We start from the raw sequence: 54134 nt of genomic DNA, 5'->3' as shown, positions 1-54134 counted from the left end.
GCCTCCAAGAGGCGGACCGCCGGCGCCTTCGCGAGCGGGTCGTTCCCGTTGCCGCAGTGGGGCGACTGGACGCAGGCGGGACAGCCGCCCTCGCAGTCGCAGGTGTCGATGAGCCGCGCCGTCCGGGTCATCAGTTCCTCGATCCGGTCGTGCCCGCGTCGCGTGAGTCCGACGCCGCCCGGGTAGCCGTCGTAGACGAACACCGCCGGTCCCGCGGTGTGGGGATGGTGCGGCGTCGAGATGCCGCCGACGTCGGCCCGGTCGCACAGCAGGTGGAACGGGAACAGCGAGATGATCCCGTGTTCGGCGGCGTGGATGCCGCCGTTGAACGCGTGCTCGCCGCCCGGGATCGGTTCACCGTCGGTGCCGTCCGACCCGTCGCCCGGGAGGCCGCCGTCGGTGCCGGCCGCCCCGCCTTCCGCCCCCGCGCCGTCGCCGTCGAGCGCATCGCCGAGTCGGCGCATCTCGCGCTCGACGTCCTCGGGCACCGGGAAGTACAGCGACTTCGTCCGCAGCGTCGTCTCCGGGAGGTCGAGCGTCGACTCGCCGAGCGACTCCCCCGTCGCGGCGTCCTTCCGGACGAACCCCGTGATCTGCTCCGTCACGGTCACGTCCGCGAACCGGACGGGCACGTCGGGGCGCGCCGAGAGCGCGCGCTCGTCGAGGTCGTCGTTGACGACGATGTCCTTGTCCGAGCGCACCTGCGTGTAGTAGTCGGCCCACGACTGCTGGAGCTCGGCGACGTCGCGGTCGAGGTCCAGCTCGACCACCTCGTAGGTGCGGCCCTGCTGGTGGTAGATGGCGCCGGGGTGGGCGTCGCGGAGCGCGTCGGCGAACCCGAGCGTCGCGACCGTCTCGCCGCTCGACCGCTCGATCAGCGATATCTCCCGCTCCTCCGCGGTGCGGAGGTTCACGGACTGCTGCGGGCTGGACCCGCCCGCGTGAACCCACCGCGTCCCCTTCGCGGCCTCGCGCCGGTTCAGGACGCCCTCGTCGGTGAGGTCGGCCACGACCCCCGGGAAGGAGTCGCCGAAGAACCGCTCGTCCTCGGGCGAGAGCCAGCTCTCGTCGGCCGCGCAGGCGACGTGCCCGGGCATCAGCTGGCCGTTCGCCGGGTCGCAGATCGCGTCCTCGGGCGGCGCGTCGAAGAAGTCGGCGGGGTTGCGCATCAGGTACTGGTCGAGCTGGTCCTCGCCGCCGACCATCACGACCAAGGCCGGGTCGTCGCCGCGACCGGCCCGACCGGCGCGCTGGTACGCCGACATCCGCGTGCCGGGGTAGCCGTCGAGGACGACCGCGTCGAGCCCGCCCACGTCGACGCCGAGTTCGAGCGCGCTCGTCGACCAGACGCCCCGCAGGTCGCCGGCGTGGAGGTCGGCTTCGATCTCGCGGCGACGGTCGTCGGTGAGCGCCGCCTGATAGGCGCTCACCTTCCCGGCGAGGTCGCGCTCGCCCCGCTCGCGGAGGTCGCTCGCGCTGTCCGTCGCGTACTGCTCGGCGGTCTGTCGCGCTCGGGTGAACGCGAGGGTCTGTGCGCCCGCCGTCACGAGGTCGACGAACAGCCGCTTCGACTCCGTGTGGCTCGACTTGCGGCGGCCGCTGCCGCGCTCCTGCCAGTTGTCGTCGTACTCCGGCGGGTTCCACAGCACCCAGTCGCGCGGGCCGCGCCCGGACGCGTCCTCGTCGACCAAGGCGATCCCGTCCGGGTCGCGGCCCGTGACGGTCGCGACGTGGTCGACGGGGTTGTTGATCGTCGCCGAACAGCAGACGAACTGCGGGGAGGCGCCGAACCGCTCGCAGGTCCGGGCGAGCCGTCGGAGCGTGAGGGCGACCTGCGAGCCGAACACGCCGCGGTAGCTGTGGACCTCGTCGATCACGACGTACTCTAAGGAGGAGAAGAACCAGTCCCACAGGCGTCCGGCGTACGGCAGCAGCGCGTAGTGGAGCATGTCCGGGTTCGAGAGGAGGACGGTCGGGCGGCGGTCGCGCACGTCGCGCTTCTCCGACCGCGAGAGCCGCCCGGTGTAGGAGTCGACGGAGACGCGGCTGCCGAAGCCGAGGTCGGCGGCGAGCTCCGAGAGAGACTCCTCCTGGTCGGCGATCAGCGCGTTCTGCGGCCCGAGATACAGCGTTCGGGCGCCGCGGTCCATCGCGGCCTCGAAGGCGGGCACGGTGTACGCGAGCGACTTGCCGCTGGCCGTCTCGGTGGCGAGGACGGCGTCGTCGCCGTCGCGGACCGCCTCGATCGCGTCGGCCTGATGACGGTAGAGTCGGTCGATCCCGCGGTCCGCGAGGGCGTCCGCGAGCCGCGGTTCGAGGTCGACGGCGGCGAACTCGGGCTCGCGAGCCGGGAGCCGCCGGTGGTCGGCGATCTGTCCCTCGTAGAAGGGGCGATTTCGCAGCCACTCGATGGCGTCGTCCACGGTTACGGGACACTGGGGTCGGCGGGGCCTAACGGTTGCGGTGGGGGCGGTTCGAGCGCCGGAGGGCGGCGCGGTTCGTCGGTCGATCGCAGTCGTCGGTCGATCGCAGTCGTCGGTCGATCGCAGTCGTCGGTCGATCGCAGTCGTCGGTCGATCGCAGTCGTCGGTCGATCGCAGTCGTCGGTCGATCGCAGTCGTCGGTCGATCTCAGTCGTCGGCCGGAGAGCGTTCGCCTCCGCTCTCGGTCGGCGAGAGTTCGACGGCGGGCTCCGCGGAGCCCTCCCGGGCGAGCGGCGGCCAGCGAACCTCGGCGGCGATCGGGTCGTCGAGGTCGAGCCGCATCCGGAGGTCCCCGCGACGCTCCGCGACCTCGAACCCGACCGTCCGGTAGACGTTCCGCGCGACGCGGTTACCGGTCTCGACGTGGAGTTCGATCCCGTCGCGGTCCGCGGCCGCGGCGTTGGCGATCACGTGTCGGCACAGCTCCGTTCCGACGCCGCGGTCCTGCGCGTCGGGGTGGACGAAGACGGCGAGTTCGGGGACTGCGGCGTCGGTCGGCGTGTACATCGCGTGCCCGAAGATCTCGCCGTCGCGCTCCGCGACGATGTTGTTCCCCTCGGTGAGCATCGAGCGGATCCACTCGACGCACCGACGCCGGCTCGCGGGCGGGAGCCCTTGCGCGCGGTCGGTGCGGTGGAACCGCTCGTACATCTCCGCGAGGAACGGTTCGTCCGCGTCGACCGCGGGTCGGATCGTCCAGCGCGCCCCCTCCTTGTCGACGAACCGGGGACAGCGCGGCGGGCAGTGGGGCGTCCCCTCGCACTCGGCACCGTCCCAGCCGTCGCAGGCGGCGGTGGCGTCGTGGCTCATACCTGTCGGTCGGTTGCGCAGGGAGTTATATCGTGAGAGGCGGTCCCACAGCGTGGGAACGTTGGTCCGGCGCGCTCAGCCGCGGAGGGTGACGGTGATCTCCGTGCCGCCGATGTCGCTCTCCGCGACGCCAAGCTCGCCCCCGGAGGCGCGGACGATCCAGCGGACCAGCCAGATCCCCATGCCCGTGCTGTGAGTGAGTTGCGTCTCGTTCGACCGCGTCAGGACCTCGCGCTCGTGGGCTGGGAGTCCCGGGCCGTCGTCGGCGACCGCGAAGAGCGCGCGGTCGCCGGCTTCGCGGACCGCCGCGCGCACCCGCGGAGACGGCCCGGAGTGTTCGACCGCGTTCTCCAGCAGGTTGTCGAGGGCGTACGGCAGGAGGTCGTGGGCGACGGCCTCGACGCCGCCGGGGGCCTCGACGGTGAACTCGGCCTCGGCGTAGGTCGCCTCGAACTCCTCGACCCGACCGGAAACGAGCGCCGACAGGTCGAACGTCGTCCGACTCGCTTCTCCCTCCGAATCCTGGAGCCGTTCGACGCGTCTGGCCGCGTCGCTCAGGTCGACGATACCGGCGAGCCGCCGTTCCATCGCCTCCACGTGCGGGTCGTCGTCTGGACGCTCGGCCGCGAGCGCCTCGAGGTGCCCGAACACGACGTTCACGTCGTTCCGGATGTTGTGTCGCAGCACTCGGTTGAGCACGGTTAACCGCTGTTCGCGGCGCTTCCGCTCTCCCACGTCGGTCGCGACGTACGTCGCGCCGTCGAACGCGCCGTCGCGATCGCGGAGCGGGGCGGCCCAGTACCGAATATCGACCAGCGAGCCGTCGCGATGGGGGTGTCGGGTCTCGACGCCGGTCAGCCGCTCGCCGCGTTCGAGCCGGGAGAGGGAGTCGCCGAACGGCTCGGTCGCTTCGGCCTCCCGCGAAACGAGGCGGCTACCGAGGGCGTCCGCCTCGGTCCAGCCGAACAGGCGCTCGGCGCCGTCGTTCCAGAGCTGGACCGCGCCGTCGGCGTCGACGACGACGATGGCGACGGGGGCGACCTCGACGACGGAGACGAGCCGGTCGAAGAGGAACTCGATGGCGTCGGTGAGAGCGTCGGCCCCCTCTTCGGGGTCGAGCTGCTCGTTGAGGACGGTGACGAGCTCGGCTATCAACCGCTCTATCAGTTCGTCCCGGCTCTCGGACGCGGTCGAATCGTACGCGCGCAGCAAGCGCTGTCGCGCTTCACCGTGTCCCTCCGCCTCTAACACGTCGAACAGGGCGCCGACCAGCTGTTCCTCTTGTCGCCTCATTTTAGGCCGGCCTAAAACACAAGGGAGTAAGTGCGTTCCGAACTCGTCGTCGCGCGCCTCACTCCCGGATCAACACGATGCCGTCGCGGAACACCGCGTGGTTCGGAATCACGTGCTCCTCGCCGTCCGTCTCGATGTGGGTGACGAACAGATCGACTTCCTGAACGACGCCGCGCTCGCCAGCGACCCGCACCTCGTCGCCGATGCCGTACGGCTGGCGGAGGAGGAGGAAGACGCCGGCCGCGGCCGAGGCGACCAGGTCCTTCGTCGCGAGCGCGGCGAACAGCACGAGCGCGAACGCGTACGCCGCGAGCAGCACGATGAGCGCGAGCGTCTGGACGCCGACCTGTCCCAGGGCGATGAGCGCGGCGACGTACACGACGCTGTACTTGACGACGGTCGGGAGGACGCCGAGTTCGGGGAGCTTGATCCCCCGGAGGCGCTCGGCGACGAGCAGCTCCGCCTTGTCGCCGACGACGATCCCGACGATGAAGACGATCACGGCGACGAACAGCCGCGGGAGGAAGGCGGCGACGCCCGACCAGAACTGTTCGAGGTAGTTCACGTCCGCGACGGTTAAGGCGACGATGACGGTGACGGCGACGATGAAGTAGCTCGAAAGCTGCGCCAGTATCCGCACGGTCGAGGTGTCGAACTCGCGGGCCGTCCGCTCGAAGGCGGTCCCCTCGATCACCTCGGGGACACCCGCGCGGCGGAGCAGCCGCCGGTTGACCACGCCGGTGACGTACGCTAAGAGGAGCCCCAGCAGGAGCACCCCGAGCGCCAGCCAGATGCGATACGGGACGTTCGCGACGATCTCGACGATCGCGATCTGAGCCGCAGACATGGGTCAGTACTCCTCCGGATCGATCTCCAAGACGAGTTCGCCGGCCTTGAACGCCCGGACGAGCCCGTCGGACTCCGAGAGGACGATAGCGGTCGCGTTGGTGTCGCGGGTGATCGCGCCGCCCGCCATGTGGCGCGCGCCGAGCCCCTTCGGGATGTCGACCCCCTCTGCGGCGGGTTCGAGGTAGCGGTACGCGGAGACGATCTTCCCCGAGTCGGAGACGACGAACGCGCCGTCGAGCCGCGAGAACTCCTTTAACATCACGTTCACGATGGGGTCGCCGACGTGGACGTGACTCTTCTCGAAGGGGTTGTACGACAGCGGCCGCGACTTGTTCATCACCTTCCCCGCGTCGCCGACGACGAACAGCGCGCCGACGGGCTTGCCCTTCTGTCCCTTCTTGCCGAGTTCGATCGCGACCTCGAACACGTCGCGGATGACGCTCGGCTCCGCCCGGGAGTTGGCGAACAGGTCGAAGATACCCGTGTGTATCCCCTCGTCGACGGTGACGCGGACCACGGCGTCCGAGCCCCCGTCGAACACGCTTGCGACGCAGGCCACCTCGTCGCCCTCCGCGAGGAGGTCGGCGTCCATCGCGCCCTCGATGCCGAACCGGATCCGGTCTTTGACGTTGTCGAACGGGAGGGGGAGCTCGACGAACGTCTCCGCGTCGACGTCGTTGTCGGGCGCGACGACGACGACCTCGACCTCGTCGTCCGCGAACTGCTCGTAAAACGAGCTCGTCGGAGAGAACAGGAGCGCGGCGTCGACGTCCGTGACGAGGTCCGTCAAGTGGTCGATGAGCGAGGCCATTACCGGACGTGACTCCCGGAGTCCGTATAGTCGTTGCGTCGTGCGCGCGTCTGACGCCGGGGGGGCAACGCATTTCCGGCGAAAGGCGCCGTGTTTCCGCGCCGAGACGCCGACGGCGGGAGTCCGTCCGATGTCGGGGTGCGTCTGGTAGCGAGATTGCGTCCGACGACGTTTTCCCTCTCTGACCGCGTTGGCACACGTGGAACCCCACTCCGTCCGAGACTCGTGGACGAACCGGGCGGGAGAGTACTCGCCGGCGTACTACGCGTACCGCGGGCCGAACGAGACCAGTGCGCTGATCCGTGAGGCCCTCGACTCGCACCTCGACCGCGACGCAGCCGTCCTCGAACTCGGGTGCGGGTCGGGCCGGCACCTCGCGCACCTCGCGGCCAACGGCTTCGAGGATCTCTCGGGCGTCGACATCAACGCCGAGGCGTTCGACACGATGCGAGAGACCTACTCCGAACTGGCCGCCGACGGGACGTTTTACTGCGAATCGATAGAGGACTTCGTCGAGAAGTTCGACGACGACGCGTTCGACGCGGTGTACTCGGTCGAGACGCTCCAACACCTCCACCCCGACGTCGAGGCGGTCTTCGGAGAGATCGCGCGGATCACCGACGAACTCCTCGTCACGGCCGAGATCGAGGAGCCGACGCGCGAGTCGGCGTCGGCCGACGCGGACGTGAACTACGTCGACGACGAGACGCCGCTGTACTACCGGGATTGGGGCGAGATCTTCACCTCGCTGGGCCTCGTCGAGGTCGACGTCGTCCGCGGCGACAGGGACGTCACGCGGACCTTCCGCGCGACCGACTGACCGGCCCCGCGGTGGGACCTCCCGGAGACGGTGTGCCGACCTCCCGCGCGACTTTTACCCGCGAGCCGACTACCCCGACCACATGGCGACTCGCGAGGCCCTCTGGGGGTACCGGAACCGGTTCGGCGACGCCTTCGGCCGCACCTACTTCCGGCGCTTCGGGCCGGGCGTCGTCTCCAGCGTCGGCATCGGGACGTACCTCGGCGAACCGACCGCCGACGTCGACGCGGCCTCGCGCGAGTCGATCGAGCTGGCGCTCCGGTCGGGGGTGAACCACGTCGACACCGCGGCCAACTACCGCTGCGGCCGAGCCGAACGCGTCGTCGGCGAGGCGGTCCGAGACGCCCCCGTCGACCGCGAGTCGGTCGTCGTCGCGACGAAGGGCGGCTTCCTCCCGTTCGACGGGGAGCGTCCCGACGATCCGAGCGCGTACGTCCGCGAGCGGTTCGTCGAGCCGGGGATCGTCGACCCCGACGACCTCGCGAACGGCGCCCACAGCATCGCCCCCGACTTCTTGGAGTGGTCGCTGGACCGATCGCTCGACCGGCTCGGCCTCGACTCCGTCGACTGTTTCTACCTCCACAACCCCGAGACGCAGCTCGCCGCGCGGTCCCGTGAGGACGTGTACGACCGGATTGAGGCCGCGTTCGAGGCCTTAGAGCGTCGGCGGGTCGCGGGCGACGTCGGCGTGTACGGCGTCGCGGCGTGGGACGCGTTCCGCGTCCCGCGGGGCGCCGACCGCTATCTCTCGCTCGGCGAGGTGCGGTCGCGGGCCGAGGCGGCCGGGGAGGCGGTCGGCCCCGACGACGACCACGGGTTCGCGGCGATCCAACTCCCCTTCAACGTCGCGATGGCGGACGCGTTCACCCGTCGGAACCAGCCCGCGCCGCCCGGCGGCGACGCCGAGGGGTCCGTCTCGACGCTCGAACTCGCCCACGAGGCCGGCCTCTCCGTGGTCACGAGCGCGAGCGTCGGACAGGGCGAGCTGGCGGTCGAGGGCGCGATCCCCGCCGACGTCAACGCGACGCTGGCGGGGGAGACGCCGGCGCAGCGCGCGCTCAACTTCGCGCGGAGCGCGCCGGGCGTCACCTCCTCGCTCGTCGGGACGACCGATCCCGACCACGTCCGCGAGAACGTCGCGGCCGGCACCTTCGACCCGCTCGGCGCGTCGGCGTTCGACGCCGTCTTCGAGTGAGGGCGGGGGCGTGACAGAGCGACCGCCGTCTCGTACCGTCCCCGCCCCACAAGACGTTTGTTCCGACCGGTTCAACCCGCTCGTATGTCCCCCACGCGACGAGCCCTCCTCGGGAGCGCGGCCGCCGGAGTCGTCGGCGCGCTCGCCGGCTGCTCCGGCGCGAGCGATCCGGAGGCGGAGTCCGTACAGCGACGAGCCTCCGGGACCGACACCGATCCGACCGTCCTGAAACCCCGGAATCCGAACGGCGAGGCCGTCCTGGTCGACGGGGCGGAGACCGACGGCGAGGGCGATCCGATCTCCGTGGGCCGTGAACTCGTCACGAGCGCGGACCGGGCGGCCGAGCTGCTGGTCGCCGAGGGCGTCACTGACGCGGACCGCGATCGGATCCGGTCGTTCCTCGACGAGACGGACTACGACGCCGAGACGGTGTACGTCGCGCCCGCCGGTATCGAGTCGTGCGAGCGGCTCCACATCGACTCCGTCTCGTGGAACCCCCAACGCGTCGAGTACGAGTACTGCCGCGAGCTCAGGCCGCCCGACGAGGCGTGCGAGACGGACACGCGGGTCGTCCTCGCTCTCCTCTTCCGGCTCCCGGTCGCCCTCGACGGGCGGATCACCGGCTCCGGCTCCAGCGGGCGCTCGCCCTGTCAGACCACGGACACCGAGTACGCGGTGATCGACGGGAACGCGACCGTGCCCGGCAACGCCACGGCCGCCGACGAGTGGAGTGAGTTCTGATGCCGCGACGCTTCACCCGACGCGACGCGCTCGCCGCCGGCGTCGCCGCCGCGCTCGGCTCGGTCGCCGGCTGTTCCGGCAGGCGGAGCGAGTCCCGGTTCTGGGACGATCCGCCCTCGCTCGACGTCGCCGCGGTTCCGCGCGGATTCGACGAGCCCGTTCCGGAGGCGCCGCGGCTCGTCCCCGTCGACGTCGAGCCCGCGGTCGCCGCCGCGTTCGCCGACCGTGTCGACCGCCTGCTCGGCCCGATCCCGGACCCCCTGACCGCGGCGACGCTGCCGAACGGCGAGATCCGGGCGCAGATCGAAACGGAGCGGGCGGCGGCCCGAGAGGCACTACCCGGTCCCGACGAGACGCTCCCGCCGCTGCGGACCGCGGAGCGGTACGCCGCGGCGCGCGATCACGCCGCCACCGCCACCGGCACGTGGGCGGCCGTGACGGTCGAGGGCGACCCGGAAGCGGTGGCCGCCGACATCGGGACGGTCCGACGGCGGGCGTCCGACACGCTGAGTTCACTGCCCGGCCCCGCGGCGGACCCGCTCGCCGGCGCCGCGGCGTACGGCCCGATCGAGCGCTGGTACGACGAGTCGCGGCGACGGACGCTGGTCGGCGGGAACGCCGGTCCGGCCGGCCGGGCGAACCCCCTCCGCGTCGGCGAATCGGTCGGAGACGCCGAGCGCGTCCAGTCGTACGTCGAGGCAGGGCGGTACCTCCGCGACCGCTACCGGGAGTCGCTCGACGACTCGGTGTCGGTCGCCGAGCCGCTCCGTCGTGAGGCGGAGCGCTTGGGGGCCGAGATCGGCGACCGGCTCCGGGAACTCCACGGGGGAGAGACGGACCGGCTCAGGTCGAACCCGGGGACCGAGGCGTTCCTCGACGACCGCCCCGTCGCCCGGGACGCGCCGAGCGCCTCGCTGCTCTCGACGGCGGCCTACCGGACGTTCGAGGATCTCCGGTTCGACCCCGTTCCGGTCGACGACTACGAGCCGGACCACCCGGCGACCGCGCTCACGCGGACCGCGCTCGCGCGGACCCGGCTCCGCGCGCTCGACGCCGTCGCGTCGCGGATCGAGAACGGGGAGACGATGTTCCCCGACGACGCCGGGGCGGTCGACACGGCGCGCGACGCGGCTGTCGAGTCGGCGGCGTCGCTCGCAGGCGGCGAGAACCCGCTCGGGCGGTGGCTGGCGACCGAGTTCCTCCGGCTGTTCTCGGAGTCCGACGAGGCGCTCGCGTCCGACGAACGGACCGCCCGCTCGACGGTCGAGGCGTGTACCGCGTACCGGTGGATCGAGATCGTCGCGAGGGAGGGGCGGACGGTGGCCGAGGCGGTCGAGGCGTCGCTCGGCTCGTGAGCGGCGACGGTCAGCGAGAGAAGAGAGAGGGGCGGCGCGGCGGGGAGTTCGGCACCGGATGCGGGGCGAGAGGTTCGCCACCGGGTGCGGACGAGGGCGTTCAGCGGAGCTCCTTGTACCGACTCTCGCACTCCGGACAGATCCGGACCGAGAACACCTCGTCCGGGTCGTTCTCCTTTTTCAGCACTTGGTCGCAGTCGGCGCAGTTGAGCCGCTCGTAGGTGTCCTTGACGAGGTCCCCGTCGCGGAGCCCCTTGCGCGTGGATTTCATACCCGGAGTTTGTCGCCGGGGCGCATAAAAACCCTGTACGACATCGGTCAGACGCGTCGGCCGAGATCGATGTCGGGCGGAGCGAAGCCGGCGTCGCTCCCAGATCAGGGGTCCGGAGTCCGAGAGGCGTTTCGCAACGCTTGTCTCCGGGCGCGGAGAAGCGCCGCCGTGTCACGGACCCGGCTGTTCGGATCGCTTTGCGCGCTGGTCTTCCTCGTCAACTTCGCGCGCGTCGTGTTCGCACCCCTCGTGGGGGAGTTCATCGACGCGTTCGGGATCCGCGAGGGGACCGCCGGGCTCATCGTCACGCTCGTGTGGCTCGGGTCGGCCGCGCCGCGGCTCCCCGCCGGCTGGGCGCTCACGCGCTTCACGCGTCGGGCGGTGATCCTCGTCTCCGGCGGGATGCTGACCGCGGGCGCGCTCGGCGTCGCGCTCGCGCCGAGCGTCCTCGCGCTGCTGGTCGCGGCCTTCGCGATCGGACTCGCCTCCGGCGTCTACTTCGTCGCCGCGAACCCGTTCATCGCGGAGCTGTTCCCGCGGCGCGTCGGCCGCGTGATGGGCGTCCACGGAATGGCCAGCCAGCTCGCCGCGGTCATCGCCGCGCCCGCGGTCACCGTCGCGCTGTGGTACGACTGGCGATACGCCTTCTACGTCCTCGCCGTCGTCGCGGCGGTCAGCACGGTCGCGTTCTACGCGCTCGCTCGCCGGGCCGACCTCCCGGACGCCGGCGCGGGCGACACCGACTTCCTCGGGGCCGCCCGCGGCGAGTGGAAGCTGATCGTCGCGGGGGTCGTCCTGACGGGACTCACGAGCTTCGTCTGGCAGGGCCTGTTCAACTTCTACGAGCTGTACATGATACAGAAGGACCTCCCGCCGGCGACCGCCCGGAACCTCCTGACGGTGATCTTCGCCGCGGGCGTGCCCGCGTTCCTCGTGTCGGGCGACCTCGCTGACCGGCTTCCCCACGTCCCGTACCTGCTCGGCATCGTCACGTCGTTCGTCGTCGGGGTCGTCCTCGTCGTCGTCGCCGAGGGGCTGGCGGCGGTGGTCGCCGCGAGCGTCGTCGTCGGCTTCGCCATCCACATGCTGTTCCCGGCGGGCGACACGTACCTGCTGGCGTCGCTGCCGGACGAGTCGCGGGCGTCGGCGTACGCGGTGTTCTCCGCGGGGATGATGTCGGCGCAGGCGGCCGGCTCGTGGGTCGTCGGCGAGGCGATCGAGGCGGGCGCGACGTACGACGCCGTCTTCCTCGCGCTCGCGGGCGGCCTGTCGGTCCTCGTGGCCGCCTACGCGGTCCTCTACCGCCTCGGTCGCGTGCCGGGGGGCGCCGCGGGCGCGGTCTGAGCCGTCCCGGACGGCCGGTCGCTCCCGCGACCGGGGGCCGGTCCGGTTGGTGGTACCGCACCTGTTTTGGGCGTCGCTCCCGTGTGATCGGTAAATGGAGTACGTTCAGGAGCGCGTGACGACCCTCCACGCGTTGACCGACCACCGGCCGGCGGCGCCGACGGACCGCGCGGCGGTGGTCGTGCCGATGACCGAGCGCGAGTACGGGACGCTCGCCGCCGAACGCGTGCTCTCGACGCTGGAGACCGTCGACCCGGCCAGAGTGATCGTCCCGCTGCGGGCGTCGGCCGACCGGGCCGGGCCGTTCGCGGACTGGCTCGACGGGTTCGACCTCGACGTCGAGACGCTGTGGTGCGACGGCACCCGGCTCGCGTCGCTGCTGGAGGCGCGGGGGCTCGACGGCGAGCGCGGCAAGGGCCGCGACGTGTGGCTCGCGCTGGGTCGCGCGCTCGACGAGGAGTTCGTCGTCGTCCACGACGCCGACACGAAGACGTACTCGCCCGCGTTCGTGAACCGGCTGCTGTTCCCGTTGGGGCAGGGGTACGCGTTCTCGAAGGGGTACTACGCCCGCGTCGAGGACGGATCGCTGTACGGGCGGCTGTTCCGGCTGTTCTTCCGGCCGCTCGTCCGCGCGCTGTCGGACGCCGCGCCCGGCCGCGAGCCGGACGTCCTCGCGTACCTCTCGGCGTTCCGCTACGCGCTCGCCGGCGAGTTCGCGGCGACGAGCGACCTCGTCTCCCGGCTCCGCGTCCAGCGCGGCTGGGGGCTGGAGGTCGGGACGCTCGGCGAGGCGTTCGGGCACGCGGGCTTCGCGGACAGCGCGCAGGTCGACCTCGGCCGCTACGAACACGACCACCGCTCCGTCGAGGGGCCGACCGGCCTCGCGGACATGAGCCGGGCGGTCGGCGCGGCGACGCTGCGCGCGGTCGAGGACGCGGGCGTCGACGTCGACTACGACGGCCTCACCGAGCGCTACCGCGAGGCCGCCGAGGCGCTGATCGACGGCTACGCGACCGACGCCGCGTTCAACGGGCTCTCGTACGACGCCGCCGACGAGCGCTCGCAGGTGGCGACCTACGCCGAGGCGCTCTCCGAGCCCGGTCCCGACACCCGGCTCCCGGCGTGGGAGCGCGCCCCGGTCGATCCCGACGAGGTCCGCGAGGCCGCGCGCGCGGATCTCGACGCCGTCAGGGACGAGGAGGCGACCGGCGGCGTCGATATCGTCGGCGGCTCGGGAACGGACAGCGGACAGGCGGAGCCCGCGCCGGGGGAGGACTGACGATGGGTGACGGAAACAGGCCGAGCGTCGCCGCGCGCGACGACCTCGCGGGCGTCGTCGACCTGTTCGGGTGGCTCACGCGCGCGGAGCTCTCGAACGCGCTCTCGGAGCTGGCGTTCAAGCGACGGGCCGAGGTCGACGAGGCGGCCATCGACGCCGCCATCGACCTCGCGGTCGCCGAGTACGCGCTCGTGCCCGCGCCGGCCGGGGCGCTCTCCGGGGAGGGGGCGGACGACGTCCCCGACGGAGAGACCGAGGCGGCCGACGAGCGGACCGCCCTCGCCGTCGGTCCCGCCGCGTTCCCGACCCTTCCCGAGGGCGCCGCGGACCTCCCGCACATCCTCGACGTCCCGGACCGGGGGGTCGACCGCGAGGCGCTCGCGGACGCGGTCCTCGGCCGACTGCGCGAGGAGGCGGTCGCGGCGATAGGCGAGGGGGACACCGAACGGCTGGAGACGCTCGCGGACGTGACCTACGACGTGGAGGCGTGGGCGCCGGTCGACGTCGAGCCGGTTCGGACGCGGATCCTCGCCGAAGTCGACGAGTGAGGGGCGAGAGCGGCGGTCGGCTCTCTATCCCGAGAACTCGGACTCGCTCACGCGGACGGTGACGGTCTCCTCGACGTCGCGGAGGTCGTACTCGGGCGTCTCGCCCTGTCGCCGCCGGACGAAGAGGGGTTCGACCGGGCGGCCGTCGACGAGGCCGAACAGCTTCAAACGTTGGTCGGTCTCCTCGGGCGGCACGTCGCCGTCGCGGACCTCGCGGGCGAGGTCCCGCGAGAGCCACTCGTCGGCCGCGACGGACGGCTCCAGTACCAAGGCCTCCTCGACGAAGCGAACGAGGTACCAGTCGAGGTCGTTGAGGAGGGAGACCGCGGCGCCGAGGCTCACGGTGTCGACGGCGACGCTGTTCTCGAACGGCTCTTCGATCTCGTACGTGGCGAGCGCGTCGCGAGCCGTCTCGCGGGAGAGCAGCTCGTAGGAGAGCTCCACGTCGGGGTCGCCGAGGAGACACACCCGCGTCATGCGCGCACCTCGGACCGGGCGGCGCAAATCCGTTGCGGTCGGCCGGCGGCGCAAATCCGTTGGAGTCGAGCGGGCCGGTACTCGGTCGCCGCCGCTCAGAACGTCGAGACGTCGCCCTCGATGACGCTGCGAGTTACGTCGGTCACGTCGGCCAGTTCGCGGTCGACGATGTCGATGACGTCCGCCTCGATGTCGGCCAGCGTCACGTCCCCTTCGGTGACGATCTGCGCGTCGGCGACGTGGGGCTCGTCGATCGGGCGGCCGATCTGCGAGAGCAGCCGGATCTGGAGGTCGCGGATTCCGTCGACCTCGTCCGTGACGGACTCGGCGACCCGGGTGGAGAGCAGGTTGTAGATCTTCCCGATGTGGTTGACGGGGTTCTTCCCGGAGGTCGCCTCCATCGACATCGGGCGGTTCGGCGTGATGAGCCCGTTCGCGCGGTTGCCGCGCCCGACGGAGCCGTCGTCGCCCTGCTCGGCGGAGGTGCCGGTGACGGTGAGGTAGACGGAGCCCTCGTCGTAGTCGTCGGCGGTGTTGACGTCGACGGTGACTTCGCGGTCGGTGTACTCGCGGGCGAGGTCATCGACGTACTCGCGGACGGACGCGACCGCGTCGTCGTACTCGTCGAGGCCGTCGACGTGCGCGTCGACCATCGCGGCGGCGACCGTGATGTCGATCTGGTCGCCCTCGCGTTTGCCCATGATCTTCACGTCGGGGCCGAGCTCGGGGTTGTCGTCGTGGTAGGTCGTGTTGAGCGCGCGCTCGGCCTCGCGGACGATGGTCTCCGTCTCGGTGAGCGGGGCGTGGCCGACGCCGAAGGAGGTGTCGTTGGCCATCGGGACCTCCTGGGTTTCCTCGCCGAAGACGTCTTGGAGGTCGCCCGAGCCCTCGCCGAGCTTGACGTTGACGACGACGTCGGTGCCGTACTCCAGCTCCGGGATCGCCTCGGAGAGGTAGTCCCGGGCGGCCGCGAGCGCGGTCGAGTCGACCGGGAGCTGCTGTCCGTCGTACTCCTTCGTGGCGCGGCCGACGACGAGGATGTAGATGGGCTCGACGACCTCGCCGCCGCCGAACGCGGGGGCCGCGCGGCCGGCGACCAGCTGCGTCTCGTCGGTGTTGTAGTGGAGCACCTTGCCGACGCGGTCCAAGTAGAGCTGCGAGAGCGCCCGCGAGACCGACTCCGCGACTCCGTCGCAGATCGAATCGGGGTGACCGATCCCCTTTCGCTCGACGATTTCGACCTCCTGGTCCTCGACCGCCTGCCGGTCGAGCCGGCTGACCTGTATGTTCCGGTCCATTACGAGACGGTACTCCGCCACCGGCAGTATAACTTGCGGAAACTCTCTGACGACGGTGAATTACCACCAGTTATCGGTAGATCCTCGGGTCGTTCGTTTCGACCGGCGCGTCGCACAAGCGATCGTTTGCGTTTCGGCAACGTCTTTCAGTCGTCCTTCGGTACGGTCTCCATGGACGGACTCGTCTCTTCTCGGCGACGCTTCCTCGCCGGTGCGGTCGCGGGCGGCCTCGGCGCCGTCGCGGGGTGTCTCGGGACCGGCGACGGCGGCGAACCGAGCGGCGGCGACGGATCGGCGCTCCGGCTCTCGCTCTCGCGGGTCGACGGATCCCTGCGCGACCGCTACGTTCGCGATCGCGACGACCCGCCGGAGCGGTGGGACGAGGCGGCGCTCGACGCCGCCCTCGCCGACGAACGGTACACGATCCGGGGCCGGGAGCCGTTCTTCGCGAGCGCGGACGACCCGACGTACGTCCTCGACGGCGAGACGTACTACGAGCTCGGCTCCGTGGTCGTCGACGAGGTCGCCGAGACCTACCCGGTCCTCCGGCTGTTCGCGGTCGACGGCGGCGACGATTCGACCGACGACGGCGATTCGACCGCCGACGGCGACGGCGGTTCGGCGGTCGACGCCGGCGAAGACGGGGACCTTCCCGAGGCCGACCGGCGCGCGGTCCGGATCGCGCACTTCGCCGCGCGGGCCCGCGGGAACGTGGGCGGGTACCCGGTCGGGCTGGTCGAGCGCGGCGGGTACGCGTACCGGTCCCCCTCGGCCCGCGACGACAGCGCGCTGCTCGCCGGCGACGGTCCCGACCGCGTCGTCTTCCGAGACACCACGTATCGGGTTGATATCGAGCACGAGCGGTTCCACGAGGCCGTCTACCGACCGACCGCCGAGGCGGTCGCCGGGAGTCCCGACCGAATGGAGGCTATCCTCCGAGCGAGGCTCGTCGGCCCGAGAGTCGCGCCGGACGACCTCTCGCCGGAGGCGAGGCGGATCGTCGAGCGGGCGGCCGCCGAGGAGTACAGCGAGACGCACCCGTACTCCGACGCCTACGTCGAACTGCTGCGGGCGATCGACGCGCGACACTTCATCGACGGCAACATTCGCAAGGACGGCGGCCTCGGTGTGGACAGCGAGGAGATGATTCGGTACGGCGAGGCGTACTACGAGCGCTACCTCCGGTTATCGGAGGCGTCCGACGACTGACCGGGCGAGGCCGTCGAACCCGCCTCAGCGAACCGCCGCGTACGCCTCGCCCATCACGTCGAGCGCCTCGCGGAGCTCTTCCTCGTCGGTCGCGTACGAGATGCGCGCGTGGCCGGCGCCGCCCTCGCCGAACGCCTCGCCGGGGACGACGACCACCCCGCGGTCCAGACACTCGTCGACGAACCCGTCCGGAACGCGCGGCATCGCGTAGAAGGCGCCCTGCGGCGTCGGGCAGTCGATGCCGATCTCCGCGAGCCCCTCTAAGACGATGTCTCGCCGCCGCTCGAAGGAGTCGGTCATCTCGTCGACCACGTCGCGATCACCTCGGAGGGCCGCCTCCGCGGCGTACTGCGCCGGCGCCGAGGCGCACGCCTGCGCGTACTGGTGGACGCGGAGCATGCGCTCGACGCGCTCCCCCGCGCCGTACACCCAGCCGAGCCGCCAGCCGGTCATCGAGAACAGCTTCGAGGCGGAGTTGACGACCACGACGTTGTCCGTCTCGGCGAACTCGATCGGCGAGTAGTGCTCGCCGTCGAAGACGGTGTACTCGTACACCTCGTCGGAGATACAGAGCACGTCGTGCTCGTCGGCAATGCGCGCGAACTCGCGCACGTCCTCCTCGGCGGAGACGGCGCCGGTGGGGTTGCCGGGGGAGTTGACGACGAACGCCGCGGTGTCGTCGGTGATCGCGGCCTCGATCGCGGCGGGGTCGATCGTGAGGTCGTCGCGCAGCGGGACCGGGACGGGCTCGCCGCCGGTCAGTTTCGTCAGGGCGTCGTAGGAGACGAAGCCGGGGTCCGGGATCAACACCTCGTCGCCGGCGTCGACGTGCGCCTCCAGCGCGACGTGGAGCGCCTCGCTGCCGCCGGCGGTCGCGATGACGTTTCCGGGGTCGAGGTCGATCCCCTGGTCGGCGCGGTGCTTCTCGGCGATCGCCTCGCGCAGCGACCGGGTGCCCTTGTTCTCGGTGTAGGCGTCCGCCTTCCCGGACTCGATGGCGTCGACCGCGGCCCGCCGGGCGCGGTCCGGCGTCGGGAAGTCGGGCTGGCCGAGCCCGAGGTTGATCGCGTCGTCGCCGGCCGCCTCGAACACCTCGCGGATCCCGCTTATCGAGATCCGCTCGACCCTGTCGGAGAACGTCGTCATACAGTTCCGGGGGCGCCGCCGAGAGTTAGTTCTTGTCACGTCGGGGCGCCGCGTCGCGTCCCCGGACTCACAACCGCCGCCGCTCCCAGACCGGCCGCCGCTCGCCGCGGGCGGCGTCGTTCCGGACCCGGCCGTCCGCGTCGGTCGGCAGCTCGAACCGCCCCCGGAGGACGCTCGGCACCTCCTCGGCCCGGGCGCGGAGCAGCCCGTCGTCGACCGCGCGGAGCCGGAGCATCGGTCGTCCCGGACCCATCGGTACCTTGATCGACTCGATGAGCTCCCGATTGACGAGCGCCTGCCGGTCGCCCGTGAACTCCTGTCCCGGGGCGATCCCGACGCCGTCGACGCCGACCCACGTCCGGAGGTCGCGGAAGAGGTGGTCGTGCCGGGCCGCGAGCGCGACGAGGAGCGTCCGGTCCGACGGCTCGGTCGTGCGGCCGAACTCGCCGGGCGGGAGCGACGCTAGCACGGTCGCGAGGTCGTCGGCGAAGCGGTCGTCGAGCGTCGCCCGCGCGGCCGCGAGCAACCGTCTCCGCGAGGGCATCCCGACGGGGTCGACCGTCGCGGCGTCGAAGCGCGCCGCGGCGGCCGCGTGAGCGCCCGCGACGGCCTCGGCACACGAGTCGGTACCCGTATCGGAGTCGACCGCGGTCGTCGCGAGCGACCGCTCCCCGCGGGGACCGACGACGACGTCGGCGCGGTCGTGACTCGCGAACAGCGTTCCCCCCGTCCCGTGCCCGAACGGCTCGCCGGTCCGGACCCGGAGTTCGTCGCGCTCGACCGCCTCCGCGACCGCGGTGCCGAGGACGAGGGCCCGGGAGAGCGCGTCGACGACGCCGGGACGACACGCGATCCGCCACGGCGCGCCCGACGAGCGCACCCGGGCCGCCAGCACCGCCGGGAGCAGCCGGATCGGAACGCCGACCGCGACGACCTCGGACCGCCCCGACAGCGCGGTCTCGACCGCCTCGGCGAGCTGGTCGTCGGACCGGGGGAGCGCGTCGGAGACCTCCCGCGCACCGTCGCCGCCGTCGCTCGCGAGGTCGCCGGGATGGCTTGCCGGGTCGAACTCGTCGCTCGCGGGCTCCGAGTCGGCCTCGGTGTCGGCGTCGTCCGCGGGCATACGGTCGATGACCGCGGCGAGCGGAAAGAGCGTTGCGCCGACTCAGGGCGCGCGGCCGAACACGAGGTATCCCGTGTGGCCGACGCCGGCGGTGGAGGGGCGCGAGCCGCGGTCGGAGAAGTCCATCTCGCGCTGGATCGTTTCGAGGGTTTCGACCTCGTCGAACCCGGCGTCGCGGGCCGCGAGCGCCGCCTCGCGGGTGCCCTCGACGAAGGGGGAGTAGACGGCGAGGCGACCGCCGGACGCGAGCAGGTCGTCCGCGCGCTCGACGACGGCGGGGGCGTCGCCGGTGTCGAGCGTGAGGGCGTCGAACGGCTCCTCGTCGGCCAGCGCGTCCAGCTCGTCGGTGAGGTCGCCGGTGCGGACCTCGACGCGGTCGGCGACGCCCGCGGTCACCATGTTCTCGCGGGCGACGTCGGCGAACTCGGGGTCGACCTCGTAGGTGGTCACGTCCGCTCCGGCGCGGCCGAGGTAGGCCGCGAGGATGCCGGTGCCGGTGCCGGCGTCGAGGACGCGGTCGCCGCCGGACGCGCCGGTGTGGCCCATGACGAGCCCCACGTCCCGGGGCATCATCGGGGCGCCGGTGCGTTCGAGGTGGTTGAACAGGTCCGGGCCGCGGAGCGCGCGGACCTCGAAGACGGTGCCGAGGTGGGTCTCGACCTCGTCGCCGGCCGCGACGTCCTCGGGGACCTCGATCACGCCGAGGTCGGTGCCGAACTCCTCGCCCGGCTCCAGCAGGTACTCGCGGTCGTCGTGGACGAGCAGGTACGCGGCGTCCGTCACTGCAGGTCGGAGATCGCTCGCGCGGGCTCGCCGTTGGCCGCCTCCAGCGCCTCGCGGGCCGCATCCTTCGAGACGCCGGCCTGCTGGGCGACCAGCTTCACGTCCTCTTCGGGGATCTCGTCGTCCCCGTCGTCCGCGTCGTCGAGCGCCGGATCGTCGGCGCCCTCGACCGCGGTCGCGCCGCCCGCTCCCGCGTCGGCCACCGCGTCGGGCGAGCCGACGATCTGGTAGGTCTCTTGGCCTTGGGCGTCCATCTTGGTGACCTGCGCGCCGTCGAAGACGAGGTCGTCGCCGTCGGCCGTCTCGATGACGACCCGCTCGGCGTCGAGCTCCTCGACGTCGATCCCCATCTGTTTCATCATCTGTTTCATCTTCCGCGGATTCATGCCGCCGCCTCCGAACATGGACGCCGTTTCGGCCGGAGGACACAAAAAGGGTGTCGACACGGGCCGAGGCGGCGGCCCGCCGCGGAATCCCCGCGGTCTCGGTTGCGGCGAACCGGACCGCGACGCCGGGGTTGATACGTGTCGCGCGCGAGGCGAGCGTATGTACCTCGCGGACCACACCTGGCCGGAGCTGGGCGACGCGCTCGCTCCCGGCTCCGTCGCGCTCGTCCCGCTCGGCTCGACCGAACAGCACGGCCCGCACCTGCCGCTCGCGACCGACCACCTGATCGCCGAGGGGCTCGCGACGGCGGCCGCGGACCGCTCCGACGCGTTCCGGACGCCGACGATCAACGTCGGCGTCAGCCCGCATCACCGGCAGTTCCCGGGAACGATGTGGGTCGACCCGCCCGAGTTCCGCGACTACGTCGAGTCGTTCGCGCGGAACCTCGCGTACCACGGCATCGACCGCGTGGTGTTCGTGAACGCCCACGGCGGCAACGTCCAGCACCTCCGCGAGGTCGGGCGACGGCTCCACGAGGACGAGGTCGCCTACGCGGTCGAGTGGATGTGGGACGAGTCGATCCCGGAGCTTGTCGACGACCTCTTCGAGCGCAACGGCCCCCACGCCGGACCGAAGGAGACGGCGATGATCACCCACCTCGCGCCCGACCTCGTCCGCGAGGACCGGCTCGAAGACGCCCGCGACGGCGGCCTCCCCGACCTGAACGAGGCGGACACGACCGTCCACGGCGCGCGCACCTTCTACGACGCGGTCGACAACTCGCCGAACGGCGCGTTCGGCGACCCGACCGACGTGACGCCGGAGAAGAGCGAGCGGCTGTTCGAGGCCGCCGCGGACCAGCTCGTCCAGCTGGCGGAGTGGATCGGCGACCGCGACGAGAGCGAGCTGTTCCCCGAGCCGCGCGTGGAGCGAGAGGACTGAGGCGGCTATCCGTCGGAGCGATCGCGTTCGACCGCGTCACCGAGAACCTCCCGTAACGCCGCGTCGGCGTCTTCGCGCCGCCCGTCGAGCACCGCGAACCGTTCGCCGCGGCGGCGTTCCAGCCAGCGCAGCAGCCGGGCGGCCCAGTCGAGCTTGCGCGCCTTCATCGGGTCGACGGCGGGGTCCTCGAAGTTCCAGCCCGGGAAGACGAGTTCGCCGGCCCCGACGTGGTCGGCGAGGAAGGCCGCGCGGTCGCCGTCGGTGAACCCGCCCGTGTTGCGGACCGGCCCGACCGGAGCAGCCTGCGTCGTCGCCAGCGTCCAGTCGTCGGCGAAGCGCGGGAGCCACTCGCGGACCGCGGGGACGTTGTCGCCGTGGGCGTGGGCGGCGACGGGGACGCCCTCGCGAGTGAGCGCGGCCGCCGTCTCGGGGTTCTTGTCGAGGTCGGTCACCATACAGTCGACGGCGACGCCCCGGTCGGCGAGGACGTCCGCGGCCGTGGACGCGGCGACGACGACGTCGGCGTCGCGGGCGAGGGCGACCTCGGCGGCGAGACACGGCGCCGCGCCCGCGACGGCGACGGTCTTCCCCCGCCAGTCGCCGAGGCGGTCGAGGGGGAACGGCGTCGCGAGGTCCGCCGCGATGTCCCGGGCGCGCTCGTCGGCCGCGCGGTCGAAGCCGAAGTCGTCGAGGATCGCCTCGTAGGCGGGCTCGAAGGTCGCGAAGTTCACGGACGGATCACGCTCTGGACGCGGGCGGTAGCGACCGCTGAACGGCGCCGCCGCTCGCCGGTCGGAATATGGTATGGGCCGGAGTGGCACAGAGTACCCCTACCCGCGTGCCCCTCCGGCGTCCGGTCGATCGGTTGTCTACACGAGGGCATAAACTTTCTCTTAACTCACGTGTCGGTCGATACCGTCGAGCGCAGCGTCGAGCGACTCCGAAACCCCGGATACCGACTCTCTAACGGCGTCGAGCCCGGCGGACGTCCCGATCAGGAGCCCGCGGCGGTCGTCCACGGGCGCGTCGGGGACGGAACCGTTCTCCGAGCCCCCGTCGGTCGCCGAAGGGGTCGCCGCGGCCTCGGCTCGGTTCGGGTCGCCAAGCGCGAACGCCGCGCCGCTCGCGTCTCCGCTGATCGTCGCGCCGCCCGCACCCCCGCCGACCGTCGCGGCGCGCAGGGCCCCGACGGCCTCGTCGTCGAGCCCGGAGAGCTCGTAGGTGCGGACGACCGCGGCGTCGGCGACGTCGCGGTCCCCCTGCCTCGCACTCGCCGCACCGATCCGGTCGAGGTGGCGCTCGGCCTCGCGGGCCGTCGTCACGTCGAGCTCCTCGACCGCGACGGCGTCGGAGGCCTCGCCCGAGCGGAACCGGTCGCGGGCGAACTCGGCGCCGACCAGGGCGGCGTCGCGCGTCTCGGCCACGTCGTGGGTGCGTATCACGTGGGCGCCGCGCTCGACCGCCATCGACGTGGCGGCGAGCGACACCGGCAGCGCCCCCTCGGTGTCGCGGCCCGCGATCGTCTTGAGGAAGCTCTTGCGGTTGATCGAGACGAGGAGCGGGCGACCGTAGCCGCGGAACTCCCGGAGACGGTGGAACGTCTCGCGGTCGTCCTCGTGGGTCTTCGCCTCGGACCAGCCGCCGAACGCGGGGTCGAGTATCGTCTTGTTGGTGAGGCCGTTCATCGACAGCGCCTTGTAGATGTCGTCGACCTCCTCGATCGCGCCCGGGCGTTCCAAGTCCGGCGGCGAGGCCATCTTCGAGACGGCCGCGTCGTGTTCGCGGCAGATCCGGGGCATCTCCGGGTCGGCGAAGCCGCAGATGTCGTTGACCATGTCGAAGCCGCGCGAGAGCGCCTCGTCGGCGACCTCGTGGTAGCGCGTCTCGATCGACCAGACGGCGTCCCCGGAGGTCGATTCGAGCGTCTCTATCGCGGTGTCGAGCCGCTCTAACTCCTGTTCGGCCGAGAGCACGTCGAGGTCCTTGTTCGCCGATTCGAGGCCGACGTCGACGATGTCGGCGCCCTCGCCGATCAGTTCCTCGTCGACGTACGCGGCGGCCTCGCCGGGGTCGTCGTACACGCTGGGGTCGTACGGCGACTCCTCGGAGACGTTGAGCACGCCCATGATCCGGGGCGGGTGGTCGTCGCCGATCCCGAGCCCCGCGGCGTCCACGTTTCGCATACGCTCACCACGGGCGCGAGCGACATAAACGGGGCGCGTACCCGACGCGCTCGCCGGGGGTGCGGCGGCGACGATCGCTCACAAATCGAACGCGAGTCGGTCGCCGACCTCGACGCCGTGGCGGTCGGTCCACTCGAAGGGAACTTCTAGCACGTACTGACCCGATCCGGGGTACCGCTGTTCCTCGCCGTCCTCGTTCGGTCCCGGCTCGGGCGCGTTGTGGATCCGGACCACCTCCCGATCCCCGTCGACGTAGACGATGTCGATGCCGAAGCTCATCCGACGCATCACGTAGGTGAGCGAGTCTCGGGGCGCGTCGTAGACGAACAGCATCCCGGCGTCCTCGGGCAGCGACTCGGCGTCGCTGAGGCCGAGGAAGCGCTTGTCGCGGTCGTCGGCGATCGCGGCGGTCACGGTCCCCCGACTCTCTCCGTCGGGTCCCGAGACGGTCACGGTCGTCGTCTCGTAGTCCGCGTACGGTTCGCTGGGCCACGCGGACGCTGCGTCTCCGTCCGCTCCGCCGTTTCCCGACCTATCGGCGTCGCCGGAGTCAGCGTCGCCCGCGTCGCCGTCATCCGCCGCGTCGCCGTCCCCGAGACAGCCCGCGGAGACGCCGGCGGCCGCGGCCGCGGTCAGCCCGAGGAGTCGCCGTCGGTCCATGACGGCCGGGAGGGGCCCCGGCGTGATAAACGGCCGCGTCGACGGCCGGACGGCAAGCGGCGATCGGCGGAACGCCCGCTCTCGTGCCGGGAAGGACGCGCTTTTATCGCCGCCGGAGCGTAGCGTGCGACATGGCGAAAGTGAGCATCGGCCTCCGCGGGTGGCGCTTCGAGGAGGACGAGATATTCACCGACGACGAGGAGCTGAAGCCCCTCGACGAGATCCCGGAAGATCCGCGGGAGCGGCTCCTGCGGCTCGTCGGCCTCGTCGAGGAGCCCTGCGACGTCTGTTACCTCGACTACGGCGAGGAGGAGATCCACCGCTGTCGCGAGGCGGAGATCGTGTACGGAGAGCCGGACGGAGAGGTGCTTCTCTGTCCCGAACACGAGCCCGAACTGCTCTACTGGTTCCGCGAGGAAGGCGGCAGCGAGCACAAGGGGTCCGTCGAGTTCGCCGACCGCTTCCACGAGTGGGTCGCCGCGGGCAACGAGGCCTCCGAGGGGTACGGCTCCGTCGAGCACGTCGAGGAGGACCCCGACGGGCTCCCCGATCTCCCGGATCAGCAGGAGGTTCAAGAACGGCTCGAAGAGGGGTTCGAGGGCGATCGCATCGATATCCTCGAACTCGCCGGTGGAGAGAAGCGCGACGAGGACGAGGCGGTGACCGACGAGGAGCTCGCCGACTCCGATCTCGACCTCTCGACCGACTACCCCACCGACCGATGAGCGGCGAGAGACCGGCCGATGGAGCCGACGCCGACGGCTCGAAGCGCGTCGAGGGCGACGCGGATCGGCGGAAGCCCGTGGTCGTCGTCGTCGAGCCGGAGACGCCGGGCAACGTCGGCACCATCGCGCGAGCGATGAAGAACTTCGGCCTCACGGACCTCAAGCTCGTGAACCCGCCGGAGCTGTCGGAGGACGGCGAGGCGTACGGCTTCGCCGGCCACGCCCGCGAGGACGTGCTCCCGAACGCCGACGAGGTCACCTTCGACGAGGTCGTCGCGAACTACCACACCGTCGGCACCACGGCGATCACCGGCGAGGACGACCGCAGCCACGAGCGGTTCCCGTTCAAGACGCCCGCCGAACTGCGCGAGTCGCTGAAGTCGGTCGACGCGCCCACCGCGATCGTCTTCGGCCGCGAGGGGCGCGGGCTCAACAACGAGGAGCTCTCGCGGCTCGACGAGGTGTGTTCGATCCCGGCCGACGACGACTACCCCGTGTTGAACCTCGGGCAGGCCGCCACCGTCCTCCTCTACGAGCTCCGCGAGCTCACGGTCGACGAGACGCAGCTGCCCGACACGGAGGTCACGCGCGCCCCCGAGGCCGACATCGAGCGCTTCCACGAGTTCTTCGGCGACTTCCTCGCGGCGACCGGCCAGCGCGATCACGTCCGCGAGAAGAACGCGCTGCTGATGCGCCGACTGCTCGGCCGCGCGCATCCGACGGAGCGCGAGATACACACCCTGCTCGGCACCTTCCGGAAGGCGAACACCAAGCTGGAACACGCCGACCACCTCGCGGCGAAGTACGACGAACACCCGTATCCGCGGGACGGGTAGCCGTGCCAGACACCGTCTTCGACGAGGACCTGCTGGCGGGCGTCCGAGACGTCTCGCCGCTAATGTTGGGGATCGCGCCGTTCGCGCTCGTCGCGGGGATCGCCGCGGTCGACGCCGGGCTCGGACTCGCCGAGGCGGTCGGGATGTCCGTGATCGTGTTCGCGGGCGCCTCCCAGCTGGCGGCGCTGGAGCTGCTCGGCGAGAACGCGCCGCTCGCGGTCGTCGTCGGCACGGCCGTCGTCATCAACCTCCGGATGCTGATGTACTCGGCCTCCATCGCGCCGCACTTCGCCGACTACGGGCGGCGGCTCCGCGCCGGGCTCGCGTACCTCCTCACCGATCAGGCGTACGCGCTCTCGGTCGCCGAGTTCGACGAGAACCCCGACCGCAGCCGGTGGCGCTACTACCTCGGCGCGGCCGCCTCGCTGTGGATCGTCTGGCAGATCGGCACGGTCGCGGGCGTCGTCCTCGGCGCCGGCGTCCCCGACGCGTGGGGGCTCACCTTCGCGGTGCCGCTCGTGTTCCTCGCGCTCCTCGTGCCCGCGATGAAGGACCGACCGACCACGGTCGCGGGCGTCGCCGGCGGCGCGGTCGCGGTCGTCGCGGCCGGGCTCCCGCTTAACCTCGGGCTGCTCGTCGGCGCGCTGTGCGGTATCGCGGCGGGCCTCGTGACGGAGGTGACGGCGTCGTGACCGACGCGCTCGCGGGGGTCGTCGCCTCGCCGCGCGCGTGGGTCGCCATCGTCGTCATCGGCGTCGTCACCTACGGGATCCGGCTCTCCTTCATCCACCTGTTCGGCCGGATCGACGGGGTCCCGACGCGCGTCCAGCGCCCGCTGCGGTACGTCCCGCCGGCGGTCCTCGCGGCGCTCGTCCTCCCCGACCTGGTGACGCTGCGCCCGTCCGTCGCCGCCACTCTCCTCGACGAGCGACTGATCGCGGGCGCCGTCGCCGGCGCGGTCGCGTGGCGGACCGAGAACGTGTTCGCGACGATCGCGACCGGGATGGCCACGCTGTGGCTCTTCCGGTTCGTCGTGTTCGCGTGAGACGGCCGCGACGCTCCCCCGCTAGGCGGCCTCGCGTCAGTCGATCCGGTCCGGATACCGCCGCGCGAGCGCGAAGACGACGACACCGACCAGGAGGGACCCGGCGAGCGCGCGCTCGACGCTCACGACCCCGCGGACCGGCGGGACCGAATACGACGCGGCCGCGACGACCACGAGCGCGTAACCGAGCGCGGCGGCGCCGAGCAGGACGGGGCGAGCGCGCGGACTGTCCCAGAGACGGAGCCACGTCGCGGCCGCCGCCGCGGCGGCGACGAGGAGGCCGACCGGGAGCCCGACGAGCGCGGAGAACGCGATCCTCGCCGCGAGCAGTTCGGTGACCGCGGCGGCGACGAGGAGGAACGCGGTCACGCCGACGCCCACGGTCGCGACGAGTCGCCAGTTCATGCCCTTCCGGTCGCCGCGAGGAGGCATAAATCGTCGCTCCGGGCGCGGCGTCGACGAGTCGGGGCGACCGTACCGAGGGCGACGGACCGACCATTCAGCGCTCGCGCTCGGTTTCGCGCTCCGAGGGGCGCTCACTGGTGTCGGGAGCGCCGCGGTCGACGGGAGGGTCGAACCGCGAGCGGTCGCCTGACTCGCGCTCGCGGGCGTCGGCGATCCGCTGAGCGGCGTCGGCGAGCGAGTCGAGCGCGGCGAACAGCCGGTACGAGACGTACGGGCCGACCGAGAGCAGCGTGACGACGACGACGCCGAGCAGGATCTGCCCCACGATCAGCAGGGAGTAGACGAGCACGAACAGGCTCAGGGTACCCAGAACCGTGCCGGCGCGCGTGCGGAGGGCTTCGGACGGCGAAAGCGGGTCATGCGCCATGGGCGACGCTACCGGCGCGGGACAGTTAAAAATAAACGGGAGCCGTCGGCGGCGGTCGCGCTCAGTCGTCGGCCGGGGCCGCGGAGTCGCCGGCGGAGACGCCGGTGCCGGGGCCGATGTCGATGCCGAGCGCCTCCAGCTTCTCGTCGGGGACGACGCCGTCGACCCAGTCGCGGGTCTCGTAGTACTCGGCCTTCAGCTGGTCGAGCTCGACGAGTTCGCCCTCGCTGGCGCCCGTGCCGGGGATGGCGTCCGGGTGCCCCTCGACAAAGCGGTTCGGCAGCGTGTCGTCCGCGCCGTCGAAGCCGGCGAGGTTGTTGTAGTAGCGTTCGAGGTTGTAGACGCGCTCGCCGGCCTCGAACAGCTCGTCCTCGCTGACGTCGCGACCGGTCACGCCGTTGTACTGGAGCACGTACTCCTCGATCCCCTCCGCGAACGCGCTGAACTTACAGATGTCGAACGAGTCCGACACCGCGTGGAGGTCCTGGAAGGTGGCGGTGAGTTCGCCTTTGCCCTCCCACTCGTACGGGTCGACCTTCTCCGGGATCCCGAGGATCTCGGCGGCCGGCGTGTAGCCGCGCAGGTGGCAGGCGCCGCGGTTGGAGGTCGCGTACGCGATCCCCATGCCCTTCATACAGCGCGGGTCGTAGGCGGCCATCGTCTGGCCCTTCACCGAGAGTTTGTTGCCGTGCGCGTCCTTCGCGTCGGCGACGCGCTCGGGACCCTCCGCGAGGAGGTCGCCCAGATCCGACGAGCGGTGACCGATCTCGTCGAGGAGGTCGATCATCGTCTCGGAGTCGCCCCAGTCGAGGTGGCCGACACCCTCCAGTTTGCCCTCCTCGCTCATCTCCATCGCCATCGCCATCATGTTGCCCGACTCGATGGTGTCGATGCCGAGGTCGTTACAGCGCTGGAGCATCAGGGCGATCTCGTCGCGGTCGGAGTGCCCCGAGTTCGGACCGAGCGCCCACGCGGACTCGTACTCGTACGACTCCGTGCGGACGTTCATGTCCTGCCCCTTGTGGGTGACGTTGACCTCAACTTCCTTCTTACACGCCACCGGACAGGAGTGACAGGTCGGCTCGTCCACGAGGATGTTCTCGCGGACGTTCTCGCCGGAGACGCGCTCCGCCTCGATGTCGACGCCCTCGGCGTCGTGGTACGCCTCCGTCGAGGTGTACTTCGCGTTCTTCGACGGGAGCCCGTCCATCTCCTCGGTCGCGTTCATCAGGACGTTCGTCCCGTACATCGAGAGCCCGCCCTCGTTGGGCGCGGTGACGTCGGACTCGCGGATAACCTCCATCGCCTGCTGGTACCCCTCCTGGAACGTCTCGGGGTCGGACGGTTTCGGCATGTCCGTGCCCGACTTCACGACGACCGCCTTCACGTTCTTCGAGCCCATCACGGCGCCGGTGCCGCCGCGGCCCGAGGCGCGGTCGTCCTCGTTGATGACGCAGCCGTAGCGCACCTCGTTCTCGCCGCCCTGTCCGATCGCCATCACGGAGACGTCGCGACCGACCTTGCCCTCGACCTCCTCGCCGAGTTGGTCGATCGTGTCGTGGACGCCCTGCCCCCAGAGGTGGGAGGCGTCGCGTACCTCCACGTCGCCGTCCTCGACGAACAGGTACACCGGCTCGTCGCTCGCGCCGTCGAGCAGGATCCCGTCGAGGCCGGCCCACTTGAGCCGGGCGCCGGACCAGCCGCCGTGGTGCGAGTCGGTGACCGTCCCCGTCAGCGGGGACTTCGTCACCAGCGCGATCCGGCCGCTCATCACGGTCTGGGTGCCCGTGAGCGGGCCGGTCATGAACGCCAGTCGGTTCTCCGGTCCCAGCGGGTCCACGTCGGGCCCCTTGTCGAAGACGTACTTGACGCCGAGCCCGCGCGCGCCGATGTACTTCTTCGCGTCGTCGTCGTCGATCCCGCGGTAGCTGACCTCGCCGCCGGTCAGATCGACCTGTGCCACACGGTCTCTGTAGCCGCCCATTTCAGTCATGTAATGCTCTATCATTATATTGGGGCCACACCGTGTTAGGTGTTGATTCGGCGTTGTAACCGGAACCAATTACCATCCGGTCGGGACCGCGGTTCGGGCGCCGTTCGGGCAGGACCCTCCAGTCCTGCGGTTCGGACGGAGAGTCCGGGCGAACGCGTCGAAACGGGGAGTTAACTCGGAAGGGGACCGACGGTCGGGTCGCAATGGGGACCGCACCGGACGACGAGCAGGGAGCGCGGCGCGGAGCGAGCGGCCGCGATCAGCGCCGTCTCGCCGTCGCGTTCGCGGCGGTCCTCGTCGCCGCGTCTCTCGTCCCGGTACCGGACGCAGCGTCCGCGAGCGGACGCCCGAGCGGTGTCCTCCCGGCGTGGGTCGGGGTCACGACGGCGTTTCACCTCGTCGGGTACACGGGGCTCGCCGTGCTCGTGACGAGAGCGGTCCGACACGGACACCGCGGTCGGGTGGCCGCGGCGGCCGTCGGTGTCGCGGTCGCGACCGGCCTCGGATTCGGCGTCGAACTCGTTCAGGCTCCGGTCCCCTGGCGGTCGTTCGCGTGGACCGACGCGGCGGTCAACGGCCTCGGGGCCCTCGTCGGGGCGGGGACCGCCGCGGTTCGCGCACCCACCTCGCCGTCGTCGGGCGGTCGGTGAGGGTCGAACGGGAGCACGGACTCGTCCTCAGTCGGCGGCTGACCGCCCGTCGACGGCTGACCGCCTGAGACCGCCCGGTCAGCGATGACGACACCGCTTTACGCGCTCGGCCGCACCTCCAGACAATGAGTCAGCCGAGCCCCGGAGCGTACGAGCAGGGGCGCGGGATGGACGCGCACAACGCCGTGATGCGCGACATCCGCGCCGAGCGCTCGGAGACGTACGACCCGACGGAGCCGACGCGCGTGTGGATCGACGAGGACAACACGCCGGACGGCGTGGTGAACTCCCTGACTATCATCCTCAATACAGGAGGGTGCCGCTGGGCCCGCGCCGGCGGCTGTACGATGTGCGGGTACGTCGCCGAGTCGGTCGAGGGCGGCAGCGTCGCTCACGAGGACCTCATGACCCAGATCGACGCGTGCCTCGACCACGAGGCCGAGGAGGCGGACGAACCCGCGGAGCTGATCAAGATCTACACCTCCGGCTCCTTCCTCGACGAGCGCGAGGTGTCCGCGGAGACCCGGCGAGCGATCGCCGAGACGTTCGCGGACCGCGACCGGATCGTCGTCGAGTCGCTTCCCGACTTCGTCGACCGCGAGAAGATCGCCGACTTCGCGGAGTACGGGATCGCCACCGACGTGGCGGTCGGGTTAGAGACCGCGACGGACCGGGTGCGCCACGACTGCGTGAACAAGTACTTCGACTTCGCCGACTTCGAGGACGCCTGCGCCGAGGCGGCCGCGGCCGACGGCGAGTTCGACGCGGACGTGGGGATCAAGGCGTACCTCCTCATGAAGCCGCCGTTCCTCGCGGAGCCGGAGGCCGCCGCCGACATGATCAGTTCGATCCGCCGCTGTGCCGACGTCGACGGCTGTCACACCGTCTCGATGAACCCGACGAACGTCCAGCGGTACACGATGGTCGACGAGCTGTTCTTCGAGGGGGGGTACCGCCCGCCGTGGCTCTGGTCGGTCGCGCACGTCTTGGCGGAGACGGCCGACGCCGACGCCATCGTCGTCTCCGACCCCGTCGGGCACGGCTCCGACCGCGGCGCGCACAACTGCGGCGAGTGCGACGACCGCGTCCAGACCGCGATCAAGGACTTCGACAGGCGGCAGGACCCGAGCGTCTTCGAGCAGGTGACCTGCGAGTGCGAGGCGACGTGGGAGTACGTGATGGACGAGGAGACGAGCTACAACATGCCGCTGGCGCGATAACGCTGTGGCGACGGGGCCGACGCCCGCAGCCGGTGTCTCCGAAACGATGGTGACAGATACCGATCAAAAATACTCTGTTTTTAGAAATAATCGATCTGTTTTACTCCAGTTTGATCGACAACCCAGTGTGTGAAACCCGATCATACTGAACGATCAGGTCGAAAAAGACCCTTATAGCTCGGGCTCTAGAGGTGAACCATGAACGCAGACGCCAGCGGTTCCCCGCCCTCCCGCGGGAAGTCGGTCCTCTTCTGTCCGGAGTGTCGCTTCGAGAGCCCCCTGTCGGAGGGGTGGCTCGTCGTCAGCGACGGCGACGAGCGCACGATCGTCTGTCCGGAGTGCGGTCACGTCGCCGATCACCGCTCCGAGCGGTCGGCGCCGACGCCGCAGCACGCGGACTGACCGCCGGCACGCGGACTGACCGCCGGCACGCGAACTGACCGCCGACACGCGAACTGACCGCCGACACGCGGACGGATACCCGTCGTCTACTCTCTTTCGGGCGCTCGCTCCGCGAGGACGGGGATTTCCGACAGCTTCTCCGCGTCGAGGGCGTCCCAATCGACTCCGGCCGGCCGGGCGTACGGCGTGTCGGTGCGGACCGTCCGCTCGGGCGTCACGACGAGGTCGAGCGGCACGTCGTGCGCGTCGGGCTCGGGGAGGTCGGTCTCCGTGCCCACCGCGGACTCGGGGCCGTCGAGCACCGAGAGTTCGTGGACGGTCGTCGCGACCGTCGTGGCTTCGTCGGCCGCGCCGAGCTCGCGGAGGACCGCCCATTCCAAGTCGCTGTACCCCTCGCCTTTGCCGATCCGGGCGCCGTCGGTCGTCACGCCCACCGAGCCGGCGACGATCAGGTCGACGGCAGCGACGTCCTCGGGCGCGGTCGGCGTCCCGTACTCGGAGATCCCGGAGACGGTCGTGGCGTCGTCGATCTCGTCGGGCGGGACGTCGGCCGGGTCGAGCCGAAGGAAGGGGTCCGGATCGCGGAGCCGCGGCTGCGCGACGTAGACGGTCTTGCCCGCGCGGAGCGCGGCCCGGCGGACCGGCAGCTGTGGCGCGTCGGGATTAGCCTTCAGCGTCGCGGCTTGCGCCCACGCCTCGGTCGCCGCGAGTCGCTCCGCCGCGTCGTCGGCGCCGGCGAAGTTCGGGATCCGGTCGTGGGGCGGGAACGGGAACCGCGCCTGGTCGCCCGCGTCGAAGGCGTCCCACACCGCCTCGCGAACTGCCTGCTTGTCCATGTCGGTCCGTGGCGGGGCACTGGTAAGTAGCCGCCGCCGCGACGCGCCTTTTAACCCGCTCAGGCGCGCACGGTCGGGTATGTTCGAAGACCGGCCGGACCGCGACGCCGAGGTCGTCCTCGTGGGACGCTCGAACGTCGGCAAGTCCACGCTGATGCGCGAGTTGACGGGCCACGACTTTTCGACCGGCGGGAAGCCGGGCGTCACCCGGCAGCCGAACCACTTCGACTGGGCCAGCGAGAGCTTCATGTTCACCGACCTGCCCGGATTCGGGTTCATGTCCGGCGTCGAGGAGGAGCACCGCGAGCAGATCAAGACCGACATCGTGCGCTACCTAGAGGAGAACGCCGACTCCATTCTGGCCGGCGTCGTCGTGATGGACGGCAAGGCCGCCGTCGACATCATCGACCGCCACGCCGAGCGCGGGAACGTCCCCCACGACGTGGAGATGTTCGGCTTCCTGGAGGACGTGGGCGTCGAGCCCATCGTCGCCGTCAACAAGACCGACAAGATCGACGACCTCGACGAGCGGCTCGACGAGATCTGCGATCGGTTGGGGCTGTACCCGCCGTGGCAGCAGTGGTCCGACCGCGTGGCGCCCATCTGCGCGAAGCGCGGCGACATCGAGGCGTTAGAGGAGTGTCTCCGGACGCGCTTCCACGACCACAACCGCGACGACCTGCTGAAGTTCGTCTCTTAAGTGGTTGAGTCGGTTCGAGACGAGACCACCGAAGTCTCAGTCGGTCGTTACGACACGGTTGCTGTCGAGAACACGACCACCGAAGCCCCAGCCGCGAGGACTCGATGCGCTCGCTGCGGTCCTCGTCGCTCACTGCGTTCGCTCCTGCGGTCCTTACGTCGCGCGTCTTCGCCCTCGCGGCTGCCCCTTCGATTCCCCCCCCGCACCGCAACCGCAGCCTCACACCTCCCCAGCCTCGTCAGTCGCCGTCGCTTCGCTCCGGCGACTGACTCCCTCGCGCGTGCTGTCTCGCGGTCGCCGTGGGCGACCGCTCGCAGGCACGCGCCACCGCGGATCGATTTATAAATAGTCGGGCAGCTACCCGTCCGGTTCGGCGGTCTCAAAACTCGAAGCCGACCGCGTCGCCGCTCGGGCGGAGCGGGCTCTTCGGGTACGGCGGCTCGGCGTCGGGGTCGTTGTACGCGCGGGGCGCCACGTCGTTCGGCCCGTCGGGGTAACAGAGCGCGGCGAGCGTCTGGATCGCGGTGCGGCCGCTCGCGAGTTCGAACTGCCCGCCGCCGTACAGCTCGATCCCCTCCCGCTCGCAGTAGGCGATCGTCTCGAACAGCGATTCGAGGGTGCCGAACCGCGAGGGTTTGACGTTACACCAGCCGGGCTCGACCGGGAGCGATTTCAGGCTCTCGACGCCGTCGATCGGGTAGTCGAACGAGAGGCGGTCGGCCTGCGGCTCGACCAAGGCGCCCGTCGCCGGCGTGAACGCGGGGTCCTCCACGACCGCGGCCGGGAACGCCGCGAACACGTCGCGGTACAGCTCCGGGTCGGGCTCGACGTCGACGTCGGTCCCCTCGTACCAGCCTTTCAGGTCGAGGACGCGCACGGCGTCGGTCTTCCGGAGGGTCTCGAACGCCTCGTCGGGCCACTCGGGGGTCGGGTCGAGCTTGAACTCCAAGTCGGGGTCGCGCGCGAGGAGTACCTCGACGCGGTCGGTCGACGGTGGGTCGCCGAGCCGCGTCGAGACGACGAACCGGAGCGGCTCGGGGTCGATCCCGAGCGCGTCGCCGAGCGACTCGCCGCGCTGGCGGAGCGCGAGGTCGAGCGCCGCGCTCTCGACCGCCCACCGCCGGTAGTTTCGAGAGGTCTCGCTTTCCGGCGAGTGCCCGTGGAAGAGGTCGATCTCGTCGAGTCGGTCGGAGAGGCCGTCGATCGTCCACTCCCCCTCGAGATCTATCGGATCGGTCCCGGCGAGCGCGTCGTGGTCGGCGGTCTCGTAGGTCACGTCCTCCCCCTTGCCGACGACGCCGTCGCCGGAGAGCCGGTACTCCGTGGTCGTGCGCTCGAACCCGCTCGTCGTGTTCGCGACGTGTCGCCGGCGGTCGACCGATTCGATCGTCACCCGGAGGTCGGCGATCCGCTCGTAGAGACTCATGGGTGAACGGAGGCGACGCGACGACTTAAATCGGGGCGCGTCACGCGGCGGAGCCGGACTCGCGGTCCGGGTCCGCTCCGCGGTCGCGGAGCGTCGCGATCCGCGTGCCGAGCGCCCAGAACAGCGGGACGACGGTGAGTACGACCGCGCCCGCGGCCGCGACCTGGAGGACCGTCGTGGTGAACCACGGCGCGCCGTCGGCGTACGGCAGCGAGGTGTGCGTCACCTCGCCGATCACGGGGACGAAGTAGTCCATCAGCAGGTCGACGGTGTACCACGCGGTCGCGACCGCCACCGCGCGGAGCGGGAAGTCGGTGATCCGATGGAGGACGAACGCCTGAACGACCATCGCGAGGTGGCTCACCAGCAGGAACGCGTACAGCGCCGGGCCGTTGGCCGCGAGGAACTCCGGCCAGAAGACGACGAGGACGTACGGCGTCCACAGCCCGAGTTTGACGTTGCCGAAGAAGGCGAGCGCCGCGAGGGTGTCGCTCGACCGACCCAGCGCCCACGCGCCGAGCGCGAGCGCGATGAGCAGCGTCGCGCCCGGGCTGTCGGGGATGAAGATCCACATCTCGGTCGGGAGGGCCCGAAACTGGAAGCGGTAGTACCAGAAGCCGAAGGCGGTGCCGACGAGGTTGATCGCGACGATGAGCCACGCGAACCGGAAGGCGATGTCCTCCAGCCGTTTCGGGAGCGGCGCGACCCACCGCGGCAGCGACTCGCGGTCCGGCGGGTCGCGTCCGAGCGCGCCGAGGATGTCCATACCGCCGGCTCGGACCGGGCGGGCAAAGCCGTGGCGGTCGCGGCGGTCGCGGCGGTCGAGGGAGTTTAGCGGGGGGCGATCGCGGCGAGCGTCGGCGTTCTCGACCGGCGCAGCGAGTACGTGGCGAACGACCGGCGCAGTTGGGTGATGCGAACGGCCGGATTCGCGTCCGCTCCGCAGCCGCGACGAAAAGGGCTATGGGCGCCCGGCGGGAAGGCGGGGGTATGCGCCCGCGAACGCTGCTCGCGCTGCTCCTCGTCGTCCCCCTCGTGGACGCGCTGTTTCTGATCGTGGTCGCGACGCGGCTCGGGTGGCCGGTGACGGTCGCGCTCGTCGTGTTGACGGCCGTCCTCGGGATGCTCCTCTTGCGCGCCGAGGGGCGCGCGACGCTCGCGCGCATCCAACGCAAGGCGGCGCAAGGGAAACCACCGACCGACGAGCTGCTCGACGGCGGGCTGCTCATCGCCGCGGGCGCGTTCCTGCTCACCCCCGGGCTCGTCACCGACGCGGTCGGCTTCCTGTTCGCGCTCCCGCTCTCGCGGGTGCCGATCCGCGTGGCCCTGAAGAAGTACGTCGTCGTCCCGTACATCGAGCGCGAGACGGACGGGTTCCTCTCCGGGAACGTGTACGTCGGCGGCTTCCCGAACGACGGAGAGGGGGGGTTCACGATGGGCAGCGGGTTCCCCGGCGACGGCGGTGACTTCCCCGGCGGGGAGGACGGCGGCGGTTCCGGCGGTCCCGGCGCCGCCGGAGAGTCGACGGGCGCCGCGAACGATGACGCGTCGGCCGGCGACGACGTCGTCGACGTGGAGTACACGGTCGAAGACGAAACGCAGCAGCGAACCGACTGACGGCTCGGACGTTGGAGAGGACGTGAAACCGCCACACGGCGGGCGGCTGTCGAAAGGAAACCCTTAAAATCCTACCCGCGCAACGACTGAATGCGCTCACCTGGGCCAATAGCTCAGTCAGGTTGAGCGCTCGGCTGATAACCGGGAGGTCCACGGTTCAAATCCGTGTTGGCCCACCTACTGAACGCGCGGTCTCTGGCCGTGCGGGATTGGTGGGCTGGGACTCCCCAGCCACCCAATTTCGTCGTTCCACTCCCCTAGAGACACCGCTAGCGTGTCTTGTCCGGGCAAGAATTAAGCCGGTAGTCACCACCGTCCCCCGATCCGGGTTAACCGAGATGATCTCGGCGTGATGTAGCCCCGACTGCGGCAGCGGCAGCGGAGCCTCCTCGAACACTACTGTGCGACTCATTACCAGAGACACAACAGCTACCACCAGACTAGCGACTGACTACAACGCCCACTCATTTCGAAAACGGGCGACGGCCCGTCGTTTCCCGGTGGATTGAAGCCCTACTCTCGACTTGTACGCGCTATGCCATATCGACGCCGGCAGTTTCTGACGGCCGGGGGAAGCCTGTCAATGGTAGCTCTCACCGGCTGCTCGGCGAATTCGAAGTAACTCAGCGGAGGTTCGTCCGGAGAGTTACAGACACAGAAAGCGGTTGTCGACCAGTTCATCACCGGCGTGAACGAGAACAACATCGAAGCAGTGGACGAATCCGTAGGGTCGTGGGCCGGCGGTGGGTTCACAGCGGACAACATCGGAGAGTACACGCTTGAGCGGGGGGGGGGATCTCCGGAGAACGACTCAAGAAAGCGCGTACGTGATACTCGAGACAACCCTCACAATTGCGCACCAAGGGAAATCGCGGACGGAAGAGGTCTCCTTTCGAATGTCCGAAGCCAGAGAAGCGTGGTACATCGAACAGATTCTGGTCGGCGGTGGGCTCATCATCGACGAGGAGCCGCTTGGACCCCCGTCCGTCTTCCTAGCAGCAGAGTTCGACTCGGCAGCGACTCGCAGCGACGAGACCGGCGTGCTGACGGTTAAACATGAAGGTGGTGGACCGCTTTCCGCGAAGAGACTGGCGTTCGTCGGAACCATAGTGGATCCGGAGGGCAGTGACCCCGACATTACAACCGACGGAGCGACGCTCGCCGAGGCGACGCAGCGTTCGCGATTCGTTCCGGGGGACAGCCTGACAGTTGGAGGCGACGCAGCGTTCGCGATTCGTTCCGGGGGACAGCCTGACAGTTGGAGGCGACGCAGCGTTCGCGATTCGTTCCGGGGGACAGCCTGACAGTTGGGGTCGAAGCCGAGTACGATGTCAGGGTCACGTTCACCAAGGAGGGAGTGGCCGCGGAGCTGGCCTTGGGCCGATTTACCTGCTCGTAACGACAGTTGTGTGCGTCGGCAAGGCGACCGTCTCCCCGCGGCCGCCCGCGAACTCCGACGCGAAATCTTCGACCTCCCTCACGCTTACGCGAACTGCTGGCAGTACTACACCCGGAACAGGCACTACGGACGGCGATCTTTGCGTAGTCCACCGTCCCCGTATGCCGACGCCGTGACCGTTCGGAGGGGCGGGCGCGCGGCTCGATCGAACGCCGTACTCGCGGGGTTTCCACGGCGAGTGGGCGCACAGGATCTTCAAGTCCTTCGGCCGAACAAGCCGATCGGACGCGCCGGACGGTACTTCCGACTCCGGTACACGCAGCGGGGCGAGAATTGCGACGGTCCGCAACCAATCATTTGTACGCCGGCCGAGAGGGGGCGGTATGGACCGGTTGACCTGTTACGACTGCGGCGAGACGTACGCGTTCGGGGACGCGGCCCGCTGCGCGTGCGGCGAGCCCCTCTGGTTCGAGACCGACACCGCCGGGTTCGACTGGCCCGACGCGAGCAACCCGACGGAAGACGCCGTTTCGCTCGGGCGAGACACCCTCTGGCGCTACGAGTCCGTGCTTCCCGCGACGGCACCAACCGGCCTCGCCGCCGCCGCAGGGGGAACGCCGCTGTTTCGCGCGCCGTCGATCGAACCGACTGACGGCCCGCGGGTCCATCTCAAAGTCGAGGGCGTCAACCCGACCGGGAGTTTCAAAGACCGGGGGACCGCCGTGGGCATCGGTCGGGTCGACGGCCCGGTCGGGACCGTCTCGCACGGGAACATGGCGCTGAGCGTCGCCGCGCACGCCGCCGCGGCGGACCGGGACGCGGTCATCCTCGTGGCGGAGGACACCCCGGACGCCCGGCTCGCGATGATCGCCCAACACGACCCGCACCTGTTCCGAGTTCGCGGCGAGTACGGGCGACTCTACTACGACACGCTCGAACGCGACCTCGGCGTCGCGTTCCTCAACTCGGACTCCCCGCTCCGGGTGGCCGGACAGAAGACTGTCGCGTACGAGATCTGCGAGGCGTTCGCCCCCGAGGCTCCCGACGCGATCGTCTTGCCAGTCAGCAGCGGCGGACAGGCGAGCGGCGTCTGGAAGGCGCTCCGCGAGCTGACCGCGGCCGGTCTGCTCCCGTCTGTCCCGCGGATCTACCTCGCACAGGCCGCGCGCTGTGACCCGGTCGCGCGGGCGTACCGACGCGGGGATTCCCGCGTCGAGCCGGTCGCGGGCGAGCCGACGGCGGCGGTCTCGATCAACAACGCGGACCCGCCGAGCGGGAACCGAGCGCTGGCGGCCGTCTCGGAGACGGACGGCGGCGTCGTCTCGGTCGCCGAGGAGGCGATGCTGGCCGAGACGGAGCGGCTCGCGGCCGACGCCGGCGTCTCCGTCGAGCCGTCCTGCGCCGTGGCGACGGCCGCCGTCCGGGAGCTCGCCGCGTCGGGCGAACTCGACGCCGCGGACGACGTCGCCGTGATCCTGACCGGGTCGGGGTACAAATACGGGGGCGCGGACGCCGACGGCTCGTCGGTTCGAGAGGCCGACCGACGGGACGTTCCCGACGCGGTCCGCGACGCGGTGTCGTGAGCGACCGTCTGGCACGAGGGTGTTGAGGCGGGCGCAGCGCCGCGATCGACGATGGCCTCGATGCGGGAGGTGGAGGTGCGTGATCCCGACCGTCGAGGTCGAAGCGCGGCGGAACCGCCACAGTTCCACGCTAACGAACGCCGACCGTGCTTCCGACCGAACACCGACCCCCGCCAGTCACGCCACCCGCTCCTCGGCGGCGTCGTACCGTCGGACCAGCGCGGCGACGTACCAGAACTTCAACCCCATCGCGATCACGCACGCGACGCCGGCGCGGACGGGCCGCCGCCGATACGCGGCGACGAACGCGTACAGCGACACGGGGACGTTGAGGAGGTTGAGTCCGTTCGGGTAGCCCCGATCGAGGAGGCCCGCGTCCTCCTCTCGCGTCCACCAGCGCTCGGCCAGGACAACGCGGGTCATCCACGCGTCGTCGGTTTCCGGCGGGGCGAACAGGACGGGGTTCGCGACGGTAAAGAGCAGCGCGGCGCCAGCGAGTCGCCAGTTCCGGTGGTAGAGGGCGTAGAGGAGGGCCGGCAACAGGACCGTGCGGCTCCAGCCGCTCTTTGGATTCGAGTGACGGCGCCAGAACCGCGCTTCGAAGTCGTCCGGTAGGTTGAGGACCATGTTCGAGCATCGCTCCGAGCGATCAAATAGCTTCGTCCGCGTCGGGGAGTATCATCGTGTATCGGTGGGTTCTGGCCGCCTTGGGGTCCCTCAATCTTCGCATCGTGAGTTCCGAGTCCGAACCACCGAATACTTTTAGCAGTCAACGTCCACCGAAAAACGCCCTCAAAATAATGCTCGACGAAATCTTCGAACTCGTCTTCGACGTCATCCTGGAGTTCGTCCCCACCGTTATCCTGAAAATCCTCCTCCTGCTCGTCGGTCTCGCGGGGGTGGCGGTCGGCGTCCCGCTGCTCGCCGACTCGCCGCTCGTCGGCGGCGCGCTGACCGCCCTCGGCGCGGCGGCGGTGATCGGCGTCCTCGCCAGTTGGGTCCTGTGACCCGACGGTGGGCGAGACGTCGCGGAGCCGGGCGACCGCGCATCGTTTCGGAAGTCGGGAACGACATCGACCGGTGGAATTTATCCCGCGGTTGGCCGTCCGCCGGGGCATGGACATGTTCGAGAACGCGGGGACCTGTTCGAACGGCCACCACTTCGCGTCGGCGGGGCGCACCGGGGGCGGCACCTACTACTGCCCGCGGTGTAACGCGAAGAACGTCTCGCCGGGGGCGGAGGGGATCGAGAACGGTGGCCGCTGTCTGAAGGGCCATTACTTCGCCGCGCCGACCGAGTTGGGGAACGGGACGTACGCGTGCCCGGCCTGCGAGTCGGTCGACCTCGACCCGGCCGCCGAGGCGTTCGACGACGGCGGAGCCTGCTCGAACGGCCACGAGTTCCGCGTTCCCGATCGGAACGACGCCGGCGTGTTCCGCTGTCGCGAGTGCGGCACCTTCGATATCGACCCGAACTAACCCTCGGCGAGCGACGCGGCGACCCCCGGCCCCCACTACGTTTAACCGGTCAGCGTGAGTCGGTACCAACGATCATGAAGAAGCTGATCAACGACCCGGACGATGTCGTCGACGAGATGCTCGACGGGATGACCGCGGCGCACCCGGACCGCCTGCGGCGCCTGCCGGACACGCAGGTGCTCGTCCGCGACGACGGGCCGGTCGACGGGAAGGTGGCGCTGGTGACCGGAGGGGGCAGCGGCCACGAGCCGACCCACGCGGGGTACATCGGCGACGGCATGCTCGACGGGGCGGCCGCGGGCGACGTGTTCTCGTCGCCGACCGCCGACGAGTTCGAGGAACTGATCGGCGCCTGCGACGCGGGCGACGGCGTCCTCGCGATAATCAAGAACTACGAGGGCGACGTGATGAACTTCGAGACCGCCATCGAGCTCGCGGAGATGGAGGGCGTGGAGGTTGAAAGCGTCGTGGTGAACGACGACGTCGCCGTCGAGGACTCGCTGTACACCTCCGGGCGCCGCGGCGTCTGCGGGACGATCCTCGTCCACAAGGCCGCGGGCGCGAAGGCCGCCCAGGGCGCCGACCTCGCGGAGGTCAAGCGCGTCGCCGAGAAGGTGGTCGACAACGTCGGCACGATGGGCACCGCGCTCACCTCCTGTGTCACCCCCGAGAAGGGCGAGCCCACCTTCGATCTGGGCGACGACGAGATCGAGCTCGGCATCGGTATCCACGGCGAGCCCGGCACCGAGCGTACCGAGACGATGCCCGCGGACGAGGTCACCGAGGCGCTGACCGACGCGGTCCTCGACGACCTCGACCTCGACGAGGGACAGGAAGTGCTCACGGTCGTCAACGGGATGGGCGCCACGCCGCAGATGGAGCTGTTCGTCGTCAACCGCCGTCTTCAGGAGCTGCTCGGCGAGCGCGGCCTCGAGACCTACGACGCGTGGGTCGGCGACTACATGACCTCGCTGGACATGGCGGGCGCGTCGATCACGGTCTGTGCGGTCGACGACGAGCTGAAGGAGCTGTTCGACGCGCCGGCCGACACCCCGGCGCTGACGACGACATGACCGAGGAGCGAGCGACGGAGGACGGCGCGGCGGTCGTCGCCGCGGTCGAGGCGGTCGCCGAGCGACTTGAGGACGAACGGGACCACCTCACCCAGCTGGACTCCGCCATCGGCGACGCAGACCACGGCGGGAACATGGCGCGCGGCTGGGCGGAGGCGGCCGACGCGGCGCGCGACCTCGACGACCCGGACGCGGAGACCGTCGCGAAGACGGTCGGCAAGACGCTGATGGCCGAGGTCGGCGGCGCCTCCGGCCCGCTGTTCGGCGGGTCGCTCGTGTTCGCGGCGGGCGAGCTGGACGGGGGAATCACCCCGGAGACCGCGGTCGCGTTCGCCGAGACCTACCTGGAGAAGGTCGAGGACCGCGGCGACGCGCGCGTCGGCGACCAGACGATGGTGGACGCGCTGACGCCCGCGGTCCACACGTTCAAGAAGTCGGTCGAGGTCGACGACCTCGACCCGATCGAGGCGCTGACGAAGGCGGTCGACGCCGCCGAGCGCGGCGTCGCGTTCACCGTCCCGATCCGCGCGCGGAAGGGCCGGGCCTCCTACCTCGGCTGGCGGTCGGTCGGTCACCAAGACCCGGGGGCGACGAGCACGCTGTTCATCCTCGAAGAGCTGCTCGCGGTCGCCGCGGACCGGCTCGGCGTCGACGCCCCGGAGACGGACGCGGCGTCGCCGACGATCCCGGACGACGACCCCGACGGGGCGGCCGACGACGGCTCGGCCGCGGCCCCGGAGGAGAGCTGATGGTCGGGATCGTCGTCGTCTCGCACAGCGAGCGCGCCGCCGAGGGGATCGCGGAGATCGCCGCGGAGATGGCCGGCGACACCTGTATCGAACCGGTCGGCGGCGACGGAAAGGGCGGTATCGGAACCGTGCCGGACGCGATCGAGGCGGCGATCGAGGACGCGGCCGGGGGCGACACCGATGGGAGCGACGCGGGCGATGAGAGCGACGGCGACGCGGACGGCGTCGTCGTCCTCGTCGACCTCGGCAGCGCGGTGATGAACGCGGACGTCGCGGTCGAACTGAGCGACGCGGAGGCGGCCATCGCGGACGCGCCCGTCCTCGAAGGCGCGGTCAACGCGGCGGTCGCGGCCACCGACCCGTCGGCCACGGTCGAGTCCGTGCGCGAGCAGGCGGAGGCGGCGCGCGACATCGAGAAGCTGTAGGGGCGGAGCCGCCCCGATTTTTCCGGAGCCGTCTACGCCGGGCGGTCGTCGAGCCCCAGCGCGTCCAGCACCTCGGCCCGCGTCTCGCAGGCGAGGGCTTCGCTCGCGAGCGACGCCGCGGCGTCGGCGTCGACCTCGCGGACCCGCCGTTTCACCTCCGGCACCGTCACCGCGCTCATGCTGAGCTCGTCGAAGCCGAGTCCGACCAGCAGCTCCGTCAGCGCCGGGTCGCCGGCCATCTCGCCGCACATGCCGACCCACGCGTCGGTCCCCTCGACGGCCGCCGTCGTGCGGTCGAGCGCGCGTACCACCGCCGGGTGGAGCGGGTCGTGGTACTCCGCGACCGCGTCGTTCCCGCGGTCGGCCGCCATCACGTACTGAGCGAGGTCGTTCGTCCCGACGCTCAGGAAGTCGAGCCGCTCGGCGAGCGCGTCCGCGAGGAACGCCGCCGCGGGCGTCTCGATCATCGCGCCCAGTTCGGGCACCGCGTGGTCGACTCCCTCCTCGGCGAGGTCGGCCGCGACTGACTCGACCGCGTCGACAGCGCGCTCGACCTCCTCGACCCGGGTGACTAAGGGGAACATCACCGCGAGCCCGTCACCCTCCTCGGTCGCCGCGGCGCGGAGCAGCACCCGGAGCTGCGTCTCGAAGAGGTCGGCGTGTTCGTCGAGCGACAGCCGGATCCCGCGCCGCCCGAGGAACGGGTTGGGCTCGTCGGGGAGATCGAGGTACGGGACGGGCTTGTCGCCGCCGACGTCCAGCGTCCGGACGACGACGCGGTCGTCCGGGAACGCCGACAGCGCGGCCGTCACGGCCGCGTACTGCTCGTCCTCGGTCGGGGGCGACTCCCGGTCGACGAAGAGGAACTCGGTCCGGAACAGCCCGATCCCGTCGGCGCCGCGCTCGGCGGCTGGGTCCAGCTCCGCCTCGCCGCCGACGTTCGCCGCGACCTCGACCGGGCGGCCGTCGTCGGTCTCGACGCGCTCGCGGATCGCGTCCGGCCCGGACTCTCTCGCGGCGGCGCGCTGCGTCTTGTCCGGGTCGCCGACGACCTCGCCGGCCTCGCCGTCGACGAGGACCGTCTCGCCGTCGGCGACCGATTCGAGTTCCCCGCCGACGCCGACGACCGCGGGGATGGCGAGCGACCGCGCGATGATCGCGGCGTGGGAGGTTCGACCCCCCTCGACCGTCGCGATCCCGGCGACCGCGTCGGGGTCGAGCGCGGCGGTGTCGCTCGGTGTGAGCCGCTCCGCGAGCAGTATCGTTCCGTCGGGGAGCGCGGCGAGGTCGGCGGCGGCCGGGGGTCCGTCACCCCCGTCGTCGAGGAGCGCGCGGAGCAGTCGGTCGCGGACGTCCCGGAGGTCGTCGGCGCGCTCGGCCATCCGGCCCTCCATCCCCTCGAACTGCGCGACCGCCTCGTCGAACCGGTCCGCGACGGCGTGTTCCGCTGGCGTCCAGTCGTCGATCGCGGCCTCGACGTCCTCGACTATCGTCGGGTCGTCGAGGAACCCCTCGTGGGCCTCGAACACCGCCGCCTCCTCCTCGCCCACGCGCTCGGCCGTCCGGTCCCGGGCGTCGCGCAGGGCCTCCCGCACCGCGTCTCTGGCCGCCTCGTACCGCGCTAGTTCCGCCTCGGCGTCGACGGCGTCCGGATCGGGACGGTCGGGGAGCGTCAGGTCGGCGTCGGGACGGTACCAGCGCGCCGTTCCCACCCCCGAGCGCGGCGTGCTGCCGACCCCGGCGAGCGTCCTCACGGCGCGTCCTCCGCGTCGTCGTCCGAGGACTCCTCGACCGGGCTCGTGAGCAGGTCACAGACCGCGTCGAGCGCGGCCTCGGCGTCGGAGCCCTCGGCGACCACGCGCACCGACTCGCCGTGCTCGACGTTCAGTCCGCTCACCGAGAGCATGCTGTCGGCGCGCACGAGGCCGTCGTCGCCGTCGTCGCTCCGGCCGATCGACACGTCGGCGTCGAATCGGTTCGCCGTCTGTACCAGCTTCGAGGCGGGGCGCGCGTGGAGTCCGGCCTCGGGTTCGACCGTCACGGTCCGTTCCATGGGGACGGATTGGACCCCGGCGGCTAATAGCTGATCGGAGTCCGGGGTTCCGGACGGGGAAATCGGGGATCGGCCCGAGCGTTCAGGGCGCCGCCTGCTTCGTCGAGACCAGTTCGATCACGTCGCGGTGGGAGAGCTCGCGGTCGGTCCCGACCTGTCGCCCGCTCCGACAGTCGGTGCCGTGGAGGAGCCCCTCGCCGATGTCGGAGTGGATGTGGTACGCGAAGTCCTCGGTGGTCGACCCCTCCGGGAGGATGAAGCAGTCGCGGAACACCCCCTTCTCGTCTTTGCTGCCGTTCGCGGAGCCGGGGAAGACGGCGATACAGCCCAGCACGTCGAAGACGGCGGCTTCGAGCGCGGCCTGAACCCCGGTCCCGTCGTACTCGGCGGCGAACTCGGCGATCTGGTCGAGCCCGGCCGCCTGCTCGCCGGAGACGTCACCGACGACGTCGAACGCGTCCTCGCCCGGCGTGTAGTCGACGACGCCGGCGTCGTCCGCGTTCTTCAGGGCCTTCTCGGCGTGGGCGCTCGCGGGGACGAAGGAGAGGTGGTCGTAGTCGGGGTCGCTCGTAATCTCCTCCCAGTTGGCCTGCGCCTCGGGCGTGTCCATCTTGTTGGCGGCGATCACCATCGGCTTCGTCCGCTTCCGGATCTCGCGGGCCAGCTCGATCTTGTCCGTCTCGTCCCACGTCTCCGGGTCGAGTTCGAGCCCCTGCGCGAGGATGGTCCGCTTCATCCGGTCTTTGTCCGTGCCGAACGCGGACATCTGGTCCGCGAGCTCCTCCTCGATGGCTGCGTCCGCGCCCTGATAGCGCGTCTCGTACTTCTCTAGCCCCTTCTCCAACACGTCGAGGTACCACGCGTCGAGCTCCTCCTCTAGGAAGTCGATATCCTCGCGGGGGTCGTGGCCCTCGGTGGCCTCGCCTTCGATGTCCGTCTTCCCCGAGAAGTCGACGACGTGGATCAACACGTCGGTCTCGTTGAGGTCGGTGAGGAACTGGTTGCCGAGGCCGCGCCCCTCGTGGGCGCCCGGGACGAGCCCGGCGACGTCGACGAGCTTCACGGGGACGAACCGCGTCCCCTCGCGGCAGACGCCGACGCTCGGCGTACAGATCTCGTCGAACTCGGGCGCGGCGCAGTCGACGCGGACGTACGCCTCGCCGACGGTCGGGTCGATGGTGGTGAACGGGTACGCGCCCTCGGGCACGTCGTTCATGGTCGCGGCGTTGAAGAACGTCGACTTCCCCACCGAGGGCTTGCCGACGAGGCCGATCCGGTAGCTCATTACCACCGGTGGGCGGCGCGGCGTAAAAAGCGATGCGAGACGCGGCGCGGCGTAAAAAGCGATGCGAGACGCGGCGTGGCGTGGGAAGCGCTGGCGAACGCCCCGACGCGCGAGGCGGTGACTCAGGCGTCGCCGTCCGACTGCCCGGGTTCGCCGACCGCCTCTATCGGGAGCACGTTCTGTATCGCCACGAACGCCTCCTCGGGGTCCGCGAACCGCGGTTGGTCGGTCTCGGCGATCAGGTCGCCGAGGTCGGCCTCGCCGTCGGCGAACAGCACCGTCGTCCCCGCGAACGAGTCGGCGAACTCCTCGCGCGGGGCCGGGTAGTCGTGTTCGTCGAGCGCGGCTTCGAGCCGGGAGAGGTGGATAGAGGCGTCCATACCCTCGTATCGGCCGCGGAGGTAATAAACGCGACTCCGCGCGAAACCGGCAAGAACCGCAAAGGGTTATCCCTCGTCGGTGTCATGGTACACGTGAACATGCCCCTATACGACCGGATACTGGTTCCGACCGACGGCTCCTCCGAGGGCGAGCTGGCGGTGTGCCACGCGCTCGACCTCGCCGCGGTCCACGGGGCGTCGGTCCGCGCGATCTACGTGGTCGACACCGCGCGGTACGCCGGGATGCCCATGGAGACGACGTGGGAGGGAGTCGGCGACCTGCTGTACGACGACGCGGAGTCGGCGCTCGAAACCGTGGAGGCGCTGGCCGCGGACCGCGACGTCGACGTCGAGACCGCCGCCGTCGAGGGATCCCCGAGCCGCGAGATCATTACCCACGCCGAGGAGGCGGGCTGCGATCTCGTCGTGATGGGCACTCACGGGCGCGGCGGGATCGACCGACTGCTCCTCGGCAGCGTCGCCGAGAAGGTCGTGCGCGGCTCGTCCGTGCCCGTGTTGACGGTCCGGATCGGCGACGAGGAGGCCGCGGACGTCGCAGAGTCGGCGACCGCGAGCGGCGCGGCCGAAGCCGGGGAGTCCGCGGCCGCCGACGAAACGGGCGCGACCCGGGCCGAGGCGGACGGGTCGGTCTCCGACGCGACGGAGACGGGATGAACGAAACGCCGCGACCCGCTGCGTCACCGACGCGACTCACTCCGCGTCGCGGAGGTGTTCGCAGTCGCCCGCGTGGACCCGCCGCCGTCCCTCGTCGGTGTCGACCACGAGCGCGCCCGGCTCCGCCACGTCGACCGCGGTGCCCTCCACGACGCCGTCGGCGGCCTCGACGCGAACGCGTCGTCCGAGCGTGCTCGCCCGCTCGCGCCACGCCGGAAGGATTCGGTCGAGCGCCGCTGGCGACGCCGTCAGCTCCGCGTACCGTTCGAGCAGCGTCGCGGCGAACCGGCGGCGGTCGACCGGGCCGCCCCGTTCCGCCGACAGCGAGGTCGCGCCCGCGGGGAGCGTCTCGGGGTCGACGTTGGCGTTGACGCCGACGCCGACGACGAGCCAGCCGACGCGGTCGGCCTCGCCCTCCATCTCCGTGAGGATCCCCGCCAGCTTCCGGCCGCCGCGGCCGCTCGCCTCCGGGTCGGCGTCGACGGAGCCGCTTCCGTCACCGCCGACGAGCACGTCGTTCGGCCACTTGATGTGCGCGTCGACCCCGGCCTCGCGGGCGGCGTCGGTCGTCGCCACCGCGGCCGCGAGCGTGAACAGCGGCGCCCGCGCGGTCGGCACGTCGGGACGCGTCAGGATCGACAGCCAGACGCCGCCGCTCGGCGCCACCCACTCGCGGTCGAGGCGCCCCCGGCTTCCGGTCTGCTCATCGGCGACCACGGCGACGTCGGCGGCGCCCTCGCCCGCGAGTTCGCGGGCGCGCTCGTTCGTCGATCCGATCCGGTCGCGGTACGCCACCGAGTACGGAGCGTCGAGTCCGAACGCGATTCCCGGGCCGGAGTAGCCCGGGTCCTCGGGAGCGACGTACCCGTCGGGCGTCGACTCGACCGCGAACCCCTCCTCGCGAAGCGCCTCGACGGCCTTCCAGACGGCCGCCCGCGAGACGCCGAGCGACTCGGCGAGTGCGGGACCGGAGACGGGACCGTCGTCGGCCGCGAGGGCATCCAGCAGCGCGCGCCGCGTGTCCATACCGCCCGTTCCGGCGCCCGCGCCGAAAGCCGTTCCGGGTCCCGAGCGCCGGGTTCCGGAGGTAGGCCGCGGAGATTGGACTTCGGCCGCCGGAGCCCGGAGGCTGGACCCCGGTCGCCCGCCCCGGACGCTTTGTGTCCGGCGCGCGAAGGACCGGTCATGACCGACGGCGACGGGAGAGCGGGCGCCGGACCCGAGGTCGGCGAGACGGTCCCGCTCGCCGTCGTCGACGGCGACGAGCGGGTCGAGCTCGACGTCGAGCGCGGTCGGAACCTCCGTCGAGTCCTCCTCGACGCCGGACTGTCGCCGTACGCGCCCGCGACGCGGCGACTCAACTGCGGCGGGCGGGGGCTCTGCGCCACCTGCGGCGTCCGCGTCAGGGAGGGACCGCCGGCCGACCACTGGCACGACCGCCTCGCCGACCGGTTCGGCTACCCTCGGCTCTCCTGTCAGATCGCGGTCGACCGCCCGATGACGGTCGCGCTCGTCGACAAGCGCGTGTGGGGCGGGCGGCGGGCCGACGCGAACGACGGAGACGAGGAGCCGACCGGGAGTCGGTAAGCGCCGCGAACCGACGCGCCCCACACCACGTTTCCGGTGAAACGGCGAACGGTACCGCGTCGCACGCGACCGCGCGGCGAGACGGCGGTTCGAGGCCGGGCGCGGCACAAAAGCCAAGTCCGCGGGCCCGAACGGTCGGGTATGCAACCCTCCAAGGAGCGCGAGTCGTCCGACGGGGATCCGATGGACGACCTCGACGACCTCCTCGACGACGACCTCGCCGGCGGCGACCGGGAGTCCGACGCCGGGTCCGACGGCGCCGCGACCGCCGAACCGAGCGCCGGGAGCGCCGGAACCGCCGAGGGCTCCGGCAGGGTCGGCGTCTCCGGCCGGTGGTTCTCGGGGAAGGCGTTCGCGCTCGCGCTCGTCACCGTCGCGGTCGGGGTGTTCGTTGGCGGGCTGATCCCGCTGATCGGCGGGACGATCGGGACCGCGGGCGGCGTGTTCCTCGCCGCGTTCCTGCTCGGGCTCGTCCTCTCGACCCGCCGGTACGTCGAGACGGGGATCGCCGGGGGCGCGGCGGGCGCGGCCAGCGCGGTGACGAGCGTCCTCGGCGTCGGCTTCCTCCCGATCGGGATCGACTACCTCTCGCAGTGGGGGCTCCCGCTCGTCGCGGTCGGCGGGGGCGTCGGGCTGGTGCTCGCGCTGCTCGGCCACTACTTCGGCCGGGACCTGCGCGCGGGGCTGAGCCGAGACGTCGAGTAACCGCTCTCGCGGGCAGGAAGTGCGTTCCGCCGGCAGTCGCTACCCGACCAGCCGGTCGATCCCGACGTAGTCGGCGATCTCCCGGCGCTCCAAGACGAGGAAGCCGGCGAGGATCGCGACGAATCCGATCAGGGCCTCGGCGTCGATCAGATGGCCGAGCAGGGCCCAGCTGCCGACCGCCGCGACGACGGGCTCCGCGTAGCCGACGAGGTGGAGCTGCGACGGGCCGACCGCGTCGAGCAGCGCGAAGTAGAGGAGGAACGCGACGACGCCGGAGAGCAGCGTCAGGTACGCGAGCGACGCGACCGAGGTCTGATTCCAGACGATCGCGGCGGGCGACTCGCCGATCGCGACGGCGGCGACGAGCAGCTGCCCGGCCCCGATGACCATCGCCCAGCCCTGAAGCGCGGCGATCGGGAGGTCGGTGCGGAGCGGGCGCAGCAGGACGGCGCCGAGCGAGAAGGCCGCCGCCCCCGCGAGCGCGAGCGCGACGCCGACGACCGCCGCGCTGCCGAGCCCGGCTGCGGCCGGGTCGGCGACCACGACCACGCCGAGGACGCCGAGCGCGAACCCGCCGATCTCGACGGGACCGACTCGTTCGTTCGGGAGGAGCGCGGCCGCGAAAACGGCAGTCAACACCGGCGAGAGGCTCACGACGACCGCGGCGACCGCTCCCGAGACCCGCATCTCGCCGAGGTAGAGGAAGCCGTGGTAGGCCGCGATCACGAACGTCCCCGCGACGGCGACGCCGAGCCACTCGTCGCGACCGCGCGGGAGCCACCGGTCCGCGGCGACCGCGGCGTAGCCCAGCACGACCGCGCCCGCGACGACGTACCTGACGCCGGCGAACAAAAGCGGCGGGAAGTAGTGAAGGCCGGCCTCGATGGCGACGAAGGAGGTTCCCCACAGCGTCGCGAGCAGCAGGAACGCGGCGACGATCGCTTCTGGAGTAGAGAGGAGGTTTCTGAGATTCACTTGCTATCAGTTCGAAATACGCAGAGATAGTTAAACTACACTCTCGGTGTGCCCGATATTCGGGATGAAAAATCAGACATACGAATCAGGTCCGATTCGACGCTCGAACGCGACCCGGATCTTAGAGCAGACTCCAAGACTGTCTGGCGACATATACAACCGATCGGGGGGCGATCGGGGCACATGGACGAGCGCGACGTGCGGCTGTTAAAGGCCATCTCCGATCTCGGCACCGGAAGCCCGGAGCGGCTCCACGAGGAGACGGGGATTCCGGTATCGACGATCCATTACCGGCTGAACGGTCTCCGGGAGGAGGGGATCATCGAGAACGACCTGTACGACCTCGACCACGAGGCGCTCGGCCTCGGCGTCACCGTCATCGTGGAGGTGCTCGCGAGCTACGAGGGGCCATACGACGAGTTCGCCGAGGAGCTGTTGGCGGTCGAGGGCGTCACGGAGGCGTTCTTCACGATGGGCGAGACGGACTTCGTCGTCCTCGCGCGGCTCTCCTCGTCCGACACCGTCGAGCGCCTGATAAGTGACTTCGAGGCGATCCCGGAGGTCGAGCGCACGAACTCGACGTTCACCATCGCGACGCTGCGCGACGAGCCGCGCGCGCCGGCGACGTACGACCTCGACACGCTGATCGAGGAGCTGACGGACTGAGCGCGGCTTACTCCGTCTCCGGTAGCAGGGAGGAGCCGACCGAGCGCTCGACGAACAGCAGCGCCACCAGACCGAGGATGATGATCGTGTACGACACCGCGGCGAACAGTGCGTCCTGCGTCGTGGCGTACTCCGTCGTGCGGAAGATGATCACCTTCCGGACCATCGCGATCACACCGGTGTAGATCACCAGCCTGACGATCCGACGGGTGTCGCTCTGTTCGATGTAGGCGACGACGGTCTCGTACACCTCGACGATGATCAGGAGGAGCAGTCCTGTCTCGATGAAGCCGATGACCGTGTTCGGGTCGGTGATCGCGCCGGTCGGGACGGACTCGGCGATCTGGATCGCGAGGTCGACGACGCCGATGCCGAAGAGGAGCGCGAAAAGCGCCGCCGCGGCCAGTTCGACGCCGTGGATGAACCGGTTCGTCGCGTCGGAGACGCGGTCGCCGCGCGTTCGGGCGGTCGCCGGGTCGGGTGTATCCGAGGCGGATGGCCCGTCCGGCGAATCCGTCGCAGACGAGTCTGCCATCTGTGTGTCTCGGGTCGAGCCACGAACTCTCGCCACGTAAAGAACGGGCCTAACGGACTGAGAGCACGCTACGAGCGCTTGCCGATCTCCTCGCGCAACACGTCAGAGACGACCTCGCCGTCGGCCTTCCCGCGGAGCGCGCCCATCGCCTCGCCCATCAGCCCGGAGAACGCGCCCATCCCCTCGGCCTCGATCTGGTCCGCGTTGCGCTCGACGACCTCGACGACCGCCTCGCGGACCTCGTCCTCGCTCACGCCCGAGAGGCCCGCCTCCTCGACCGCCTCGCTCGCCGAGAGGTCGGGATCCTCCGCGAGCGTCGTCAACACCTCGGGGACGCCCTCCTTCGCGAGGTCGCCGTCCTCGACGAGGGCGAACAGGTCGAGGAAGTGATCGTCGGTGAGGTTCTCGACGGGCGCCCCCTCCCGACGGATCTCCGTCGTCGTCGACTCCAGCGTCGACGCGGCGAAGGTGGGGTCGACGCCGCGCTCTACGGCGGTCTCGAACAGCGGGAACCGCTGCCCGAACGCGACCTGCTCGGCGAGCCCGGCGTCGAGCCCGAACGCCTCGGCGTACCGCTCCGCCTTCTCGTCGAGCAGCTCCGGCGTCTCGACGTCGGAGGGGTCCGGTTCCACCGGCGGCACGTCCGTCTCGGGGTACATCCGCGCCGCGCCCGGGAGCGGGCGGAGGTAGCGCGTGGTGCCGTCGTCGTTCGCGCCGCGGGTCTCCTCCGGGACGCCCTCGATCGCCGTCTCGGCGCGCTCCGCGGCCGCCTCGATCGCGAGGTCGGCGGTCTCCGGGTCTGCGGCGACGATGGCGACCGCGTCCTCGTCGCCGGCGCCGACCGCGTCGCGGAGCGCGGCGACCTCGTCGTCCGTGACCCCGTATGCCGGCAGCTCGTCGGTGTGGAAGATCCCGCCCGCGCCGTGGCGCTTCGCGTGGTCCGACAGCTCCGTGCCGAGCCGGCGGTCCGGCTGGAGTTCGCGGCCGACGAGGCCGTCGAAGCCGAACAGCGGGACCGCGGTGACCTTCCCGCCGGAGTCGAGCGCGCCGCGGATGACCCCCGACTCCGTGTCGGCGAAGACGTCGGTCACGTCCGAGACGTCGCCGACGCTCGCGTCGCGGTCGCGGAGCTCGTCGCGGATCTCCAGTAGTTCGGCCTGCCGCCCGACCTCGCCGCGGACGATGTCCTCGATCCCTTGGAGGTCCTGGACGCCCTTCACCTCGACCCGGGCGCCCTCCGCGATCGAGACGTTCACGTCCTGCCGGATGGTGCCGAGCCCGCGCTTGACCGCGCCGGTCGAGCGGAGCAGCATCCCGATGCGCTCGGCGGCCTGCCGCGCGCCCTCGGGACTGCGGATGTCGGGGCCCGTGCCGATCTCGACGAGCGGGACGCCGAGGCGGTCGAGCGAGTAGACGACGCCGTCGTCGGTCTCCTCGACGCGCTTGGCCGACTCCTCTTCGAGCATGAGGTCGACGACCGACACCGACCCCGACTCGGTCTCGATCGCGCCGTCCTGTCCGAGCAGGATCGAGCGCTGGAAGCCGGAGGTGTTCGAGCCGTCGATGACGAGCTTCCGCATGACGTGGGCCTGGTCGACGACGGAGAGATCGAGCAGGTCGGCGATCTGGAGCGCCACGGAGAGCGCCTCGTCGTCGACGCGGCGGGGCGGCTCGTCGTCCTCCTCGACGAGGCAGGTGGTGTCGTACGCGAGGTAGGTGAACTCGCGGTCGACGCGGCTCTCCTCGACCGCGGCGTCGTCGAGCTCGCCCAGTTCGCTCTTCGTCGGGTGGAGCCGCCGGGTGATCGACCGGTCGGACTCCTCGGGGTCGCGCTCGACGGTCGGAGAGTCGCAGAACAGCTTCGTCTCCGTGTCGAGCTGCTGGTGGATCTCCAGCCCGGCGACGAGCCCCAGCTCCTCGTAGTCGTACTCGGGGGTCGCGTCCGTACTCATTACGCGTCACTCCGACGGCGCGCGACTAAAAGGGTGGCAGTTCGCGCGAGCGATAAGAATCGAGACCACCGATGGTGCTTATAAATGACTTGTCGGTGGCGCGCGCCTGCGAGGCCGCCTTGCGGCCGAGCAGCACGCGCGAGGGAGTCGGTGGTCCGGAGCGAAGCGGAGGACCACCGACGAGGCTGGGGAGGTGTGAGGCGGAGGACCACCGACGAGGCTGGGGAGGTGTGAGGCGGAGGACCACCGACGAGGCTGGGGAGGTGTGAGGCGGAGGACCACCGACGAGGCTGGGGAGGTGTGAGGCGCTGTGCGGTGCCGTGC

59 protein-coding genes and 1 tRNA gene (1 of these 60 running past the window's edge) are annotated in these 54134 nt (G+C 70.9%); 30 read left to right on the top strand and 30 right to left on the bottom strand.

Annotated features, from left to right (window positions below; translation table 11 throughout):
• From EXE46_RS03335 to dacZ, 5 genes are all read right to left on the bottom strand, one after another.
• Positions 1 to 2423, bottom strand: the 5' portion of a protein-coding gene (locus EXE46_RS03335) for a DEAD/DEAH box helicase (protein ID WP_137687080.1). The gene continues 25 nt to the left of window position 1, outside the view; 2423 of the gene's 2448 nt are visible here — the first part of the coding sequence; the start codon lies at positions 2421 to 2423; its stop codon lies beyond the left edge, outside the window.
• Between the two features lie 207 nt (positions 2424 to 2630).
• Positions 2631 to 3293, bottom strand: a complete 663-nt coding sequence (locus tag EXE46_RS03330; RefSeq protein WP_137687079.1) for a GNAT family N-acetyltransferase — start codon at positions 3291 to 3293, stop codon at positions 2631 to 2633.
• Positions 3294 to 3368: 75 nt separating this feature from the next.
• Complete coding sequence (locus tag EXE46_RS03325) at positions 3369 to 4586, bottom strand: sensor histidine kinase (RefSeq protein ID WP_137687078.1); 1218 nt, start codon at positions 4584 to 4586, stop codon at positions 3369 to 3371.
• Positions 4587 to 4644: 58 nt separating this feature from the next.
• Complete coding sequence (locus EXE46_RS03320; RefSeq protein WP_137687077.1) at positions 4645 to 5433, bottom strand: mechanosensitive ion channel family protein; 789 nt, start codon at positions 5431 to 5433, stop codon at positions 4645 to 4647.
• A 3-nt stretch (positions 5434 to 5436) separates the two neighbouring features.
• The gene (dacZ, locus tag EXE46_RS03315) at positions 5437 to 6246 is read right to left on the bottom strand and encodes a diadenylate cyclase DacZ (protein ID WP_137687076.1); all 810 of its coding nucleotides are present in this window, start codon (positions 6244 to 6246) and stop codon (positions 5437 to 5439) included.
• Positions 6247 to 6445: 199 nt separating this feature from the next.
• On the opposite strand from dacZ, the gene EXE46_RS03310 reads away from it, so the two are divergent.
• The 4 genes from EXE46_RS03310 (at position 6446) to EXE46_RS03295 (ending at position 10357) form a co-directional block, all read left to right on the top strand.
• Positions 6446 to 7066 (top strand): class I SAM-dependent methyltransferase, encoded by a 621-nt coding sequence (locus tag EXE46_RS03310; RefSeq protein ID WP_137687075.1) that lies wholly within the window; start codon positions 6446 to 6448, stop codon positions 7064 to 7066.
• Positions 7067 to 7148: 82 nt separating this feature from the next.
• Positions 7149 to 8261, top strand: a complete 1113-nt coding sequence (locus EXE46_RS03305; protein WP_137687074.1) for an aldo/keto reductase — start codon at positions 7149 to 7151, stop codon at positions 8259 to 8261.
• 84 nt (positions 8262 to 8345) lie between these two features.
• Positions 8346 to 9002 (top strand): hypothetical protein, encoded by a 657-nt coding sequence (locus EXE46_RS03300; RefSeq protein WP_137687073.1) that lies wholly within the window; start codon positions 8346 to 8348, stop codon positions 9000 to 9002.
• The gene (locus tag EXE46_RS03295; RefSeq protein WP_137687072.1) at positions 9002 to 10357 is read left to right on the top strand and encodes a hypothetical protein; all 1356 of its coding nucleotides are present in this window, start codon (positions 9002 to 9004) and stop codon (positions 10355 to 10357) included. Before EXE46_RS03300 ends, EXE46_RS03295 begins: the two co-directional genes overlap by 1 nt.
• 100 nt (positions 10358 to 10457) lie before the next feature.
• Here the strand turns inward: EXE46_RS03295 and EXE46_RS17010 are convergent, their stop codons facing one another.
• Positions 10458 to 10628 carry an HVO_0758 family zinc finger protein gene (locus EXE46_RS17010; protein ID WP_199234103.1) on the bottom strand — a complete coding sequence of 57 codons (171 nt, stop codon included), beginning with the start codon at positions 10626 to 10628 and terminating at the stop codon, positions 10458 to 10460.
• Positions 10629 to 10796: 168 nt separating this feature from the next.
• Between EXE46_RS17010 and EXE46_RS03290 the strand changes: the two genes are divergently transcribed.
• The 3 genes from EXE46_RS03290 (at position 10797) to EXE46_RS03280 (ending at position 13799) form a co-directional block, all read left to right on the top strand.
• The gene (locus EXE46_RS03290; RefSeq protein ID WP_137687071.1) at positions 10797 to 11972 is read left to right on the top strand and encodes an MFS transporter; all 1176 of its coding nucleotides are present in this window, start codon (positions 10797 to 10799) and stop codon (positions 11970 to 11972) included.
• A gap of 94 nt (positions 11973 to 12066) precedes the next feature.
• A complete protein-coding gene (locus tag EXE46_RS03285; RefSeq protein ID WP_137687070.1) occupies positions 12067 to 13251 on the top strand; it encodes a glycosyl transferase family 2 in 1185 nt (394 codons plus the stop codon).
• 2 nt (positions 13252 to 13253) lie between these two features.
• On the top strand, positions 13254 to 13799 hold the full coding sequence (locus EXE46_RS03280) for a hypothetical protein (RefSeq protein ID WP_137687069.1): 546 nt from the start codon (positions 13254 to 13256) through the stop codon (positions 13797 to 13799).
• A 24-nt stretch (positions 13800 to 13823) separates the two neighbouring features.
• Here the strand turns inward: EXE46_RS03280 and EXE46_RS03275 are convergent, their stop codons facing one another.
• Together EXE46_RS03275 and EXE46_RS03270 are read right to left on the bottom strand one after the other, a co-directional pair.
• Positions 13824 to 14276: a DUF5804 family protein gene (locus EXE46_RS03275; RefSeq protein WP_137687068.1), complete on the bottom strand. Its 453-nt coding sequence runs from the start codon at positions 14274 to 14276 to the stop codon at positions 13824 to 13826.
• Between the two features lie 95 nt (positions 14277 to 14371).
• Entirely contained in the window at positions 14372 to 15574 is a 1203-nt protein-coding gene (locus tag EXE46_RS03270) for a methionine adenosyltransferase (protein ID WP_137687067.1), read from the bottom strand.
• A gap of 171 nt (positions 15575 to 15745) precedes the next feature.
• Here EXE46_RS03270 and EXE46_RS03265 point away from each other — a divergent pair, with 171 nt between their 5' ends.
• Complete coding sequence (locus EXE46_RS03265) at positions 15746 to 16783, top strand: hypothetical protein (RefSeq protein ID WP_137687066.1); 1038 nt, start codon at positions 15746 to 15748, stop codon at positions 16781 to 16783.
• 24 nt (positions 16784 to 16807) lie between these two features.
• Here EXE46_RS03265 and EXE46_RS03260 read toward each other — a convergent pair whose 3' ends face one another.
• The 4 genes from EXE46_RS03260 to EXE46_RS03245 form a co-directional block, all read right to left on the bottom strand.
• On the bottom strand, positions 16808 to 17929 hold the full coding sequence (locus tag EXE46_RS03260) for a pyridoxal phosphate-dependent aminotransferase (RefSeq protein WP_137687065.1): 1122 nt from the start codon (positions 17927 to 17929) through the stop codon (positions 16808 to 16810).
• 67 nt (positions 17930 to 17996) lie between these two features.
• Positions 17997 to 19052, bottom strand: coding sequence for a DUF5821 family protein (locus tag EXE46_RS03255; RefSeq protein WP_137687064.1), 1056 nt, complete (start codon positions 19050 to 19052; stop codon positions 17997 to 17999).
• 42 nt (positions 19053 to 19094) lie between these two features.
• A complete protein-coding gene (locus tag EXE46_RS03250) occupies positions 19095 to 19835 on the bottom strand; it encodes a tRNA (adenine-N1)-methyltransferase (protein ID WP_137687063.1) in 741 nt (246 codons plus the stop codon).
• Positions 19832 to 20239 (bottom strand): nascent polypeptide-associated complex protein, encoded by a 408-nt coding sequence (locus EXE46_RS03245; RefSeq protein ID WP_137687062.1) that lies wholly within the window; start codon positions 20237 to 20239, stop codon positions 19832 to 19834. The genes EXE46_RS03250 and EXE46_RS03245 overlap by 4 nt, the downstream gene beginning before the upstream one ends.
• A 142-nt stretch (positions 20240 to 20381) precedes the next feature.
• Between EXE46_RS03245 and EXE46_RS03240 the strand changes: the two genes are divergently transcribed.
• Complete coding sequence (locus EXE46_RS03240; protein WP_137687061.1) at positions 20382 to 21164, top strand: creatininase family protein; 783 nt, start codon at positions 20382 to 20384, stop codon at positions 21162 to 21164.
• 5 nt (positions 21165 to 21169) lie between these two features.
• Here EXE46_RS03240 and EXE46_RS03235 read toward each other — a convergent pair whose 3' ends face one another.
• The 3 genes from EXE46_RS03235 to EXE46_RS03225 all read right to left on the bottom strand — a co-directional run bounded on the left by EXE46_RS03235 (position 21170) and on the right by EXE46_RS03225 (position 24007).
• Complete coding sequence (locus tag EXE46_RS03235) at positions 21170 to 21895, bottom strand: 6-hydroxymethylpterin diphosphokinase MptE-like protein (protein WP_137687060.1); 726 nt, start codon at positions 21893 to 21895, stop codon at positions 21170 to 21172.
• A 162-nt stretch (positions 21896 to 22057) separates the two neighbouring features.
• Positions 22058 to 23347, bottom strand: a complete 1290-nt coding sequence (gene folP / locus EXE46_RS03230) for a dihydropteroate synthase (protein ID WP_199234102.1) — start codon at positions 23345 to 23347, stop codon at positions 22058 to 22060.
• A gap of 78 nt (positions 23348 to 23425) precedes the next feature.
• Positions 23426 to 24007: a DUF192 domain-containing protein gene (locus EXE46_RS03225; protein ID WP_137687059.1), complete on the bottom strand. Its 582-nt coding sequence runs from the start codon at positions 24005 to 24007 to the stop codon at positions 23426 to 23428.
• A 131-nt stretch (positions 24008 to 24138) separates the two neighbouring features.
• Here EXE46_RS03225 and EXE46_RS03220 point away from each other — a divergent pair, with 131 nt between their 5' ends.
• The 4 genes from EXE46_RS03220 (at position 24139) to EXE46_RS03205 (ending at position 26613) form a co-directional block, all read left to right on the top strand.
• The gene (locus tag EXE46_RS03220; RefSeq protein WP_137687058.1) at positions 24139 to 24732 is read left to right on the top strand and encodes a hypothetical protein; all 594 of its coding nucleotides are present in this window, start codon (positions 24139 to 24141) and stop codon (positions 24730 to 24732) included.
• A complete protein-coding gene (locus tag EXE46_RS03215; RefSeq protein WP_137687057.1) occupies positions 24729 to 25568 on the top strand; it encodes an RNA methyltransferase in 840 nt (279 codons plus the stop codon). The genes EXE46_RS03220 and EXE46_RS03215 overlap by 4 nt, the downstream gene beginning before the upstream one ends.
• 62 nt (positions 25569 to 25630) lie before the next feature.
• Positions 25631 to 26260, top strand: coding sequence for an AzlC family ABC transporter permease (locus tag EXE46_RS03210; RefSeq protein WP_137687164.1), 630 nt, complete (start codon positions 25631 to 25633; stop codon positions 26258 to 26260).
• Entirely contained in the window at positions 26257 to 26613 is a 357-nt protein-coding gene (locus EXE46_RS03205; protein ID WP_137687056.1) for an AzlD domain-containing protein, read from the top strand. The genes EXE46_RS03210 and EXE46_RS03205 overlap by 4 nt, the downstream gene beginning before the upstream one ends.
• A 36-nt stretch (positions 26614 to 26649) precedes the next feature.
• On the opposite strand, the gene EXE46_RS03200 is transcribed toward EXE46_RS03205, so the two are convergent.
• From EXE46_RS03200 to EXE46_RS03190, 3 genes are all read right to left on the bottom strand, one after another.
• Positions 26650 to 27018, bottom strand: a complete 369-nt coding sequence (locus EXE46_RS03200) for a hypothetical protein (RefSeq protein WP_137687055.1) — start codon at positions 27016 to 27018, stop codon at positions 26650 to 26652.
• A 94-nt stretch (positions 27019 to 27112) separates the two neighbouring features.
• Positions 27113 to 27445, bottom strand: coding sequence for a hypothetical protein (locus tag EXE46_RS03195; RefSeq protein ID WP_137687054.1), 333 nt, complete (start codon positions 27443 to 27445; stop codon positions 27113 to 27115).
• 61 nt (positions 27446 to 27506) lie between these two features.
• Positions 27507 to 29438: an aldehyde ferredoxin oxidoreductase family protein gene (locus tag EXE46_RS03190; protein ID WP_137687053.1), complete on the bottom strand. Its 1932-nt coding sequence runs from the start codon at positions 29436 to 29438 to the stop codon at positions 27507 to 27509.
• Between the two features lie 203 nt (positions 29439 to 29641).
• On the opposite strand from EXE46_RS03190, the gene EXE46_RS03185 reads away from it, so the two are divergent.
• The 3 genes from EXE46_RS03185 (at position 29642) to EXE46_RS03175 (ending at position 31710) form a co-directional block, all read left to right on the top strand.
• Complete coding sequence (locus EXE46_RS03185; RefSeq protein WP_137687052.1) at positions 29642 to 30088, top strand: VanZ family protein; 447 nt, start codon at positions 29642 to 29644, stop codon at positions 30086 to 30088.
• Between the two features lie 125 nt (positions 30089 to 30213).
• Positions 30214 to 31308 carry an archaeosine biosynthesis radical SAM protein RaSEA gene (locus tag EXE46_RS03180; RefSeq protein ID WP_137687051.1) on the top strand — a complete coding sequence of 365 codons (1095 nt, stop codon included), beginning with the start codon at positions 30214 to 30216 and terminating at the stop codon, positions 31306 to 31308.
• Between the two features lie 198 nt (positions 31309 to 31506).
• Positions 31507 to 31710, top strand: coding sequence for a hypothetical protein (locus tag EXE46_RS03175; RefSeq protein ID WP_137687050.1), 204 nt, complete (start codon positions 31507 to 31509; stop codon positions 31708 to 31710).
• An 86-nt stretch (positions 31711 to 31796) separates the two neighbouring features.
• On the opposite strand, the gene EXE46_RS03170 is transcribed toward EXE46_RS03175, so the two are convergent.
• Positions 31797 to 32546: a 5-formyltetrahydrofolate cyclo-ligase gene (locus tag EXE46_RS03170; RefSeq protein WP_137687049.1), complete on the bottom strand. Its 750-nt coding sequence runs from the start codon at positions 32544 to 32546 to the stop codon at positions 31797 to 31799.
• Positions 32547 to 32625: 79 nt separating this feature from the next.
• Here EXE46_RS03170 and engB point away from each other — a divergent pair, with 79 nt between their 5' ends.
• Entirely contained in the window at positions 32626 to 33246 is a 621-nt protein-coding gene (gene engB / locus EXE46_RS03165) for a GTP-binding protein EngB (protein ID WP_137687048.1), read from the top strand.
• Positions 33247 to 33625: 379 nt separating this feature from the next.
• Here the strand turns inward: engB and EXE46_RS03160 are convergent, their stop codons facing one another.
• Both EXE46_RS03160 and EXE46_RS03155 read right to left on the bottom strand, forming a co-directional pair.
• Positions 33626 to 34672, bottom strand: a complete 1047-nt coding sequence (locus EXE46_RS03160; RefSeq protein WP_137687047.1) for a hypothetical protein — start codon at positions 34670 to 34672, stop codon at positions 33626 to 33628.
• 40 nt (positions 34673 to 34712) lie between these two features.
• Positions 34713 to 35438 (bottom strand): DUF1405 domain-containing protein, encoded by a 726-nt coding sequence (locus EXE46_RS03155; RefSeq protein WP_137687046.1) that lies wholly within the window; start codon positions 35436 to 35438, stop codon positions 34713 to 34715.
• Positions 35439 to 35662: 224 nt separating this feature from the next.
• On the opposite strand from EXE46_RS03155, the gene EXE46_RS03150 reads away from it, so the two are divergent.
• The 4 genes from EXE46_RS03150 to EXE46_RS03135 all read left to right on the top strand — a co-directional run bounded on the left by EXE46_RS03150 (position 35663) and on the right by EXE46_RS03135 (position 39271).
• Positions 35663 to 36289 (top strand): FxsA family protein, encoded by a 627-nt coding sequence (locus EXE46_RS03150; protein WP_137687045.1) that lies wholly within the window; start codon positions 35663 to 35665, stop codon positions 36287 to 36289.
• Between the two features lie 102 nt (positions 36290 to 36391).
• Positions 36392 to 36465: transfer RNA gene (locus EXE46_RS03145), tRNA-Ile, on the top strand.
• A 720-nt stretch (positions 36466 to 37185) separates the two neighbouring features.
• Positions 37186 to 37593 (top strand): hypothetical protein, encoded by a 408-nt coding sequence (locus EXE46_RS03140; RefSeq protein WP_137687044.1) that lies wholly within the window; start codon positions 37186 to 37188, stop codon positions 37591 to 37593.
• A gap of 478 nt (positions 37594 to 38071) precedes the next feature.
• Complete coding sequence (locus EXE46_RS03135; protein WP_137687043.1) at positions 38072 to 39271, top strand: pyridoxal-phosphate dependent enzyme; 1200 nt, start codon at positions 38072 to 38074, stop codon at positions 39269 to 39271.
• A 177-nt stretch (positions 39272 to 39448) separates the two neighbouring features.
• Here the strand turns inward: EXE46_RS03135 and EXE46_RS03130 are convergent, their stop codons facing one another.
• Positions 39449 to 39898 carry a DUF6653 family protein gene (locus tag EXE46_RS03130; protein WP_137687042.1) on the bottom strand — a complete coding sequence of 150 codons (450 nt, stop codon included), beginning with the start codon at positions 39896 to 39898 and terminating at the stop codon, positions 39449 to 39451.
• A 173-nt stretch (positions 39899 to 40071) separates the two neighbouring features.
• Here EXE46_RS03130 and EXE46_RS03125 point away from each other — a divergent pair, with 173 nt between their 5' ends.
• The 5 genes from EXE46_RS03125 to EXE46_RS03105 all read left to right on the top strand — a co-directional run bounded on the left by EXE46_RS03125 (position 40072) and on the right by EXE46_RS03105 (position 42997).
• Positions 40072 to 40278: a hypothetical protein gene (locus tag EXE46_RS03125; protein WP_137687041.1), complete on the top strand. Its 207-nt coding sequence runs from the start codon at positions 40072 to 40074 to the stop codon at positions 40276 to 40278.
• Between the two features lie 109 nt (positions 40279 to 40387).
• Complete coding sequence (locus tag EXE46_RS03120) at positions 40388 to 40750, top strand: hypothetical protein (RefSeq protein ID WP_137687040.1); 363 nt, start codon at positions 40388 to 40390, stop codon at positions 40748 to 40750.
• Between the two features lie 74 nt (positions 40751 to 40824).
• A complete protein-coding gene (gene dhaK, locus EXE46_RS03115) occupies positions 40825 to 41823 on the top strand; it encodes a dihydroxyacetone kinase subunit DhaK (protein WP_137687039.1) in 999 nt (332 codons plus the stop codon).
• A complete protein-coding gene (dhaL, locus tag EXE46_RS03110; RefSeq protein ID WP_137687038.1) occupies positions 41820 to 42572 on the top strand; it encodes a dihydroxyacetone kinase subunit DhaL in 753 nt (250 codons plus the stop codon). Before dhaK ends, dhaL begins: the two co-directional genes overlap by 4 nt.
• Positions 42572 to 42997, top strand: a complete 426-nt coding sequence (locus tag EXE46_RS03105) for a PTS mannose transporter subunit IID (protein ID WP_137687037.1) — start codon at positions 42572 to 42574, stop codon at positions 42995 to 42997. Before dhaL ends, EXE46_RS03105 begins: the two co-directional genes overlap by 1 nt.
• Positions 42998 to 43029: 32 nt before the next feature.
• On the opposite strand, the gene ptsP is transcribed toward EXE46_RS03105, so the two are convergent.
• From ptsP to EXE46_RS03085, 4 genes are all read right to left on the bottom strand, one after another.
• Entirely contained in the window at positions 43030 to 44751 is a 1722-nt protein-coding gene (ptsP, locus tag EXE46_RS03100) for a phosphoenolpyruvate--protein phosphotransferase (protein WP_137687036.1), read from the bottom strand.
• Positions 44748 to 45050 carry an HPr family phosphocarrier protein gene (locus EXE46_RS03095; protein WP_137687035.1) on the bottom strand — a complete coding sequence of 101 codons (303 nt, stop codon included), beginning with the start codon at positions 45048 to 45050 and terminating at the stop codon, positions 44748 to 44750. Before EXE46_RS03095 ends, ptsP begins: the two co-directional genes overlap by 4 nt.
• 82 nt (positions 45051 to 45132) lie before the next feature.
• A complete protein-coding gene (locus tag EXE46_RS03090; RefSeq protein ID WP_137687034.1) occupies positions 45133 to 46335 on the bottom strand; it encodes a redox-regulated ATPase YchF in 1203 nt (400 codons plus the stop codon).
• 122 nt (positions 46336 to 46457) lie between these two features.
• Positions 46458 to 46715: a hypothetical protein gene (locus EXE46_RS03085; protein WP_137687033.1), complete on the bottom strand. Its 258-nt coding sequence runs from the start codon at positions 46713 to 46715 to the stop codon at positions 46458 to 46460.
• A gap of 99 nt (positions 46716 to 46814) precedes the next feature.
• Between EXE46_RS03085 and EXE46_RS03080 the strand changes: the two genes are divergently transcribed.
• A complete protein-coding gene (locus EXE46_RS03080) occupies positions 46815 to 47390 on the top strand; it encodes a universal stress protein (RefSeq protein ID WP_137687032.1) in 576 nt (191 codons plus the stop codon).
• 36 nt (positions 47391 to 47426) lie between these two features.
• Here the strand turns inward: EXE46_RS03080 and EXE46_RS03075 are convergent, their stop codons facing one another.
• A complete protein-coding gene (locus EXE46_RS03075) occupies positions 47427 to 48416 on the bottom strand; it encodes a biotin--[acetyl-CoA-carboxylase] ligase (RefSeq protein WP_137687031.1) in 990 nt (329 codons plus the stop codon).
• Positions 48417 to 48575: 159 nt separating this feature from the next.
• Between EXE46_RS03075 and EXE46_RS03070 the strand changes: the two genes are divergently transcribed.
• Positions 48576 to 48977 carry a 2Fe-2S iron-sulfur cluster-binding protein gene (locus EXE46_RS03070; protein WP_137687030.1) on the top strand — a complete coding sequence of 134 codons (402 nt, stop codon included), beginning with the start codon at positions 48576 to 48578 and terminating at the stop codon, positions 48975 to 48977.
• A 141-nt stretch (positions 48978 to 49118) separates the two neighbouring features.
• Positions 49119 to 49682 carry a hypothetical protein gene (locus tag EXE46_RS03065; RefSeq protein ID WP_137687029.1) on the top strand — a complete coding sequence of 188 codons (564 nt, stop codon included), beginning with the start codon at positions 49119 to 49121 and terminating at the stop codon, positions 49680 to 49682.
• Positions 49683 to 49721: 39 nt separating this feature from the next.
• On the opposite strand, the gene EXE46_RS03060 is transcribed toward EXE46_RS03065, so the two are convergent.
• Positions 49722 to 50657 carry a DMT family transporter gene (locus tag EXE46_RS03060; RefSeq protein WP_137687028.1) on the bottom strand — a complete coding sequence of 312 codons (936 nt, stop codon included), beginning with the start codon at positions 50655 to 50657 and terminating at the stop codon, positions 49722 to 49724.
• A gap of 183 nt (positions 50658 to 50840) precedes the next feature.
• Here EXE46_RS03060 and EXE46_RS03055 point away from each other — a divergent pair, with 183 nt between their 5' ends.
• Entirely contained in the window at positions 50841 to 51323 is a 483-nt protein-coding gene (locus EXE46_RS03055) for an Lrp/AsnC family transcriptional regulator (RefSeq protein WP_137687027.1), read from the top strand.
• 7 nt (positions 51324 to 51330) lie between these two features.
• Here EXE46_RS03055 and EXE46_RS03050 read toward each other — a convergent pair whose 3' ends face one another.
• Positions 51331 to 51858 (bottom strand): phosphate-starvation-inducible PsiE family protein, encoded by a 528-nt coding sequence (locus EXE46_RS03050; RefSeq protein ID WP_137687026.1) that lies wholly within the window; start codon positions 51856 to 51858, stop codon positions 51331 to 51333.
• 68 nt (positions 51859 to 51926) lie between these two features.
• Positions 51927 to 53810, bottom strand: coding sequence for a Glu-tRNA(Gln) amidotransferase subunit GatE (gene gatE / locus EXE46_RS03045; protein WP_137687025.1), 1884 nt, complete (start codon positions 53808 to 53810; stop codon positions 51927 to 51929).
• Positions 53811 to 54134: the final 324 nt, after the last annotated feature.

Source organism: Halorubrum sp. GN11_10-6_MGM (assembly GCF_005435165.1).
GTDB lineage: Archaea > Halobacteriota > Halobacteria > Halobacteriales > Haloferacaceae > Halorubrum.
Note: the sequence above shows the minus strand (reverse complement) of the source record. Positions and strands in the feature narration are given on the sequence as shown.

Coding starts and splice junctions, on each gene's coding strand:
- EXE46_RS03125 (WP_137687041.1), top strand. CDS start 40,072: ATGCTCGACGAAATCTTCGAACTCGTCTTCGACGTCATCCTGGAGTTC.
- EXE46_RS03080 (WP_137687032.1), top strand. CDS start 46,815: ATGCCCCTATACGACCGGATACTGGTTCCGACCGACGGCTCCTCCGAG.
- EXE46_RS03180 (WP_137687051.1), top strand. CDS start 30,214: ATGAGTCAGCCGAGCCCCGGAGCGTACGAGCAGGGGCGCGGGATGGAC.
- EXE46_RS03280 (WP_137687069.1), top strand. CDS start 13,254: ATGGGTGACGGAAACAGGCCGAGCGTCGCCGCGCGCGACGACCTCGCG.
- EXE46_RS03085 (WP_137687033.1), bottom strand. CDS start 46,715: ATGGACGCCTCTATCCACCTCTCCCGGCTCGAAGCCGCGCTCGACGAA.
- EXE46_RS03130 (WP_137687042.1), bottom strand. CDS start 39,898: ATGGTCCTCAACCTACCGGACGACTTCGAAGCGCGGTTCTGGCGCCGT.
- EXE46_RS03105 (WP_137687037.1), top strand. CDS start 42,572: ATGGTCGGGATCGTCGTCGTCTCGCACAGCGAGCGCGCCGCCGAGGGG.
- EXE46_RS03070 (WP_137687030.1), top strand. CDS start 48,576: ATGACCGACGGCGACGGGAGAGCGGGCGCCGGACCCGAGGTCGGCGAG.
- EXE46_RS03095 (WP_137687035.1), bottom strand. CDS start 45,050: ATGGAACGGACCGTGACGGTCGAACCCGAGGCCGGACTCCACGCGCGC.
- EXE46_RS03330 (WP_137687079.1), bottom strand. CDS start 3,293: ATGAGCCACGACGCCACCGCCGCCTGCGACGGCTGGGACGGTGCCGAG.
- EXE46_RS03305 (WP_137687074.1), top strand. CDS start 7,149: ATGGCGACTCGCGAGGCCCTCTGGGGGTACCGGAACCGGTTCGGCGAC.
- EXE46_RS03200 (WP_137687055.1), bottom strand. CDS start 27,018: ATGAACTGGCGACTCGTCGCGACCGTGGGCGTCGGCGTGACCGCGTTC.
- EXE46_RS03240 (WP_137687061.1), top strand. CDS start 20,382: ATGTACCTCGCGGACCACACCTGGCCGGAGCTGGGCGACGCGCTCGCT.
- EXE46_RS03150 (WP_137687045.1), top strand. CDS start 35,663: ATGCGCCCGCGAACGCTGCTCGCGCTGCTCCTCGTCGTCCCCCTCGTG.
- EXE46_RS03210 (WP_137687164.1), top strand. CDS start 25,631: ATGTTGGGGATCGCGCCGTTCGCGCTCGTCGCGGGGATCGCCGCGGTC.
- EXE46_RS03190 (WP_137687053.1), bottom strand. CDS start 29,438: ATGACTGAAATGGGCGGCTACAGAGACCGTGTGGCACAGGTCGATCTG.
- EXE46_RS03275 (WP_137687068.1), bottom strand. CDS start 14,276: ATGACGCGGGTGTGTCTCCTCGGCGACCCCGACGTGGAGCTCTCCTAC.
- EXE46_RS03185 (WP_137687052.1), top strand. CDS start 29,642: ATGGGGACCGCACCGGACGACGAGCAGGGAGCGCGGCGCGGAGCGAGC.
- gatE (WP_137687025.1), bottom strand. CDS start 53,810: ATGAGTACGGACGCGACCCCCGAGTACGACTACGAGGAGCTGGGGCTC.
- EXE46_RS03260 (WP_137687065.1), bottom strand. CDS start 17,929: ATGACGACGTTCTCCGACAGGGTCGAGCGGATCTCGATAAGCGGGATC.
- folP (WP_199234102.1), bottom strand. CDS start 23,347: ATGCGAAACGTGGACGCCGCGGGGCTCGGGATCGGCGACGACCACCCG.
- EXE46_RS03220 (WP_137687058.1), top strand. CDS start 24,139: ATGGCGAAAGTGAGCATCGGCCTCCGCGGGTGGCGCTTCGAGGAGGAC.
- EXE46_RS17010 (WP_199234103.1), bottom strand. CDS start 10,628: ATGAAATCCACGCGCAAGGGGCTCCGCGACGGGGACCTCGTCAAGGAC.
- dhaK (WP_137687039.1), top strand. CDS start 40,825: ATGAAGAAGCTGATCAACGACCCGGACGATGTCGTCGACGAGATGCTC.
- EXE46_RS03090 (WP_137687034.1), bottom strand. CDS start 46,335: ATGAGCTACCGGATCGGCCTCGTCGGCAAGCCCTCGGTGGGGAAGTCG.
- engB (WP_137687048.1), top strand. CDS start 32,626: ATGTTCGAAGACCGGCCGGACCGCGACGCCGAGGTCGTCCTCGTGGGA.
- EXE46_RS03255 (WP_137687064.1), bottom strand. CDS start 19,052: ATGCCCGCGGACGACGCCGACACCGAGGCCGACTCGGAGCCCGCGAGC.
- EXE46_RS03075 (WP_137687031.1), bottom strand. CDS start 48,416: ATGGACACGCGGCGCGCGCTGCTGGATGCCCTCGCGGCCGACGACGGT.
- EXE46_RS03175 (WP_137687050.1), top strand. CDS start 31,507: ATGAACGCAGACGCCAGCGGTTCCCCGCCCTCCCGCGGGAAGTCGGTC.
- EXE46_RS03155 (WP_137687046.1), bottom strand. CDS start 35,438: ATGGACATCCTCGGCGCGCTCGGACGCGACCCGCCGGACCGCGAGTCG.
- EXE46_RS03325 (WP_137687078.1), bottom strand. CDS start 4,586: ATGAGGCGACAAGAGGAACAGCTGGTCGGCGCCCTGTTCGACGTGTTA.
- EXE46_RS03055 (WP_137687027.1), top strand. CDS start 50,841: ATGGACGAGCGCGACGTGCGGCTGTTAAAGGCCATCTCCGATCTCGGC.
- EXE46_RS03135 (WP_137687043.1), top strand. CDS start 38,072: ATGGACCGGTTGACCTGTTACGACTGCGGCGAGACGTACGCGTTCGGG.
- EXE46_RS03065 (WP_137687029.1), top strand. CDS start 49,119: ATGCAACCCTCCAAGGAGCGCGAGTCGTCCGACGGGGATCCGATGGAC.
- EXE46_RS03265 (WP_137687066.1), top strand. CDS start 15,746: ATGGACGGACTCGTCTCTTCTCGGCGACGCTTCCTCGCCGGTGCGGTC.
- EXE46_RS03285 (WP_137687070.1), top strand. CDS start 12,067: ATGGAGTACGTTCAGGAGCGCGTGACGACCCTCCACGCGTTGACCGAC.
- EXE46_RS03300 (WP_137687073.1), top strand. CDS start 8,346: ATGTCCCCCACGCGACGAGCCCTCCTCGGGAGCGCGGCCGCCGGAGTC.
- EXE46_RS03215 (WP_137687057.1), top strand. CDS start 24,729: ATGAGCGGCGAGAGACCGGCCGATGGAGCCGACGCCGACGGCTCGAAG.
- EXE46_RS03195 (WP_137687054.1), bottom strand. CDS start 27,445: ATGGCGCATGACCCGCTTTCGCCGTCCGAAGCCCTCCGCACGCGCGCC.
- EXE46_RS03320 (WP_137687077.1), bottom strand. CDS start 5,433: ATGTCTGCGGCTCAGATCGCGATCGTCGAGATCGTCGCGAACGTCCCG.
- EXE46_RS03050 (WP_137687026.1), bottom strand. CDS start 51,858: ATGGCAGACTCGTCTGCGACGGATTCGCCGGACGGGCCATCCGCCTCG.
- EXE46_RS03225 (WP_137687059.1), bottom strand. CDS start 24,007: ATGGACCGACGGCGACTCCTCGGGCTGACCGCGGCCGCGGCCGCCGGC.
- dacZ (WP_137687076.1), bottom strand. CDS start 6,246: ATGGCCTCGCTCATCGACCACTTGACGGACCTCGTCACGGACGTCGAC.
- EXE46_RS03295 (WP_137687072.1), top strand. CDS start 9,002: ATGCCGCGACGCTTCACCCGACGCGACGCGCTCGCCGCCGGCGTCGCC.
- EXE46_RS03170 (WP_137687049.1), bottom strand. CDS start 32,546: ATGGACAAGCAGGCAGTTCGCGAGGCGGTGTGGGACGCCTTCGACGCG.
- EXE46_RS03120 (WP_137687040.1), top strand. CDS start 40,388: ATGGACATGTTCGAGAACGCGGGGACCTGTTCGAACGGCCACCACTTC.
- EXE46_RS03245 (WP_137687062.1), bottom strand. CDS start 20,239: ATGTTCGGAGGCGGCGGCATGAATCCGCGGAAGATGAAACAGATGATG.
- EXE46_RS03160 (WP_137687047.1), bottom strand. CDS start 34,672: ATGAGTCTCTACGAGCGGATCGCCGACCTCCGGGTGACGATCGAATCG.
- EXE46_RS03140 (WP_137687044.1), top strand. CDS start 37,186: ATGTCCGAAGCCAGAGAAGCGTGGTACATCGAACAGATTCTGGTCGGC.
- dhaL (WP_137687038.1), top strand. CDS start 41,820: ATGACCGAGGAGCGAGCGACGGAGGACGGCGCGGCGGTCGTCGCCGCG.
- EXE46_RS03270 (WP_137687067.1), bottom strand. CDS start 15,574: ATGGACCGGAACATACAGGTCAGCCGGCTCGACCGGCAGGCGGTCGAG.